This window comes from Pontibacter ruber (genome assembly GCF_023630205.1).
Classification (GTDB): domain Bacteria; phylum Bacteroidota; class Bacteroidia; order Cytophagales; family Hymenobacteraceae; genus Pontibacter; species Pontibacter ruber.
Genome location: NZ_JALPRR010000004.1, coordinates 403,700 through 458,850 on the forward strand (window position 1 = coordinate 403,700; position 55,151 = coordinate 458,850).

The window sequence follows — 55,151 nt, forward strand, 5'->3', positions numbered from 1 at the left end:
ACGTAGACCCGAAAGACCAGACAGATCCTTCGCTGACCGGCAGCGGCGATGTGGGAGATGATACCATGGTACCCTCCAATAACATAGTAAACAATGCGACAACCAGCAAACAGCTTGCAACCTTTACCTCGGCACTTAAGCAAGCCAACCTGGTTGAGACGCTGAACGGAACAGGCCCTTACACAGTGTTCGCACCTACCGACGAAGCATTTAAAGCGCTGCCGGAAGGCGCGCTGGAGGACCTGATGAAGCCGGAGAACAAGCAGCGCCTGGTAGAGGTGTTAAACAACCACATCGTAACAGGCAAACTGGCAGCAGCCGATATGCAGGATGGCGCTATCCTGAAAACGTCTGCCGGACAGCAGCTGAAAGTATCGAAGAAAGGCGATAAAGTGATGGTAAACGGTGCCAGCGTAGTGGAAGCCGACGGCATGAGCAGCAACGGTGTGTTGCATACAATAGATAAAGTGCTGATGCCTGCTGATAAATAAAGTATAAGACATAGCCAAAGTATAAAAGCAGCAGGTGCGCGATGTGCCTGCTGCTTTTATACTTTAAAATGGGTTGGTAGCCCACACGCCAAGCTCCGGAATAAAGCCGCGGTCGTCCAGCTCCAGGGCTCCTTTAATGGCACGGGCAATTTCTTCACCGCGCAGCTTGTTGGGCTGTTCTTCGCGCTCCTGCCGGTCAGAGCGACCAAAGGCCGTGGTCACTTCGCTGGGGTTTATCAGCATTACACGCACGTTATACTTCCGCAGTTCGCGCAGCCAGCACTGCGTCATGCCCCGCAATGCAAATTTAGACGAGGCATACACCGTGCCGCCTTCGTAACCGTTAACCGCGGCCGAAGAACCAATGTTGATGATATTGCCATAGTTCTGCCTTTTAAAGATCTCGGCTGCCTGTGCGCCCATCATGGCGGCTCCGAACACATTTACCTCGTACACCCTCCTGAATTCCTCCAGCGATACTTCCTCCAGTCTGCCGTGCGTGCCAATGCCCGCGTTGTTGATGAGTACATCCAGGCGGCCAAACTCCTCCATAAACACGCTGTAGGTACGTTTTACATCTTCGGGATTGGCCACATCGGCGGTGATGGGCAAAGCCCCGATCTCGCGTGCGGCTTTGTGGGTACGCTCTTCGTCGCGGCCCGTAATGGCTACGTTGGCGCCGTGTGCAATTAAGAGTTCTGCTGTGGCGCGCCCAATGCCCAGGGTGCCACCCGTAATCAGGATGTTGGCGTTCTCGATCTTCATTTTACCGGAAGTATAAGTATTAGTTACTTGTAACGCGCAGTTAAACTGCAGGTTGTTCCGCGGGAAAATGAAGCATAATCTTAGCTCAGGGTATAGGCAGGCATTACCCAGCGGGTGCCGCTCAGCTTGCGCAATGTGCGGCGGTAGGAGGGCAGGGCCTCGTAGGCCAGCTTCGGAGCATGCATGCGCTGCGTGTTGATCAGCTCGATCCTGGGCACCAATTCCTGGTAAGGTGTGCCTTCATAATGCCGGAAAAATGCACGCAGCACGCCCCGGTATTCCTTAAAATTCCAGTAGTGGTAAATTTCGCTGGTGGCACTGTAAACCGGTTGCGATGAAGCGGCATCCAGGTGGTAAGAGAAGGCCAGCTGCTCGATGATGTGCTTCTGGTACAGTTCGTATAGTTTATCAGTTGTCTGCAGCACCTGCTCCATAAGCTGCTGTTCGCTGCATAAAAAGCCAAGCGCGCCGGCATTATACATCACGGTGTCGCGGCTGATGCCGGTGTTATGTGACCCTAGGAACGAATCCACTTTCCGGAACACGATATTTTTGCGTGTGGATATCCGGCCTTCTTCTTCGTGCATGACGTGCACACCCTGCTCGATCTTCTCAAACAGCTGATCGATGGGTTGGGTGATGACGGTATCGGTGTCGAGGTAGAGGGCGCTGCCTTTGTACTTGCTGATGAAATCACGGATGATCTCAATTTTGACGCGGTGCACAAAATCATACTTACCGCGCCATTGCTTTATCTGGACTTGCGTAAGCGGCTCGTAAACCACCGTCGGCGGCAGCCATTTTTCTAGCATGGCCTGGTTATCGGTATACACTACAAGGGTAAACGGGCTGTCGCCGTACACCCGCAGTAGCGAATAGATGGAGTAGATCAACTCGTGCAGGATGTCTTCGTTGCCGTAGGCCTGGTACAGGAGGTGTCGTTGCATGACGTATGTTCTGTGCTGTCTCAGCTATTATTTGCGGTTGTCGTCGCCCATGAGCATGCTGAGGTAGCTCTCGTAGCGGGTGAGTGAAATTTCGTTGTGACGCACGGCCTCTACCACGGCACAGCCAGGCTCGTTAAAGTGGGTGCAATTGTTGAAGCGACACTTGTTGAGGAGCTTTCGCATTTCCGGGAAGAAGTGGCCGAGCTCGTTTTTCGGGATATCTACAATGCCCAGTTCCTTGATCCCGGGCGTGTCGATAACAAAGGTTTCTGGGTCGATCTCGAACATCTCAGCAAAGGTGGTGGTGTGCACCCCTTTGTCAGAGAACCCGGAGATTTCGGAGGTTTTCAGTTCCAGGTCTGGCACGATCAGGTTGATGAGCGACGATTTGCCTACGCCGGAGTGGCCGGAAAGGAGCGTGGTTTTGCCGTGCAGCAGTTCTTTGATATCATCAATACCCTCGTTGTTGTGCGCCGAAACTGCCATGGTCTTGTAACCGATCTGCTCGTACATGTGGCTGATCTGCCGCTGGTATTCCTGCATCTGATCGTCATACAAATCTGTTTTGTTGTACACGATGATGGTGGGAATGTCGTACGCCTCGGCGGTTACCAGGAAGCGGTCGATGAAGCCGAAGGAGGTGCGCGGCGATACCAGCGTTACGATCAGCATGGCTTGGTCGAGGTTGGCAGCAATAATGTGGGTGTGCGCCGATTTGTGCGTAGACTGCCGGATAATGTAGTTCTCGCGCGTTTCGATATGATGGATCACGGCGGTATCTTCGCCGGTTGTTTCCACGTCAAACTCCACACGATCGCCAACGGCCAGCGGGTTACTCACTTTCATGCCCTTCAGCTTGAACTTGCCACGCAGGCGCGCCCGGTGCAGTTTGCCCTCTGTGTCGCGCACCAGGTACCACGATCCCGTAGATTTTACAACAATTCCCTTCATTGCTTTGGTTTTAGCAGGCGCTCGATGTCTTTCATGATGGTAGCAGTGGCGCCTGCCTGCTGTTGTACGTATTGCTTTTCTGATTCGGTTATACTTTGGCGAAGGCCTGGCGTGTTGTGTACTTTCTCAAAAGCCTGCAGCAGTTCTTCGGCATTGGTTACCGGAAAAGCACAGCCCAATTGCACCAGATCCTTTGCCTCCTGAAACTTCTCATACTTCGGTCCGAAAAAAAGTGGCAGGCCAAAAACGGCTGCCTCCAGCGTATTGTGCAGTCCCTTGCCGAAAGCCCCGCCAATGTAAGCGTAAGTGCCATAGCTGTACAGCGCTGAGAGCATGCCAATGTTATCGATCACCAGTACGTTATACTTTGCCACTTCTGCCTCACGGGCCTGTGAGAAACACACCGTTCCTTCGCCTAGCTGCTGCACAAGGGTGCTGATGCCGCTCTCGTGAATCTCGTGGGGGGCGATGATGAATTTTATACTTTTTTTATACTTGCTGATAAGCGGTAGCAGCACCTCCATATCAGCAGGCCAGCTGCTGCCGATCATGAACACTTGCTGCCCGGCCGAGAAAGCCTCTACCAGCGGAATTGATTTTATACTTGCCGCCGTCTGCAGCACCCGGTCGAAGCGGGTGTCGCCGGCTATACTTGTCTGCTTTATACTTATATTTTGCAGCAGCTCCAGGGAGCGCTGGTTCTGTGTGTAAATGTGTGTGAAATTCTGCAAGATGTTCCGGTAAAAACCACCATAAGGCTTAAAGAAAACCTGGTCTGGGCGGAAAATGGCTGAGATGGAGAGCACCGGTATACTTCGCTGCCGCAGCGTCTGCAGGTAATAGTGCCAGAATTCATACTTCACGAACACGGCCAGCTCCGGCTGCACGATCTTTATAAACATCTCTGCATTGCGCTGGCTGTCCAGGGGCAGGTAAAAGATGTAATCGGCGCCCGCGTAGTTTTTGCGCACTTCGTAGCCAGACGGAGAGAAGAAGGTAAGCAGGATTTTATACTTCGGGAATGCTTCGCGAAAGGCTTCCATCACTGGGCGCCCCTGCTCAAACTCACCCAGCGACGCGCAATGAAACCACACCACCGGCGCCTCGTTGCCTGCAAAAGCCTGCAGTAACCGCTCGAACTGCTGCCCGCGCCCCTGCCCCATCAGCCTGGCCTTTTGGTTAAACGGAGCAGCCAGGGCAATGGCTGCCTGGTAAGCGTTCAGTCCGATGTCGTAGAGTAACTTCAAATTTGTACTTGTAATGCGTTTAGCAAAAGACCTCACAGCGCGCGCAGCTCCTGCGAGCGTTTGTGCCAGCGGCCTTTGCAGTGCAAATATAAGGTATTGCTTTGTGCCTTGTGCAGCGTTGTTTCAAGAGCCGGTGTATTTGTCCCGGAGTCTGTTATTTTTGTTCAGAAGTATAGCATTACCGCACATCATCACTACTATGGAAAAAGCACAGCCAGGCGATTACCAGGAAATTACGGAAGTATGGGAAGCTTCCGTCAGAGCCACGCATCATTTCCTGAAGGAAGAAGATATTCTGTTCTTCAGGCCACTCATCCTGAACGATTACCTGAAAGCCGTAGACCTATATTGTGAGCGCGATGAAGCAGGTAGCATAGTTGGATTCCTAGGAGTAGCCGATGGCAAGATCGAGATGTTGTTCATTCATCCGGATAGCCGGGGTAAGGGCATCGGTAAAAAGCTGCTGCAGTTTGCCGTGGATACCCTGCATGCCACACTGGTAGACGTAAACGAGCAGAACACGCAGGCCGTGGATTTCTATAGGCACATGGGCTTTGTGGTGGAAGATCGCTCTGCACTCGACAGCATGGGCAAGCCTTACCCGATCCTGCACATGAAGTTACATACTTTGTAGTTATCGCCTGGTCTGGGTGCTGTAGCCGATACCCAGCCCGAACCACGGGATTACAGGTATAAAAGAGTTGGTGATTACTATTGGCTGTGCGTTGGCATGGTAAAAGAATCCTTTTCCTTTTTTAGGATAGTGCTTAAAACCAAGGTACAATGTAAGCGGAACAATGATGGATTGATCATTGGGGCCTAAACAATCATAGCATTCGTCGGAGCTGGTTTCGAAGTAATCTTTAGTAGTAACTGCACCAGCTAAGCCAAACTCGAATTTGTTATTCTTCTTCCCCAGGTTGCCACCCACGAACAAGGGCAGCGAAGGGTGCCACTCGTCGTTGAAATCGTTTATAGCACCGACACCTGCCCCATAATGTAAGCTCAGGTTTTTCTTGCTGTTCGGGTTGCGCTCATAAAGTATAGCCGGGCCCATTATGTTTTTGCCCAGTAACTCCAGGTAAACGGTGTTTCTGGTCTGTGCATTAGACAGTAACGCACAGCAACAGAAGGCGAACAGGAGAAACGCTTTTTTCATACCTGAATATAGTAACTTATAAGTATAAAAAGTACTTTTTATGTGAAGCTTGAAGGTGTTGGCTGTAGGTTGAAGTACAGTATGGTTTTTTGTTAGAGGGTTAACTGTGTTGCTTAATATGTTAGGGAAACCTTATCTGATGGCTTGCATACTTAGGCAAGTAGTTGAGAGAAAGTATGGCTGTTGAAGAACTTCGGGCTGAAGGTTTCAAAGATGTATGCTGATGGTGAATACTGCAATTAGTTACGTTTCTACTTCTATATTTGACAGGATGAACGTAGGCGGTTGCGTTTAGCCGCTAGTTGCCCTTCATTGTAATTATGAAAAAGATAGTTTTTAAATTTTGGAATGACATCTTAGATGAAGATTATGTCGAGGGAGTATGGGTTGAAACTGTGGATGAAGAAAAGGGGCATTATAAGATTGACAATATTCCCTTTTTTGTCACTAGCTATTCCGTTGGAGACATTGTGCAGGTGGAAAAAGAGTATGAAGAACTAGTTGTGAAAGACCTAGTGGAGCCATCAGAGAACTCTACTCTTAACATTAAATTCTCAAAGGGGGCAGACAAAGATGAAACTTTAGAAAAGCTTGTCTCTTACGGTTGCAATTATGAAAGTATGGAAAACTTAATATCGGGCTACTACTCTGTAAATGTTCCAGCATCTGTAAGTTACCAGCCTGTTTACAAGTTCTTAAAAGAATTAGAAATTAGAGAGCAACTTGGTTTCAGAGAAGCATGCCTTTGCCATAATAGAGAAGAACAGTAAAACATCATCGGGCAACACAATGCATACAAAACCCTCACTTCGTTTCGGGCTACGTATGCACGCGGCCGTTAAGCTCAGTTGATAATTATGAAAGAAATTCCAGAGATAATATTAGTGCCTGTTCCAGAGACTGATGAAGCAAAAACTGCTATCGGTTATCAATGGAATGATGAGGCTGGAACACGTCATAAACCTGGAGGGAGACCAAACGGATTAAGTATAGAGGAATACCCAAACTGCAAAGATTGTGAAGAAAGAATGTCTTTTTATGCTCAAATTGATTCTATAGGTGATGATTACGATCTAGCAGATTGTTGTGCTATACATGTCTTCGTTTGTTTTGACTGCTTTACAACAGAAAGTCAGTTGAACCAAATCTAATCAAACCAATAGCAAATGACATCAAATTCTCAGTTTCGGATAAGGAGGTTTAGCAATAATAAAAAAGAACAATAAAGCATAACAAGACCAATAGTGCATAAACGCACCATAGCAAATTCTGCCAACCAAAACTTCCGATCTATTGATGCAGCACAATGTACTCAGGTAAAAAGTTAAAGTGGTTCACGATTGTTGGTGCTATGCTCTGGATAGTTGCCGGGCTCCTGTTGTCATTGCGTCCTGCCGGCCATCCTCCTGACAGTTTCCGAAAAAGTGGGGACCTGATACCGGTGCTGGCCGTGGGCCTGGTACTGATTGGCGTTTCTACAAGCCTTAAAATGCTAGCCTTCAGAAAAGCAGGCGGGTGGTTATTTAAAACGGTCTGCCAGGCAGTGGTGCTCAGTAGCCTGTCTTATGCTTTGGGCGTGCTGATCCGGCACGTTTTTCTGCAGGCTACCGGATGGGAGCCATTCATGCCACTAGGCTTTTTAGCCTTCATCATTTCTTGGGCACTCTTAGGAGTGATTTCGCTCAAAAAAGGCTTTCTTTCTCGGGCTGCGGGTTTGCTAATGATCGCTTCCACCATCAGCCTGCTTACATTTAATGATCAATACAACCCGTACGGAGGTGTTGTGTTCGGCGTACTGACGCTCTTCATGATTCTGCTGCCTGAGCACAGCCAAAAACAATCCCCTGGATCAAACCTCGCCTGATAAAGCATTTCAAAACAGCAGCTTGACTATAATTGTATTCAACTGTAAAGCAAGCATGTATCTAAAGCAGCAAAGTATGCCGTTGCTTCTGAAACATCTGTTCCGTTATGTGCTATACTTACAGGAACGATTTAAAAATCGTAACTTACAATCATCCCTTAAATCAGCAAAATGAAATCATTACTTCAGTGGACTATTATCATCCCGGTATTAGCCTGGCTCTTATTTTTTTCCGGACTAGTTTATGATAGCAGTTTCTTTCAGATTGTAGCAAGCGCACTGCTCATCGGCAGCGTTATGTCGGCAGTGCACCACTCTGAGATAATTGCCGAGAGAGTTGGAGAGCCCTACGGTACCATTATCCTGGCTATCTCGATAACAGTTATTGAAGTTTCTATTATCATATCGTTGATGCTGTCAGAAGGACCGGAAGCCGCTTCATTGGCCCGCGATACGGTGTATGCGGCAACCATGCTTATACTTAACGGCATCATCGGGCTTAGCCTGCTAATTGGCGGGTTGAAACATTACGAGCAGAATTTTTCCGCCCCTTCCGTAACCATAGCCCTGATCTCACTCATCTCAATTGTCGTGTTTACACTGGTGTTCCCTACTTTCACCGAAAGTGTAAAGGGCTCTTATTACTCCATGCCCCAGCTTATTTTTGCCTCAATTGCCTGCCTGGTTATTTATTCTACTTTCCTGTTTGCGCAGACAAGGAGGTACCGGCAATATTTTCTTACTGTCGGGGACGATGAAAATGAAGAAACAGTAGTGCCTATCGCGATCAGTAACAGTATGTTTTTCTCCAGCCTTGTATTCCTTATTGTGAGCTTGGGCATTGTGGTGTTGCTGGCAAAAACCCTTTCACCTACCATCGAAAGCATTATCACCGGATACAGCCTGCCGAAATCGCTGGTGGGCGTTGTTATTGCCGCCATCATCTTATTACCAGAAGCAACAGCTGCCATCATCGCTGCCAGAAAAAACAGGCTCCAGACAAGTATAAATTTATCGCTGGGTTCTGCCCTCGCAAGTATCGGGCTCACCATACCCAGCGTGGCGGTGGTTTGTATCATGCTGGACATGCCCATTATTTTGGGGTTAGATATCAAATCTATAGTGCTGCTGGGCCTGTCGGTATTTACAGTAATGCTGTCGCTGAGCAGCGGCAAGTCTACTACTGTTTACGGGGTAGTGCTGCTGGTTAACTTGTTTGCTTTCATATTCCTGATGATATACCCTTGAGGGAAGCATAGTGCGGGCGCAGGAACATCGATCCAGACTTACTAAAGCATAGTAGTTGCGGATGATCAATTGTTCTTACACCTTCACTAAACGTGTATTTAGGCAAAACCAAAAAGCCCCGGCATATGCCGGGGCTTTTCTATAATTAAGCTCTAATGATGCTTAGTGTTTTGCAAGGTAGTTAGATACGCCTTCTTTTGTAGCTTGCATAGCTTCTTTACCTTCTTCCCAGTTGGCTGGGCAAACTTCACCTTTCTCTTCGAAGTACTGCAGCGCGTCAACAATGCGAAGCGCCTCGTCGATAGAACGGCCAAGTGGCAGGTCGTTTACAACCTGGTGGCGAACCACACCTTCTTTGTCGATCAGGAACAGACCACGGTAAGCAACAGGCTCGCCTACGAAAGTAACTTCGCCTTCTTCGTTGTAATCGTAGTGGCCAGCCAGAACGTCGTAGTTCTGCGCGATAGTCTTAGCAGCATCAGCTACCAATGGATATTCTACACCCTCGATACCGCCCTGGTTGCGAGGAGTGTTCAGCCATGCAAAGTGAGAGAAATGTGTATCGGTTGAGCAACCAACAACAGCTACGTTCTTACGCTCGAAGTCAGCGATTCTGTCCTGGAACGCGATGATCTCGGTAGGGCAAACGAATGTGAAGTCCATTGGGTAGAAGAAGAACACAACGTGCTGCTTGCCAATGTACTGCTCCAGAGAGAAGTTCTCTACGAACTCACCGTTTACCACTGCTGTAGCTTTGAAAGAAGGTGCTTTTTTACCTACTAATACTGCCATTTTCTATTGGTTTTAGTTTTAAATTAATCTATTTAGATACTCGTGAAATATTTATTTGTTTGTCAGGCTCTACTTTGTTGCCCGTTAGCTGCACCGAAAACCCTTTGATCTCGAAGTTCTCCAGATTTCTTTTGCTGAAGAATTCTGTCAGAAGCTCGTGCAGCTCTTCGTCTTCAAAATCGACGATCTCTTTGGTTTTGCTGCAGTAGATGTGGCTGTGCGTGATGGTGTTGGAATCGTACCGCTTGCCACCTTCTTCTGAGAGCACCCGCCGGATCAGGCCAGTCTCGGTAAACGTGTCCAGCGTTTTGTAAACCGTACCCAGCGATATACTTGGGTTTGCCGGCTTCAGGCGCTGGTATACATCTTCTGCCGTCGGGTGGTGCCCGTGCAGCTCCGTTACCGCTTCAAACACAACAATGCGCTGGTGTGTGGCTTTAAGGCCGCACGCTGTCAGGCGCTGTCGTAATTCGTCTCGGGTCAGGTTTTGCATAAATACTAGATAAGAATAATTCTTACCTGATAAAAGTTCCTGCAAAGATAGGGAGGAGAGTTAAAAGTTAAAAGTGAAGAGCTAAAAGTTGTTCGTGAGTGAGGGAACTTTTGGTGGGAAAGAGTCTGAAGGTTAGAAAGTTCAGTAGCTTTTATCAACTATAATAAGTGGTTATACATTGTATTTTACCGCTTTACTTTCATGAAAAGTAATCCAACCACCCCTGGCCCCTCCTTATCCAAGGAGGGGAGTCTGCTATTATTTTGGCTGACCAGCTGTTCTATAGTTATTGTTTATACTTATACTTATACTTATACCTATACTTTAAAGTAGGTAGCTTGCTACAAGCTAAGGAGCTGGAAAAGGCAGGTATAAGCTCCCCTCCTTAGACAAGGAGGGGCAGGGGTGGTTGGACCCGGAATAGTAGTGAAACTCAGAACTCAGAACTCGAGACTCAGAACTTTTTTACCGGCCCTTAAACTCCGGCTTGCGTTTCTCTACAAAAGCATTCATGCCTTCGGTCTGGTCTTCGGAGGCGAAGCAGAGATAGAAGTTCTTGCGCTCAAAGTATAAACCTTCGTCCAGCTGTGTTTCAAATGCTCTGTTTACAGATTCTTTAGCCAGCTTTGCCGCCACCGGCGACATCTGCGCTATCTCACCAGCCAGTTTAAAAGCTTCTTCTAAGTATAGCTCCACGGGCACTACGCGGTTGATCAGGCCGTGTTTTTCGGCTTCGTCGGCAGTCATAAACTTGCCTGTCAGTACCATTTCCATGGCTTTGGCTTTTCCGATGGCTTTGGTCAGGCGCTGCGTGCCGCCTGCTCCTGGCATTACGCCGATCTTAATTTCCGGCTGCCCGAACATGGCCGTCTCGGAAGCAATGATCATATCGCAGGTCATGGCCAGTTCGCAACCACCACCCAAAGCAAAACCTGAAACAGCCGCGATGATCGGCTTCTTGGTTTTGCGGATTTGGTCCCAGGTAGAGAACTGGTCGATGTTGAGCATGTCGATAGCCGTTTTGCCTGCCATCTGCTTAATATCGGCACCGGCGGCAAAAGCACGTTCGTTGCCTGTGATGATGATGGCACGTACTGCGTCGTCCTCGTCGAGTTGCTTTAGCGCATCGCGCAGTTCGCCCATCAGTTGCAGGTTCAGGGCGTTCAGTTCTTTCGGTCTGTTTAGTTGGATAAGGGCCACGTGCTGGCGGGCCTGAGGCGTTACAAGTATAAATTCCATAGTTTGTTCTGTCAGTTATTTAGAGCTTCAAGATACGGTTTTTAGCTAAACCATAAAAAAAGCCTGCTTCAGTGGAAGCAGGCTTGAGTTCTTCGGGTTTGCTTTCGCTAGATGGAGGTGGAGTTGGTGTTTTCCTGGTTTACCAGAAAGTTGTAGAAGTGCTGCATCTGCTGATGGCTTTTCTGAACTGTCGGGTTCATCAGGTCCTGTGGGGGAATCTCGCCTTCCGGAGATTTCTGTTTTGGCGTCTTCAGCATAGCGCCTGATAACAACAATGAGAACAGTACTACAAATTTGAAAACGAATTGTCTGTTTACCTTTTCAGGAGTTTGCATAGCTTAAGGTTGAAAAGTTGCACAAATGGCACGGGGCTTTTATACGTCTGTCAAATATTAAAGATTTGAATATAAGAAAGAACTAATATAGAATTACCTGCAAAATTACGGTATAAAGTTTAGATTCCTAGCGCTATCTGCTAACAAATTGTAAAGTATTGCGTGTGCGCTGTTCCAGAAGGATCTGCTTGTCTGTCATTATCTTAGTTATACTGTCGTTATCGTAGTTTTTGATCGTGAACAGCTTTAAACTGGTATTATAATGTATGTTGAACTGGTCCTGCAACGTTGCAATAAGTTTATGCAGGCGCTCCTCATTATAATCGGTGCATATCGAAAAAGAGATGGCTGAATTCTGCATCAGGTTTATTTTAAAGCGCAACTCCGACAGCGCATTGAAGATCGTGCCCAGGTTCTTTTCCGAAATAAATGTAAAGTCTTTGGCACTGAAAGATACCAGGCACTGATTCTCTTTTATGATATAAGCAGGTGCTATCTTTTCATGTTTGCAGTCGCAGATCCGGGTGCCCTCGCCGGCAGGGTTTAGAAAAGACTTCACATAGAGCGGTATCTTCTTATTGGCCAGCGGCTTTATGGTTTTCGGATGTATAACAGAGGCGCCGTAATACGCCATTTCCACGGTTTCCTGGTAAGATATTTCCGGGTACCTCACCGTATCAGCAAAGTATTTCGGGTCAGCGTTCAGCAGGCCTTCCACATCCTTCCAGATGTACATACCCTCTGCATCGAGGCAATAAGCAATAACAGCGGCGCTAAAATCCGAGCCTTCGCGGCCGAGGGTGGTGGTCAGGCCGTTGTTGGTGCCTCCTAAAAAGCCCTGGGTTACGACCAGTTGCTCTTCCAGCAGGGCAGGCAGGTCGCGCTTGATAACACGCTCCGACCAGACCCAGTCTACCTTTGCCTCACGCCAGGTGGTATCCGTCTGAATGTACTTGCGGCTGTCGAGCCATACATTGCAGAGGCCCTCTGCCTGCAGAAAGTGGTGCAGGATAACAGAAGAAAACAGCTCTCCGTAACACACGATCTGGTCGTATAGCTTGTCGTAATTGCTCTTACGGTTGAGGTGCTCCAGATCGTTCTGCAGCATGGTGAACAAGTGCGCCAGACGCTCGTATACAGGGTGCTCTTTGTCGGGAAATAGCTCCGTTACTACCTCCTGGTGATACCCGAGACACTGTTGTAAAGCCGTTTCATAGGATTGATTGTGGTAGGCCTTGTCAAACACCTGCTCCAGCGCATTGGTGGTTTTGCCCATAGCCGATACCACTACCAGCAGTTGCCGTTCACCGCCGTAGGTTTTTACGATGTGGGCCAGGTTCCGGAACGAACCGGCATCCCGAACAGAGGCACCTCCAAACTTGTATACTTTCATCCTTTGTTAGCTCTTATTCCGTAAAATTAGGTATGAATCGTAGTATATTTTATAAAAATGATATTTTTGTGGCTACACCTTTAATTTAACCCTTTACATCACTACATTATTATGGACGACAAACTTGCCTTACCTGTAGGCACCACGCTCGACAGGTTTATCATGAAAAAACAAGCAGATTTCCCTTATGCAACAGGGGAACTGTCGCAGCTACTGCGTGACATCGGGCTGGCAGCCAAAATCGTGAACCGCGAAATCAACCGTGCCGGTCTGCTGGATGTGACCGGTGCTTACGGACAGCAAAATGTTCAGGGCGAGGAACAACAAAAGCTTGACGTAATTGCCAACATCCGCTTTATCCGGGCGCTGCGTAACGGCGGTGAGGTATGCGCCATCATCTCGGAAGAGGAGGATGAGATCATCCACACAGGCAACAACAAAGGCAAGTACATTGTGGCGATCGACCCGCTGGACGGCTCTTCCAACATCGACGTAAACGTATCGATCGGCACCATCTTCTCGATCTACAGAAGAATTTCTGACAGCGGTTGCGAAGGCTCTACCGAGGACTGCCTGCAGGACGGAACACGCCAGGTAGCGGCAGGTTACATCATTTATGGTTCTTCAACCATGCTGGTGTATACAACAGGGCATGGCGTTAACGGCTTCACGTACGAGCCGTCGTTGGGTGAGTTCTTCCTTTCGCACCCTAACATCAAATCTCCTAAAACCGGTAACGTTTACTCCTGCAATGAGGGCAGCGTCAACAGTTTCCCGGAGGGTATCAAGAATTACCTTAATTACTGCAAAGAGAACGGGTACTCAGCCCGCTACATCGGTTCGCTGGTAGCAGACTTCCACCGCAACCTGCTTAAAGGCGGTATCTACATCTATCCGCCTACTGCCAAGGCACCTAATGGCAAGCTGCGCCTGATGTATGAGTGCAACGCGCTGGCCTTTATAGTGGAGCAGGCAGGCGGTAAGGCAACCGACGGCACACGTCGCATCCTCGAAATCCAGCCTACAGACCTGCACCAGCGTTGCCCGCTTATTATCGGCTCTACGGAGATGGTAGACAAGGTAGCAGAGTTCATGAAATCTGAAGTGAAAGCTGAGGAAGCAGTTAAAGTATAGGTTATACTCTAACCAAAAAAGAAAAAGGCAGAAAGACTCACTTTCTGCCTTTTTCTTTTTCCGCAATACTGTTCTGAACAGTAGTTATATTTTGTTCAAGTATAGCAGGCTGATGATTACCGCCGGCTGTATTTCAGGCGTATCTGCGCTTTTTGCAGTTCCCGTTTTATGATCAGGCGAGCGATGTTTTCGGCTATTTCCTCTTCCGAGGAGGCAGCCATGGCAAGCTTCACATCCTGCTCGTTTACATCAATGCGGTAGAGTATGTGCAGCAGACGGTTGAGATCGGTGCGGAGCAGGTGGCCTACAACGGAGGCTATCCTGCGGAAAACTTCTTCTTCGGATGCGTAAGGTATTTCATCTGTTTCAAATAGTTTTTGCAGCTGGCTGCTTGCGCTGGCAAGTAGGGCAGGGGTGTGTTCCATACTTCAGGAGGTGCATAACCAAAAACAAGGCCCTCCCGAAAGAGAGGGCCTTGTTTTTGGTTATGCTTGTTCTTCTTTTCCTTCTTTTGTCTCTGATTCAGCGTTTGCCTCGGCGGCCTCTGCTGTAAAACCAACGTGCTTGCTTACGATGCCGTACCAGCTTACGAGTTTCTTCATGTCCGAAATGTAAACACGCTCCTCGTCATACTCAGGAAGTATATCTTCCATAAAGGATCTGTAGTCTGCGTCACTTGGTTTTTCGTTCAGCGGAAGGTCGTTGCCATACTTCTGGTGAATGCGGTCGAACACTTCCGCCAGCGGGATGGTGCTTTCCTCGTCGGTAGTATAGATTGATATCTCATCCAGCAACGACATACGGTGGCGTGCCTGAGCTACCAGACGCGAAGGCTTATCAGCAAGGCTTTCTACAATTACACCGGTACGGGTTGGCTTTACTACGCGGTAAAGGCCATTCATGCCAGCAATGGCAGCAACTTGTCTTAAATCAATAGGCATAATAAGGGATAAAACTGTTGGTTATAGTTTAAATGCGATCGGCAAACTGGCAACAGTGCTGAAGCCAGGACCGGGCGCTTTGAATTTAATAAGTTTTGCAACGCGCATAGCCTCTTCACCGGTACCCCCTCCCACATTCTTCAAAATCTTAAAGCCGCTGGTGGAGCCGTCTTCGTTCAGCGTGAAGCTGATGATGCACTCGCCCTGCATGCGGTTGCGCTTGGCAAGCACCGGGTATTTTAGCTCTTTGGCAATAAAAGCGTACATGGCCTCTTTGCCACCCGGGTAGTATTCCGCTACCGGAATTACTTTTTCAGGTACCCAAACCTTTTTTTCTTCGGTAGCTGCCGCAGATTTGGTGGTTGCCGTTTGCGCAGATGCTGTGATCGCTGCAAAGGCAAATAAAAGAAACAAAAATGAGATTTTGGTTTTCATAAGGGTTAACATTTAAAATTCATCTTCACTTGGGCTTCCTGCACGGTATTTAAATGTACCTGTGTCCGGTCTACTGCTTCTCGACCTGCTCGTTGATCTCCTGTATAAAGTTCAGGAGTTCGTCCCGGCCGACCCTTTCTGCCGACGAGGTTCTAAACATGCGAGGCAACTCATCCCAAGTTTCCTGCAGTTTACGGGTGTAGACAGCGATGGTTGAGTCGGTCTTGGCAGCAGACTGTTTATCGGTTTTGGTAAAAACAAGCACAAACGGCACTCCCATGGTTCCCAGCTTATTTATAAACTCCAGGTCGGCCTTCAATGGTTCGTGGCGCGAGTCGATCAGCACAAAAACGCAAGTCAGGTTTTCGCGCTTCTGAAAGTAATAATTAATCATTTTGCGCCAGCTCTCCCGCGACTCTTTGCCCACCTTGGCATACCCATAGCCCGGCAAGTCTACCAGGTACCACTCGTTGTTGATAAGGAAGTGGTTGATAAGCTGGGTTTTGCCCGGGGAGGCAGACGTTTTTGCCAGATTCTTTTGCTCGGTCAGCATGTTGATGAGCGACGACTTGCCTACATTGGAACGTCCGATGAAAGCATACTCCGGTTTATCAGGTACCGGGCATTCTTCCACGCGGGTGTTGCTCATCAGAAATTTTGCTTCTTTTATAACCATGCTGTTCGTAAATTATCAGGTAACGCCGGAGGCTTGCCGGCAATAGTAAACCGTAAAGGATATACTATGCCAAAGTTACCACATATTTTGCAAACATAAGATATAAACTGCCTGCCGGTGCCGGTAGCCACCTGTATAACGATTGAAGCTGCGGTGCATTATAAAAGTATAAAAATTACTTCCCGGGAGCTTGCTGCAGGTTCTGCTGTAAGGCTTTCAAAACCGAATCAAGTTTCTGTCGTTGGTTAAATTGAAAGGTGGGCGTTCCCGAAAAAGTATAGTTTCGGGCATAAATATATTTGCAAGAAAAACATGAAGATTTTATAGTATGATATATTATTTTTAATATATTTGTCGTTCTTACCTTTGTGCCGCTTACGGCAATTTTATACTTGTTTTGTTTCGCTCGGGATAGGCAGAGGAGCACTGGATAGCGAAAAGGATTTTGGTGTTGCAGCAGGCAACACAGTTACAGAGTTACATAAAGTATAAGTAAATTAACATATACTGTTTTTGATATTACTCGTATAGAAGCAAAATCTTCTCGTAGGAGCAGCCAAGGCACTTTTGCCAAAGCAACTTCAAGTCATTTTTTCAGTTCTTTTTCTATTAACAAACTAAAAAGTATAACAAACTCCTTTACAACATGAATCATTTAGCCAAATCGTTTTCACGGTTTACACTGGTGTTGGCTGTGGCATGCTTGTTAGCCGGCTCTGCTTCGGCACAAAGCACCAGAAAGCTACTGCGAAGTGGAAACAAATTCTTCGACAGAGAAAATTACAGGGCCGCTATCCCTTTTTATGAGCAGGTTTTAGCTAACGAACCCGACAACGCCAAGGCACTTTACTTTGCCGGTATCAGCTACATGACTTTCGATAAGGAGAAAGCTGCAGACTACCTGTACCGCGCTCAGGCCCTGAAGCCAAATGTGGATCGCGAAATCGAGTACTGGCTGGGACGTGTAGACCACATCAACTATCGTTTCGAGGATGCCATCAAGCACTACCAGGCTTACCAGCCAAACATCCGTAAGCGCGATGAGGTACGCAAGGAGGAAGTAGCCATGCTCATCCAGCACAGCCGCAACGCCATGCGCGAGGTATCTAATCCAAAAGACGTTTTCGTGAAGAACCTGGGTGGTACTGTAAACACAGCCTACTCAGAGCACAGCCCGGTTATCTCTTCTGACGATAACTACCTGCTGTTCACGTCGCGCAGTGCAGCTGCCTCAGGTGGCAAAGAAGCACGCGACGGCGAGTACTACGAAGATATTTTTGAGACCAGAAGAGTTGGTACGGATGAGTGGGAGCAGCCGCATTCCATTGCAGGCTCTCTGAGCAGCAGCGGCCACGACGCTTCTATCCAGTTGTTCGACAACGATACCAAGATGTTATTGTACCGTTCAGAAAACAACGGTGATATCATGTATTCAGAGCGTGGCGCTGACGGCAAGTGGGGCCCGGCCAAGAGCATTGGTAAGAACATCAACACCAATGGCTTTGAGTCTGATGCCTACATTACGCCAGACGGGCAGACACTTTTCTTCTCAACAAGCAACTTCTCTGAAGAAGGTGACCTGGATATTTATGTATCAAAGCGCCAGGCAAACGGCGAGTGGGGTGCACCGAAAAGCATCGGCAACACCATCAACTCAAAGTATGACGATGACAGCCCATATCTGGCCAGCAACGGTACTTTATACTTTGCTTCAAGAGGCCATAACACCATGGGTGGTTACGACATCTTTGCTGCCAAGTATGACTCTGTTGCCAGAAGATGGAGCCGCCCGGTTAACATGGGTTCTCCTGTAAACACACCTGACGACGATACTTACTACCGCCTGAGCCCGGATGGAAGCTATGCTTACCTGTCTTCTTACCGCATCGGTGGTTACGGTGAAAAGGATATCTACACTATTAACTACATCCGTCCTACACGCGTGGTAGGTCAGGTGTTCTCTAAATCTGACAGCTCTTCCGTACTGCAGGGCATCGAGCTGGTGTTCAACTCGCAGCAAGCGGATAAACGCCCGATCTCTTACAGCGACGTTACCAAGCCAGATTCAGGTAACTACGAAGTAAGCATCCTGTCCGGTCGTATGTACCAGGTGCAGGTTTCTAAAGACGGAAAGCAACTTGAAATGCAGGAGTTCGACGTGCCAATGGTACTCAACGATACGACAGTGATCACCAAGAACTTCTACATCGATTTCGTTGATTCAACTGCTGCCGGCCGTCGTATTGCTGAGATCAAGCCAATCTACTACGATACAGACAAGTATGACCTGCGTCCGGAGTCTGTGCGTGAATTGGATAACATTGTGAAGTACCTGAAAGCAAACCCTGGCGTTAACATCGCTATCGAAGGCCACTGCGACTCCCGTGCAAGCGACGAGTACAACATGACTCTTGGCGAGAACCGCGCCGATGCAGCATTCGATTACCTGGTGAAGCAAGGTATTTCTCCTAAGCGCATGATCACAGAAAGCTATGGCGAGCGTCGTCCGGCTGTGCCGAACACGTCTGCTGAGAACATGCAGCTGAACAGAAGAACTGAGTTCAGAGTGGTTCAAAGACCAGACGCAACCAAAACAAACACGCCAAACCAATAAGCCGGAAAGCGGTTTTACCGCAACAAAGCACAAGACAAAAAGAGGCTGAGCCCACGCTCAGCCTCTTTTTTTATATTTCAGAACATAATAAGTGCTTTATAGTTTAAGGAACAGTATTTTTGCTGACGTTTACCTTATCTTTAGCCAATGGCCGTAGTACCTTACAAAGACCAGAGCGGAGACAAGAAATCGCAGGTAGCCCAGATGTTCAATAACATTGCCGGCAAGTATGATTTCCTGAACCACTTCCTGAGCGCTGGCATAGACATTATCTGGCGTCGAAAAGCCATCAGCCTGTTAAAGGCAGCCCAACCGAAACTGATGCTGGATGTAGCCACCGGCACCGGCGATTTTGCCATTGAGGCACTGAGCCTGCAGCCAGACAAAATCATCGGGGTAGATATCTCGGAAGGTATGCTGGCAGTTGGCCGCGAAAAGATGGCAAAGAAGGGCCTGACGCATAAAATAGAGCTGCAGTACGGCGACTCGGAGAACCTGCCTTTCGGAGACAATACTTTTGATGCCATTACCGTAGCCTTCGGCGTGCGCAACTTCGAGAACCTGGAAAAAGGCCTTGCCGAAATGTACCGGGTACTGAAACCGGGCGGCACCGCCGTGGTGCTGGAGTTTTCGAACCCGCGCAGCTTCCCGATGAAACAATTGTACCATTTTTATTCAAGTAACATACTACCGATGATAGGTAAGTTCGTTTCTAAGGACAATGCTGCGTATACGTACCTGCCCGAGTCGGTGCAGGCTTTCCCGGATGGGCAGGCATTTCTTAACATCTATGAAAAGGTTGGATTTAAATCAACAAAATGGCATTCACTCACATTTGGCATAAGCTCCATCTACACAGGAAGAAAGTAACACTTTTGGGTTTGTTTGCCCTGCTGCTTTTTGGCAGCGAGGCAGCCATGGCTCAGAAAAAAATTGCACAGCAAAACAAACCCGGCTACGACGACAAAAAGGTACACTACGGTTTTTACCTGGCAGCCCCGCTTACAAAGTATGAGATAGAGCACTCGGAAAGTTATGTCAACCAGCTGAACGATGGTAATGCGATGACCGTAAATGCGAAGCTCAAGCCTGGCTTTTATACTGGCTTGGTGCTTAACGTAGGGCTGGCGCAGTACCTGGATTTCAGGTTTGTGCCGGGAGTAGGCTTCTATGGCCGTACCATTGAGTTTGACAACGCCATAGCAGATCCAGCTACAGGAGAAAGGTCTAGTGATGAGGTTACCATCAGCTCCACCATGGTAGAGTTGCCGTTTCTGTTAAAGTATAAAGCAAAGCGCCGTGGCAACTTCCGGATGTACCTGGTAGGTGGCGTGAAGCCGGGTATGGACCTTGGCAGCCGCAAGGATACGTCTACCGGAGAAAAAATCCATACCGAGAAGTATGATGTTGCACTGGAGTATGGCTTTGGTGTAGACATCTTTTACCCATACTTTAAATTTGCTCCGGAGATCCGGTTTTCTCACGGACTGGTAAACCAGCACAAGCCAGTTACTACCGGCGATTACCCGGATTACAGCCAGAGCATACAGCGCATGACAAACCACAACGTATCGTTCATCCTTTTCTTTGAATAAGCAGATGCCTAAGATTGCTCTTGTAACCGGGGTTACCTCCGGTATTGGCCGGGCCACCGCCATTGCCCTTGCTAAGTATGGCTATCACATCATCGGCACCGGACGCAGAGCCGATCGCCTGGAAACGCTGAAGCAGGAAATTACAGAAGTGCCTGTGTTTACGCTGCAGTTCGATGTGCGTGATAAAGAGGCGGTGCAGCAGGCTTTGACAAACCTGCCGGAGGAGTGGCAGAACATAGAGGTGTTGGTAAACAACGCCGGCAATGCCCACGGACTGGCCCCGATCCACAACGGTGCTGTAGAAGACTGGGATGCCATGCTCGACATAAACGTGAAAGGCTTGCTTTATGTAACCAACGCCGTGCTTCCGCTGATGCAGGAGCGAAAGAAAGGCCATATCATCAACATTGGTTCTATTGCAGGTAAAGAAGTGTATGCCAATGGCAACGTGTACTGTGCATCTAAATTTGCAGTAGACGCTATTTCCAAGGCCATGCGCATCGACCTGATACAGGAAGGTATCAAAGTATCGGAAGTAAACCCCGGCTTGGTAGAAACGGAATTTTCTGAGGTACGTTTTAAGGGCGATACAGAGCGTGCCGCTACGGTGTACCAGGGCTATGAGCCGCTGAGGGCAGAGGATATCGCAGACCTAATCGCGTTTATTGTTAGCAGGCCGGCACATGTGAACCTGGCTGAGGTGCTGGTACTACCTGCAGCACAGGCTTCCGCTACCATCGTGCATAAACAGCTTTAGAAGCAATATAAGTAAACGAAGCTTTTTAGCTAACAAAGCAGCCTGCTGAACCCAAGTGGCCAGCAGGCTGCTTTGTTTTTATAACCTGCAAGTATAAGGTAAACGCCGATTCAGTTTAATCGAGGTAGTAGCGTAACAGCCAGCCGGTGCCATCGAATATGGTGGCTGCTGGCTTATCATTTGCTTTTGTAGAAGTATACTTATCGAGCTGGTAGGTATTGCGGTAACTGGAGTCTTCGATGTAAATACTTTTGCCTAAGCGGCTTTCCTGGGCATGTACCGCATAACTATCGTCGCCTGCCCCTCCATACAGGCTGATCTTTATTTTAGGCTTTCTGTTACCGTTTACATGTAACACGTCATCCCCATCCAGGCCGTACAAGTCCAACTTCTTTGTTTCTGATTCCAGAAAAGTCCGGTCGTATAAAAGCTGCTGCCGGTCGCCTTTCTTTGATAGTTCATACACCTGCACGCGTACCCGCTCTTCCGGCAGCACCTCCACCAGAAAGCTTTCCTGTTTGTCGGTGCCTACTATGTTCACTTCACGGGCCAGGGCTTTGTAGTACTTCCGGGCAGTTGCACGAAGGTCGTCGCGGCGTGACTCCAGGCGATTGATGATAGGCCGGGCAGTGAGTTTATAGATGGTATCTGGCAAGGCTCTGAGAGAGCTTTCAATTATCTGATCGGTCAGTTCCGATCTTATGCTATCTGCAATCTCTTCCCAGTCCTGCAGCGTAAGTTCGGCCAGCAGCAGCTCGTCCAGGTTTCTGCCGCTCTTGTTAAGAGACTCCACGTTGTGTATCTCTGAGCGGAAGGTTTGGAATTGCTCCTTCAGCTTGGTTCGCATGAAGAGCCAGGGTATGATGGCATCGTTTAACCTGTAGTAGATGTTATCGCGGTCGCGGGGAACGGCTCTGTAAACGGTAGTGCTGTCGCCTTCGAACTCTGCCCACCGCCAGTTGCCTTCGTGCCGGCTCCAGTCGCCGAGCAGCATGTCAAACAGGCGCGAGCGCAAAAAGAAACGTGCATCGACCTTGCTGTTGTTGCTGAGCAGGCGGTGCTCCAGCATACTCTTGGTGCTCTTTACATCCTGGGCGTAACCAAAACGGGCCACATCGGTTTGCTCCCCATCCGGGCGGCGCTCCAGCATGGCCATTACCCCTCCAAAGGTATCCATGTACTTACCCAGCCGTGGGTCGTGCGGGATGTACACCAGCTCGGGCTCGACACTGTAAATACCGATCGCATCGGCCATAGCAGGAACCGTAAGGCTGGCGTAGGGGTGCGTGGCAGAGGTTGCATCGCGTGCAATGTTGGCAATATAACTTTTCTGCATCCACTGAGGCATCACGCTGGCGGGCTCCTTGTCTACGGAGCGTAACACGTATTCCCGGCCTTTTTTATCTTCAAGCCGCAGGTTTAGTGTCTGTCTGCTGCCGCCTTGCTGCGTGGGGGTAAGCCCTCCCTTTTCTTTGCCGATGTCCAGCACCCGTACTTCAACCGGAGTAGTCCAGGCTTTGCGGTAGTGCTCGCCGTAAAAGAAGCGGTGCAATCTGCTGCGTCCGTAATGTGCCCCGGCTGCTATCCTGATCGTACTGTCGCTGTAGTCGGGGATGGTGGTGCTGATCTGGGCGGGAGGGGGTACCTGTTGTACGGTATGGCTGAAGCGTTCGCTGCAACCCAGGCAGATAACCACCAGGAAGATGAATAACAAAGCACGCTTACCCATATAAAATTCTATACCTGTAGGTTTGCGCTTGCAGGTATAGGATAAAGGCTTTTCTGTGGAGTGTGGAAGCATGGTTAAAAACCTTCTCTGTCGAAGGCGTGTACCCGAACATCGTGGGTGCGTTTGTCTTTGGTTTCGCGGTCACCCTCAAGCTCAGTGCCACGCTTGGTGTCGTATACATAGGTGCTCTTGCGGCCTTGTTTTACACGTGAAGTATCTTTTATCTCGTCTTCGCCCAGGCCCCCAACAATCACTACCTTTATACCTTTGTTTACTTCTCCTTCAACCTTGAACTTGTCGTCGCCTGCCAGGCCGTGCAGCGTTATCAGTTCTGTTTCGGAGTGCTTGAATACCCGGTGGTATATCTGCTTTTTGTCTGAATCGCGGGTTATGGTTACAGCTGTCTCTTCATCGTTCAGGCGTTTTACCTCAAAATCTTCGTCCTCGTCTGTGCCAGCTACTAGTGCTTCCTTGGCCAGATGCTTGTAAAATTCCTGTGCAGCCTTATCCAGGTTGTCCCGGCGATTTTTCAGCATGCGTATGGTTTTCTCACCTACCAGTTGGTAAGCTGCCTGTGGGTATTGGCGCACCGCGCGCTCGATTACTTCGTCTGTCAGGGCTTGCTGCAATTCCTTAGCCAGTTCCTGAAATTCTTCTGCCGTCACCTCGTTCAGAGCACGTTCGTCAATAAACTTTGAGTTGATCATCAGCGCGTATACATCTTCGTACTCGTCGTCGAAAGACTCAAATTTACGGATGGCCCAGTTGCGGCTGAACAGCCACGGGATCAGCCCATCCTCGAACTTGTAAAAGGAGTTGTCGCGGTCTTTGGGAATAGGGCGGTAAATGGTTTCGTCGTCTTCTTTGTATTCGATCCAGTCCCACTGCCCTTCGTGCCGGTCCCAGTCGTTTATGAAAAGATCAAAGAGACGGGCCTTGGCAAAAGCTTTCTGGTCGATGAAGTGGCTGTTTTTCCCGAAGCGGTTATTCAGCATTTTCTCAGAGCCGACTATGTCTTTTGCGTTACCCATTTCCGGGGTTATACTTTTGTCGTTCGTATACTTTTCCTCAATCAGGAAGACTTTATCGCTGAAGAGTTTCTGGTGCTCATCAAATGAATTATCGGAAGGATGCACGTACACCAGTTTGGGGTTAGAATGCGGGATTGCCGCTGCCTCTGCCATAGGAGGTATAATGAAGGCGCCATAGGGGTTAATGGCAGAAGTCTGATCCCGTATGATGTTGGCAACGAAGGTCTTTCTCCAGATTTTAGGAAGCACTTCAACCGGATCTTTGTCCAGGGAACGCAGTGCGTAAGAGAAGCCGTTTTTGTCGACTAAGGTGAGGCTGGTGGTCTGGAATCCGCCTCCCAGCTTTTCGATCTCAAGGCCTCCTTTTTCTTTTTCGATATCGAGAACAGGCACTGTAACGGGGGCAGTCCACAACGCCCGGTTGTGCCAGCCCCAGAACAGGTTATGAAAGCCGCTGCGCTTGTAATGTTTGCCAGCTTGTATGGTAACGCTATCAACAGAAGCAGGAGCCTCTTTTAGTTGTTGGTAAACAGCAGGATCAGCCACGGGGGTTTTAGCAAAAAAGTTTTTGCGGGCGCACCCGAACGAAAGGGTCGTGAGGAAAACAAGCAACGCTTGCCTGTAATATCTTTTCATAAGATGTGGATGGAACAATTTATGAGTGTATCTAACGTAAAACAGGTATAATGTTTTCATGTGAGCGTCTGCAACCTCAATGGCAAGTGGGATTGAAACCATGGCAGACGGTAGCAGGGGAGGTGCAGTTTTGCAAAAGCAAGTGTACCGGAAGTATGGCAGGAGGCCTGTAGCGAAGGCAGTTGCTTGTGTTGCCCCAGGAAAAGTGTGGGAGCAGGTGTACCGGGTTATGCCACGCTGCAGGCAGAGGAGTTGAACTGAAGAGGGGTAAAAGCAAATCAGCAGCTAAAAGCTGCTGATCATGTTCTTGTATAACCTGTTGGAGCTCCAGTAACCACTGGCGATGATGCGGCGCACGGTATAGAGTGGCTCCTGCTCGTCACGTTTGGCCGCCAGCTGAAAGGCGCCTTTAACGCCGCGCTTCTGCAGTTCCGGTATAGCCTGTTCGTTCCACAATCCGAAAGGATAGGCAAAGTATAACGTGGGTTTTCCGGTGATAGCCTCCAGCTGCCTGGCCGGTTTCTCGATCTGCTTCACCCAATCCTCACCCTGGTATTTCTTTACATTATGATGGTCCCAGGTATGGGAACCGATGGCATGGCCTCTGTCCGAAAGCTCTTTTACCTGCGCTTTGCTCATGTAGTTTGGCCTGCCCAGCGACACCGTCATCACAAAGAAAACACCTTTAAAGCCATACTTCTCCAGCTCCGGGGCGGCTACGGTGTACTGGTCGAGGTTGGTATCGTCGAAGGTAAGCAGGATGGGCTTATCAGGTAGCGGGACACCGGTGGTCAGGTAGGCAAACAACTGATCCGGAAGGATGGTATGGTAGCCGCTATCGGCCAGCATGCGGATCTGCTCCCGGAAACGGTCTGTAGGTACAATGTAGTCTTTGGCTGCTTTGGAGTCAGAAGCTTTCCAGTCGCGGATCTGGTGGTAGCACAGGATGGGCACCTGCTTCCGGGAAAGTATAGTAGCAGCGTCGGCGATGGTAGAAGTGGTGTCCTTCGTTAGCCCTTCTGCAGGAGCCTGTGCTGCAGGTAAAGTAGGAGCAGAATCTGCGGAAGCAACTAAAGGTGCAGAAGTTTCGATTACCGGTTGCGCTGTCTGTTCTGATCTGTGCTCTTCTGCTGCGGTGCAGGCAGAAAGTATAACTATACTTGTAAGCGCAAGCGTCTTAAGTATAGGAGTAAGGGTAAGCTTAGGTATAAAGTGCATGAGTGGCAGGCAGAAAAAACGCCTGCCTTAAGTAAAGTATAATTTCAGCAGAAGGCAAGGATTTTACAAAGCGCACTCTGTTAAAATTCTCCCTTATGCACGTAGGGGTACGTCCAAAGTATGGCTGTGAGCGTAACCGCTTTAAACCAGGCATGGTACATCTTGTCAACCGTTTCTGCATCGTGCCCTTTGTTGGCCAGAAAGCTTTTTATAGTTGCCGTGATCGGATAGATGAACGCGACAATGTAGCGGTAGTGAATGATAGGAGCGGCATCAACATGATCGGTTTGGTTTTTCTTGGTGCTGTGGTGGCGCAAGGCGATCTCATGCTGGTAATTGAGCCATTCCTGATCATAAGGGCGGTTGCATAAATCCAGAATCCACTGCTCGAACCGTTCCCGCACCGCTGCCAGGTATTTCTGATTCGGCTGTCCGTCTTTAGAAAAGTAGTAGAGCAAATGCTCGTTATTTCCTACAAAACCATACCAGAGGTCGAGCACCTGGCTTGTCTGGTCCTGCAGCACCTCGCCTGCTAAACGTAAGTATTTTTCATCTTCGGCTGTAAACAAGACTGTTTTCTTTAACAGGTCCAGCTCTTGCAGCGACACTGGAGAAGTTGCCACCTTCCCGTAATCATATCCTTGTATTGTTTTCATGGTATAGATTAATTAGTCCTTACCTAAAATATGGATAAAATAGCTTTGCTGATAAAGTTGAGGGCTTATTTTGGTGAGTTTAGGTTAAGTGTGGGTGAGCAGTCGCAGGTATAGCTTCAGAAGATAGTTGGCAAGTATAAAAACATAGGGCCTGAGACATCTGCCTCAGGCCCTATGTTTTTATTTAACAGCGCTCCATGCTGTTAGCGTTTTACAAATTCTACGCGCCTGTTGCTTGATTTGGCTTCAACGGTGTTGTTCTTGTCTATTGGCTTAGTCTCACCCAGCCCTTTAGCGTCCAGTCTGTCAGCCTTGATGCCTTGCTCTACCAGGTATGCTTTCACGGCTTCAGCACGCTGCTGGCTTAACTTCATGTTAGAGTTGTCGTCGCCGTCGCTGTCGGTGTGGCCTTCTACAGTAAAATTCAGGGTAGGCTGCTCCTGCATTAACTGGGCTATACTTGCCAGCGTACCCACCGACTCAGGGCGTATGGTTGCCTGGTTCACATCGAACTTAATGCCGTAGGTAACGATCCTGCCGTCAGCCATTACCTGGTCGTATAGTTTTTTGCCACCTTCCGCTACCAGCACATTCTTCACCATTGTGTTGGCATCAATACGTTTATCAATCTCGATGCGGAGGCCGGTTGGCTTGCCCTGCACATTTGGTATGTTTATCAGGCGCTGATTGTCAAGGTATACTTTCATGCTGCGTTTGTTAAAAGCAATAGCCACGTGGCGCCATTGGCTTTTCACTTCCTGCGCTGCCAGTTCCTCTGACTCCGATCCAAAATCTTTAAAGCGGGCGCTGTTGGCTCTTATGGCAATCGGATCCCAAAAATGGCCATTTATGTCCTCTTTATAGGTTTTAGAATCGTTTACCAGGTAAATATCATACTCCACATTCGGGTTGTCTGAGTCGAAGAAAATATCCATTTCTATCGTAAAGGTTTCAGGCAACCACTGTTCTTTGTTCATCAGCGGTTTTATACTTGTGCCATAGCTCACCAGGTTTATAACGCGGTCGTTGCCAAACATGGCTACTTCCGCGTTGCCATCATTCAGATCCCAGCGCGAAGGGAATTCACCTATTTCTTCACCAGCCAGGTTATCGGAGAAAAGTACTTTATGGCCAGCCACAAAATCATACTTCGACCAGGCTTTCATTTTGCCTGTTTCTGTGGCTGTTGCGCCGCCGCCACCTCCGGTTTCGGTTTCGCCAGCTGCTGCTTTGGCTGCTTTATTACCTGCTGAAGGCTTTTTACCATCCACGGCACCGTCAATCGTTTTATCAATTTTCTGGTCGATCTTCTGGTTTACTTTGTTTTTGATCTTGTCGCCGATGTTGAATTGGGCATAGGTGGGAACGCAAAATAGTAATGCCATTGCCGCCACACCCGTGGCAGTTGATAATTTATTTTTCATAGTTTTTTGGAATTGTACTTAGGATCAAAAGTATAAAAAAATATAATTATAATTGCAGGTAATAGGAATTTAACTAGTGAATGCCTGTTTACAGACAGTCGGTGGATGATTAGAGTAGATAAGAGGATACTTGGAAAAGTATAAATGTTGGAGGGTTGAGTGGTTGACACCGTTCCATTAGTAGTTTATTGCTGGAAATATTAACCTTCTAATGTGCCTTCAGGTAAGTTATTGTAAAACAAAAAGCCCCACTCAGCTTTTGCCAAGTGGGGCTTTCATTATTATTAGAAGTATAGCTTATGCTACTTCTTCTTTCTTGCTCATGCGGTTACGCTCGTTCTCGTCGAGGTAGATCTTACGCATACGGATGCTCTTCGGCGTTACTTCCAGGTACTCATCTTTCTGGATGTACTCCATGGCTTCTTCCAGCGAAAACTGCTTGGCAGGTGCGATCTTCACGTTGTCATCAGAGCCGGAAGCACGCATGTTGGTCAGCTTCTTGCCTTTCTGGATGTTCACCGTGATATCGTTCTGGCGGTTGTGCTCACCAATTACCTGACCCATGTATACATCTACACCCGGATCAACGAAGAATACCCCTCTGTCCTGCAGCTTGTCGATAGAATAAGCAGTACCCGGGCCTGTCTCCATAGAGATGATCGAACCGTTGTTACGGCCAGGGATCGTTCCTTTGTATGGCTCGTAAGCCAGGAAGCGGTGGTTCATGATGGCTTCACCGGCAGTAGCTGTCAGTACGTTGTTACGCAGACCGATCAGACCACGCGAGGGAATCGTGAACTCCAGGTGCTGCAGGTCTCCCTTAGGCTCCATTACGTTCAACTCACCTTTACGCATCGATACCAGCTCAATTACTTTACCGGCAGTTTCTTCCGGCACGTCCACTACCAGTTGCTCGATTGGCTCGTGACGAACGCCGTCAATTTCTTTAAAGATTACCTGTGGCTGACCTACCTGCAGCTCATAGCCTTCGCGGCGCATGGTTTCGATAAGTACAGACAAGTGCAGGATACCACGACCAAATACCAGGAAGGTATCTTCACGGTCAGTTTCCTGTACGCGGAGTGCCAAGTTTTTCTCAGTTTCTTTGAACAGGCGGTCGCGCAGGTGGCGTGATGTTACGAACTTACCCTCTTTACCAAAGAAAGGAGAGTTGTTGATCGTGAACAGCATGTTCATAGTAGGCTCATCGATAGAGATACGCTGCAGTGGCTCAGGGTTCTCAGCATCAGCAATAGTATCACCAATATCGAAACCTTCTATACCTGTTACAGCGCAGATCTCGCCGGCAGATACTTCCTGAACTGTTTTCTTGCCAAGGCCTTCAAATACCTGAAGTTCTTTGATACGACCTTTCTTGATAGAACCATCAGCTTTGCAAAGCGAGATAGGCATACCTTCTTTCAGAGTACCACGGTGCACACGACCGATAGCGATACGACCTACGAAAGAAGAATAGTCAAGCGACGTGATCTGCATCTGCGGCGTTCCTTCACGGAACGGAGCAGCAGGGATCACATCAATGATAGCATCTAAAAGAGGAGTAATGTTGTCAGTTGGCTGAGTCCAGTCGGTACTCATCCAACCCTGCTTAGAAGAACCATACAGCGTTGTGAAATCCAACTGGTCTTCTGTAGCGTCCAGGTTAAACATCAGGTCAAATACCTGCTCGTGTACCTCGTCCGGACGGCAGTTCTCTTTGTCTACTTTGTTTACCACCACGATCGGCTTCAGGCCAAGCTGAATAGCTTTACCCAATACGAAACGTGTCTGTGGCATGGCTCCTTCAAATGCATCTACCAGCAGCAGTACGCCGTCGGCCATTTTCAGTACGCGCTCTACCTCACCACCAAAGTCGGCGTGACCAGGTGTGTCGATGATGTTGATTTTAACGTCTTTGTAGCGAACAGACACGTTTTTGGAAACGATCGTGATGCCACGCTCGCGCTCCAGGTCGTTGTTGTCCAGGATCAGGTCGTCGAACTGCTGGTGCTCAGCAAAAAGCTTAGAAGCGTGGATAATCTTGTCCACGAGCGTTGTTTTGCCGTGGTCTACGTGTGCGATGATCGCGATATTTCGAATGTTCTGCATTGAATTGGTTTTTCGAGCCGCAAAAGTACTAAAAAGGGTTCATATTTTTAGTATGCTGCTCGAAATAAACAGGTTATGATACTATTAATTTCTTTGTAGCCAGCTAACTGGCTCTTGTTATGTGGCAAACATAAGGCGGGCGGGCTTTGTTCAATAAGTAATTAAATAATAAAAACCCGGAAAGCCGGAGGCGCTTCCATTTCGTAAGTTTTAGTATGAAAATGATAAATATGATCGTAATCGCGTTGCTGCTGAGCCTGTTAGCATGCGGCAATACAGGAGAAACCGGAGCAGAGGCAACCTATACTACTGCCGAGACCGGAGAAACACCCTTATCTGAACCCCAAACTGCAGCACTGAACAGTGTGACCATGCCGGACACGGTGGTAAAGACGGAAGCCGAGTGGAAAAAAGTGCTGACACCGGAGCAATATTATGTGCTGCGCAAGAAAGGCACAGAGCGCGCTTTCTCGGGCAAGTACAACGACTTCAAAAGCAAAGGCATTTATACTTGTGCTGCCTGCGGCAACGAGCTCTTCTCTTCGGAAACCAAATTCGATTCCGGTACCGGCTGGCCCAGTTTTTACAAACCCCTTTCGAACAAACTTGTAAAAGAAGTGCCCGACAGAAGTATGGGTGAAGTCAGGACAGAAGTAGTATGTGGCCGTTGCGGCGGTCACCTGGGCCATGTATTTGATGATGGCCCCAAACCCACCGGCTTGCGCTACTGCCTTAATTCCGTTGCCTTAGGGTTTCAGAAGCAGTAAGGGGAAGTAGTTGTATAGTTGTAGTTTATACTTTGTGCCGGCAAGCCTTCGCTCCGTAGTTGCCTTTCATCCTCAGTTTTACAACAGCTACTGTTTCATTTTATACTTTTGATTGCGCTCAGGGCCGCGGGGCCTCGTCCTTGGGCATCGCGCTGTCTATTGAAGCTGCCATCGGCTGCGCCTGCAGGCTGCCCTGCGGGCACCGCAACAATAGAAGGCGCTCAACCCAAGGACTGGAAACGATACTGCTTAGCTGGCTGCTATGGAACAGAATCCAATTGTAGGGACAGGTCGTGACCTGTCCGTGCGATACCTGCAGCTATGAAACCTATACTAAATGTATAGTAATGGCAAAAATTCCCCTCTTGAGAGGGGTAGGGGTGTGTTTATACTTCAGCCATGAAGCTTATACTTTGAAGTATAGCAAAGGCTAAAACTCCCCGCCTTAGACAAGGAGGGGCAGGGGATGATTGGACAACAGCAACTATGAAATTTATACTTGCAAAGAGGCAAAGGCAGAATTCCCCTCTCGGAAGGGGCGGGGGTGGGTTCATACTTTACCGGTTGCAGATCTCTCACAGCTGCGCTGGTCCCTTTCGGCTCTCGCCTCAGGCATGTCGAGATGACAGAATACATGGTGGCACACTCATTCATAATTATCCTCAGGGGCGAAACAAACTACGACTCAACCCACACCTCCTAGAACTCCTAAACTCTTGCTACCGTATCTTCTAACCTACACAAAAGGTAAAGAGACATCATGCAAGAACTACATTCAGAAGCAGAAAATATAGAGAACCTGGCACAGGTAATTATGGATGCCTTCCGGGAAATGGACATACAAGCCGGCAACGTACTGAGCTACCAGGAACTGTACCCATACCTGCAGGAGCGTTATCCAAAGTATAAAGATGTACAGAAGGAGGCCGAGCAGCACCTGACCAAGTTAAGCTATGTAAACCCGGCGCCAGATGGGCTGATGCTGACGCAGGTAGGTCACAAAAGCCTGACCGAAGAAGAGCAGGAGTAGCATCTTAAACCTGCTTTATACTTTTCTTTTCGTATACTACAGTACAGGCGCTGTTTTGCAGAACCTGATTGTATTATTAAAAGGAGGAACGATGAGAAAGTATATAGGAGGGCTGGCAAGTATGGCGCTTTTGAGCCTGTTGGCTTGCACATCCCTGTCCGAAGGGGGGAGAGGAAGCCTCGAGCCTGACCCGGCGCATAACAGGCGGGTGCAGTATTCTGATAACCGTGATGCGGAGCTACGCAGGCAAATGAACCAGCAGGCCAGTGAGATCAACCGGAAAAAAAATGTTGAAGAGGGGCAGAATGCTCCGGCTACGACACCACCTACGCTGCGCCCGAGGCAGGTGCCCAATGCTCCGGTAGACTCTACAAGGCACAATGTGCAGCGCCCCTTGCGTATCCGGCGATCAGGAAATCAGTAGAAAGGATATCAAACTAAAAGCGCACTTTCAAAGGTATAGCCCCGGAAAGTGCGCTTATTTTTTTGTAGTAAGAGAATAGGTCTCGTGTTTTTTACTTTTCGTCCTCCTCGTTTACATCCAGCGGCTCTTCGTCCGGATGCAGTTCGTCTGGTTCCAGGTCCACGTATACTTCGTGGTCGGGTGGCGTGGTGTCAGATTCATGATCAGCATCGCGGGGTGCGGGGTTTTTGCTCAGTTCTTGCTGAGGCCCCTTTTCACCTAGCTGGTCCTTGTCTCCTTTTTTTATATGGGCATTATCTTTTTGCTTCATGTCGGGCACTTTAGAGTTTATACTTAAGCCCTGATACAGGTGTGAGTCACATGCCGGAAGTACAGCGCTGCTCAGGAACGGGTGCTTTCCCTTTACGGAGAAACCCGGATGCAGGTAAGCCTGTATTTTAAATACGCACCAAACCGGGTAGCGCTGCATTCCGGTCTCTCTTTGTATATTTGCTTTCTTAAACAGAAACTATGGCTGATAATTTTAAACGATATACTGTAACGGCAGCGTTGCCATATGCAAACGGGCCTGTACACATTGGGCACCTGGCAGGCGTATACCTGCCGGCCGATATTTACGTGCGTTACCTGCGCTCTCAGAACCGTGATGTAAAATTTATCTGTGGATCTGATGAACACGGCGTTCCGATCACGATCCGCGCTAAAAAAGAAGGCATAACGCCACAGCAGGCTGTAGATAAATACCATGAGCTGATCAAAAAGTCGTTCGAAGACTTCAATGTGTCTTTTGATATCTACGACCGCACTTCCTCTAAAATACACCACGAAACAGCCTCTGATTTCTTCCTGAAGCTGTACAACGATGGCAAATTTATAGAGCAGACCACCCAGCAATATTATGACGAGAAGGCGCAGCAGTTCCTGGCCGACCGTTACATTGTGGGTACCTGCCCTAAGTGCGGCAACGAGAACGCTTACGGCGACCAGTGCGAGAGCTGCGGTACTTCGCTTAACGCCACCGACCTAATCAACCCGAAAAGTACCTTAAGCGGTGCTGTACCTGTAATGCGCGAAACCAAGCACTGGTACCTGCCGCTGAACGAGTACGAACAGTGGCTTCGTGAGTGGATCGTGGAAGGCCACAAAGGCGACTGGAAACCGAACGTGTACGGCCAGTGCAAAAGCTGGATAGACCAAGGGCTGCAGCCGCGTGCCGTGACCCGCGACCTTGATTGGGGTGTGCCGGTGCCTGTTAAAGGAGCTGAAGGCAAAGTGCTGTATGTATGGTTCGATGCTCCTATTGGTTATATATCGGCAACCAAAGCACTTACTCCGGATTGGGAAAAGTATTGGAAAGACTCAGAAACCAAGCTGGTGCACTTTATCGGTAAAGATAACATCGTGTTCCACTGCATCATTTTCCCAGCCATGCTGAAGGCGCACGGCGACTACATTCTGCCAGACAACGTGCCGGCCAACGAGTTCCTGAACCTGGAGGGTGATAAGATCTCTACATCGCGCAATTGGGCGGTATGGCTGCACGAGTACCTGCAGGACTTCCCGGGCAAAGGCGACGTGCTGCGCTATATGCTGTGTGCTAATGCCCCGGAAACAAAAGACAACGACTTTACCTGGAAAGATTTCCAGGCCCGCAACAACAACGAGCTGCTGGCCATACTTGGTAACTTCATTAACCGTGCTGTGGTGCTCACACAGAAGTACTACAACGGTGCTGTACCAGCGCGCGGCGAACTGACAGACTACGACAAAGAAGTGCTGGGTGTGCTGGAAGGTATGCCATTGGTTATTTCTACTTACCTGGAGCGCTACCGCTTCCGTGATGCCCTGAGCGAGCTGATGAACCTGGCACGTTTAGGTAACAAGTACCTGGCAGATACAGAGCCGTGGAAATTAATCAAAACAGACGAGGAGCGTGTTAAAACCATCATGAACATCGCGCTGCAGATTTCTGCCAGCCTGAACATTCTGATGGAGCCATTCCTGCCTGCTTCTGCACAAAAGCTCTCTAGCATGCTGAACAAACCGGTTGGTAAATGGGCTGAAGCCGGATCTGCAGATCTGTTAGCTGTAGGACATACGATTGGTGCACCGGAGCTGATGTTCGAGAAGATTGAAGACGCTGCCGTAGAAGCGCAGGTACAGAAGCTACTGGATACTAAAAAAGCGAACGAAATGGCAAATGCCGTAGCTGAGCCTGCAAAAGAGAATATCACCTTCGATGAGTTCTCTAAAATGGACATCCGGATAGGAACTATACTTGCTGCCGAGAAAGTGGCAAAAACCAAAAAGCTCCTGAAACTGACTATCGATACAGGTATAGATCAGCGAACAGTAGTAAGTGGCATAGCTGAGTTTTTTAATCCTGAGGAGATTGTAGGCCAGCAGGTAAGTATACTTGTTAATCTTGCTCCACGTGAAATTAAAGGTATCATGAGCCAGGGCATGATCCTGATGGCTGAGAATCCTGATGGTTCTTTGGCTTTTATGCAGCCGAGCAAGCCGATCATGAATGGCGGCGGCGTCCGGTAATTCAAGCCAGCACTACGGTAAACAAAACGGCTTCATGTTTTATACATGAAGCCGTTTTGTTTTTATGAGTTTTATCTGGGTTAGATAGTAAGGCTGTGGGCTTTTTGCGAAACCAGCAACCATTCTTTTGCTTTATCAAAGTCTTCAAAGATCTGCATCTGAAAATAATCACCTACTTTAGCGCTCATCGTTTCTGCTGATAATGCAGCAAAAGACTCTGGGCTTACAACATGAGCAAAATGGGTAAGGCCGGCTTTTATAGCTCGTGGGGTCCAGTCATTGGCGATCCAGTCGGTGGCATGGTTCCAGGGGCCAACCACCAGGCGGTTGTCGTTTAGCAGGTACGGACATGCATAAAAGTTGATTACATCTATGCACTGATCTGCTCCCAGCATAATGCCTTCCAAGGTCTGATATCCTAACCAGTTATTATGGATTAGGTGGTTCTTCTCCACATACTCAATTGTAAGGAAGATCTTCCCAAAAGCATTGCTTATTTCTTTTTTCATAAAGTTGGAGCAGGTACAATATAGATACGAGCTACTGAAAGGGTTAGTTTGTACTGGGGGCCAATGTTTTAAGCTGCCAAAATTAATATAGTTATTACTTTATATAAAATATTTTACCCAACAGCTATCCCTGCTTCTCCTGAGGCAACCAAGGCCTTGCCTTTACTTCCATCCTGGCGCTCCATCATCTTTATCACTGTATAAAAACCAATTGCCGTAACTATAGCCATTCCGCCCGTCGACCACCAAAGCGTATCGAAACCGAACTTTGATACAATGCTGGTCCCTAAGTATGGAGCAACTACGTGTGCCACTGAGTAGGATATAGTATAAAGTCCCATGTACGAGCCACGATTCAATTCATTGGAGCGCTCCACGGCAATGGTAGCCATAAAAGGCATCGCCAGAATCTCAGCTATACTTAGCAGCAGCATAGCTATATAAAGCACGCCCACATGCTGGATCATGTTCAGCAACATAAACGAAATCCCTAACAGCAGCACGCCTGTTACTATAAGTATAGATTTCTTCACCCGTTCACCAATCAGGTATACCGCGATCATTTCCAGTAAGAAAACTATAAAGCCATTTAGGGCCAGCAGGCCACCTATTTTGCTTTCTGATAAAGTATAAACCTGCCTGTAGTATAACGGCAGCGTGGTTATGAACTGGAAAAATATTATAGCAAAGCAGGCGCAGAATACGGAAAACGACACAAACAAAACATCTTTGTAAGGGGAGGCTGCAGTAGTATTGGTTTGTTCCGTTTTATGCTGTTGCGGCCGATGCCCCTGTTGGTTACGGAAGTATAAAAAGAAGAAGATACCGGCTAAAATACAGGTAGCACCATCGGCAATAAACAGCCACCTGTACGATACAGCAGCCAGTAAACCACCCAGTGCAGGACCTACCGAAAAGCCAAGGTTCAAGGCCATTCGGTTCAGCGAGAAAGCACGTGTAACGTTTTCAGGGCGGGCATAATAGGCGATAGAAGCAGAGTTCGCCGGGCGTAACGTATCGTTTACCAGGCTAAGTATAAATATACCAGCTGCCAGGTACTCGAACTGCCGCAGGTTCAGGAGTAGGAAGTATAAGCTGCCACCCAGGATCAGGCTCATACACTGCACCTTAAAGTGGCCAATTTTGTCTGTCAGCCAGCCACCCAGAAAAGCACCGCACACAGAGCCCATGCCATAAATACTAAGTATAGCTCCGGCCTCTTTTAAACTATAATCAAGCACTTCGGTCAGGTATACACCCAGGAAAGGCGTAACCATAGCTCCGCTTCGGTTTATGAACATCACCAACGACATCATCCAGGCCTGCCGGGAGAGGCCGCCAAATGCGTTGCGGTATAGTTGAAATATCTTCATAGCTACTTGTAAGGCAGTGGCAAAAGGTGCTAAATGTACTGAAATTCCGGCTAAAGTATAAAACAAAAACCTCACGAATCATCAGCCTGATCGTGAGGTTTGGTTATACTTTAAGAAAGGCTTTCTACTTGGTATTGTACTGGTTCATAGCCCGCTCCAAACCAATGGTGCCGAAAGCGATCACAGCGTCTGCCGATTTCTCGATCAGCGTCTGCAGCTCCGCCTGCTCGTCGTCACTGAATTTGCTCAGCACGTAATCTACCTGCTTGCCTTTGTGGAAGTTGTCGCCCACCCCAAAGCGAAGGCGGGGATAGTTGTTATGGCCAAGCGTCTCTTCGATGTGCTTTAAACCGTTATGCCCGCCGGCGCTGCCTTTCGTGCGCATGCGCAGCTTTCCGAAAGGTATGGCAAGGTCGTCGGTTATCACGAGCATTTGCTCTGGTGGCAGTTTCAGGCTGTTGAGGTAATGGCCTACCGCTTTGCCGCTCAGGTTCATGTAAGTGGTAGGTTTCACGAGCACAAACGTGCGGCCCTTTGTTTTGATCTCGGTAACAAAAGCATGGCGGCCTACCTCAAATTTACCCTCATACTTCCGGGCAAGGTAGTCGAGTACCATAAAGCCAATGTTGTGGCGCGTGTCAGCATATTCAGGGCCGATGTTGCCAAGCCCTACAATCAGGTATTTCATACTTGTATCTTCAGGTGTGGCAGGCGCCTCTGCAGAAAGCCCCAGCCACTTCTTTATCATATTAATTGTTAAATTGTTCAACTGATCTATGGTTAAATTGCTGAATTGTTGAGGAGTAATCAATGCTGGATTTAAGTGCATTGTCTTCCGGCAATTTAGCCATTTAACAATTAAACAGTTTAGCCTAAAAGCTTAAACAAAAAATCCTGCCCTGCGGTGGCAGGACAGGATTTGAAAAGGTTGAAGCTAAGCGTCTGCTTATTTCTTGCCACGAGCTTCTTCCATCTGTGCACTCTTAAGAGCACGTGGAATAGTTACTGTAGCTACCGGAGCGTTGCCGCTGGTCAGGATTTCGTAGTCACCCTTCTTGATCTTGCTAACTTTGATAGATTTACCAAGCTCAAGGTCAGAGATATCAACCTCGATTGCGTCTGGAAGGTTAGCAGGAAGCGCTTTAACTTTCAGTTTACGCAGTTTAGTAACCAGTTTACCACCGGCCATTACACCTGGTGAGTTACCTACGAATTTCACTGGGATATCCAGTTTAACTGTTTTTTCGTCGTTCAGTTCCAGGAAGTCAACGTGCAACAGCATTTCGTTTACTGGGTGGAACTGTATGTCCTGAAGAACAGCTCTGTAGTGAGTGCCTTCAATATTCAGGTCTACTTCGTATACTTCCGGAGAATAAACTAAGTCTCTGAACAGGATAGCTGGTGCGTAGAAGTGTACTTGCTCAGCGCCGCCATACAGTACTCCTGGTACATAAGACTCATTACGCAGTTCTTTTGTCTGCGCTTTGCCGAGATTTGCTCTTTTAAACCCTATAATCTCTAAAGTTTTCATATAAATGAATTTGTATAAATTTTGAGGCCACAAAGGTATGCATTTAATTGTTGATTGTTAAATTGTTGATTGTTTTTTTCTTGTATTGTACAATCAGCTCTGAAATCAACCTTTAAACCACCTTCAAGCCTGCTTTAATATTATTTCTTATGCTGATTACCAATTACTACGAAAAACAATTAACAACCAACAATCAGCAATCAATTATATAAACAGCGAGCTGATAGACTCGTGCGTTACCACGTTGTTGATGGCACGGGCAAACAGGTCAGAGAAAGAAAGCACTTTGATCTTGGAGCTCTGCTGTCTCAGCGGAATGGTGTCAGATACCACCAGTTCTTCCAGCACCGAGTTCTCGAGGCGCTCGTAGGCTGGGCCTGACAGCACCGGGTGCGTTGCAATCGCTCTTACCGACTTGGCTCCTTTTTCTTTAAGCAGTTCTGCCGCTTTGGTAATGGTGCCTGCTGTGTCTACCATGTCGTCTACCAGCACTACGTCCATGCCTTCCACGTCACCGATCACCTGCATAGAGGCGATCTCGTTGGCACGTTTACGGTGCTTGTCGCAGACTACCATCTCCGCACCGAAGTTCTTGGCGAAAGCTCTTGTTCTTACCACACCTCCCACGTCCGGAGAAGCGAAGATCAGGTCGTTGCCCAGGTTCAGGCTGCGCAGGTAAGGCACAAAAATGGCAGAACCGTCCAGGTGGTCAACCGGAATATCGAAGAAGCCCTGGATCTGGCCGGCGTGCAGGTCGCAGGTCATCAGGCGGTCGGCACCGCAGGATTGGATGGCGTTGGCCAGCACTTTTGCCCCGATAGATACACGTGGCTTGTCTTTTCTGTCCTGGCGGGCGTAGCCATAGTATGGCATTACCACAATTACTTTATGCGCTGACGCACGCTTGGCGGCATCTACCAGCAACATCAGTTCCATCAGGTTATCGGCCGGCGGAAAAGTAGAAAGCACTATGAAAACTTCGGCACCGCGCACAGACTCGTTGTAGTGTACGCCAATTTCGCCATCGCTGAAGCGGGAGATTGTTAAGTCGCCGAGTTTGGTGCCATACGAAGTGGCTATTTTCTCAGCTAGGTATTGGGAAGCGGAACCGGAGAAGATCTTGACCTGAGGCATAATTCTGCTAAATGCTAAGTTATTTTATTAGATTTTAGGTTGCTATGCCTGCAAAGCTACAAAATTACTTCTATAGCTAACTTCATTATCACATAAATAATAGACGCATAGCGGCAATAGTTCGCAACCTGTGTGCTTACTATACACACATAACTATGGTCTGTTTAGTTTATCTGTGTCAATTTTTGTGGCAAGTACTATTTTGCTTGGCCCGGTTGTAAGGGGTTCTAGACGGTAACATTGCTGTTGCAGCTGAGCGGTAGCCTGTTGTTTCTGCTGGTGCAAAGTCAGCTTAGGTAAGAGTTACTTGAGAGCTTTTTCAATGTATTTTTCAATTTTCTCCGGCTTCGTGGTCGGGGAGAATCTTTTAACAGGTTGGCCGTTCGGATCGAGCAGGAATTTAGTGAAGTTCCATTTTATGCTGCTGGTCCCCAATAACCCTTTCAATTCACTTTTCAGGTATTTAAAAATGGGATGTGCCTGTTCTCCGTTCACATCAACCTTTGCAAACATCGGAAAAGTAACCCCATAATTTAAAACGCACCCTTCGGCTATCGACTTCTCGTCGCCAGGTTCCTGGTTCGCAAATTGGTTGCAAGGAAAGCCAAGTATAACCAGACCTTTATCCTGGTACTTTTTGTATAAGTTCTCCAAGCCTTCGAACTGGGGTGTCAGGCCGCAGTTTGATGCCGTGTTTACAACTAAAACGGTCTTGCCTTCAAAGGTATTCATCGGTACTTCCTTGCCCTGCAGGTTCTTTGCTGCTAGCTGGTAAAATGGCTTCTTCATGGGTTGGTAGTTGTTCAACTAAACTCGTGTTGTTCTGTAGATAATTGCAGGTAACATTAGCTAAAGTGTTTTAAGCAGGAATTGTTTAGTTCATGTTGATGATTTCTTTCCATTTGCCTGTTTCTGCATAGGCTTTGATAACCTGATTCCGTTGTTTGAGCAGCTGCTCCATGTATCCTTTCAGGAAACAGAAATCGGCTAACCTGCCAAGGAAGCCCAGGGGCGAAGTATAAACAAAAATGTCAAGCATGATGGTATCGCTTCCGTGCTGCTCAAAATGATGTTCGTGCCGAAAGCTTTTGAAAGCACCTTTTACCATTTCATCTGCAAAGAAAACCGGCCGTTCGTACGCCGTAATCTTGCTTGTCAGCTGTTGCCATATTCTAAAATGCTTTGCCCTCCAGGTAACAAATTCTCCCGGCCCGATAAGCCCTTGGGTTGTGCCGGCAATGGCTCGTTCCCCCGTGTGTTGTGTAGAGATGGTGTGCAGGTCTATACTTCTTGATAGATCAAAGCAGATCTCAGCCGGGGCATTGATTCTGGTGAGGAGCTTAAGGGTTGGCATACGTTGCTGTCAGGTTTAGTACAATAAAGGCTATTTTCGGCAGCGCAGCAACTATACTTGTCAGGAAACAATTTGAAGATGAAATGGCTTTGTAGGTGCTGGCTTTTTGAAGAGGAACACTTATTGACGGGTTTAACTTATGGGGCAGAAAGTGGGAGAGAAGCTTCTTAAAGCCATAAAACAAAAAAGCCCTTAGAGAGATCTAAGGGCTTTTTATGTTGTCCGACCAGGTTTCGAACCTGGACTCTTCTGAACCAAAATCAGACGTGTTGCCAGTTACACCATCGGACAATCTCTACTAAACTTCCGTGCCGTAGCACCGTTGTCGTTTGATGATGCAAAGATAGGTAGGCGAATTTAAACTGCAAACATTTGCCGAAAATTTTTTCAAATATTTTAGTCGAAAATCTGCTCTAGCGCCGTGTCATAGTGCTTTTTGGCTACCGTAATGACATGGAAAAGTTCACCATTGATGTGGTAATCGTGGCGAGTTACAATGCCTAATCTGGTGAAATTCACTGCCTTATTTTGCGGTGCCTGCTCAAATGCAGCCTGCTTTTCTGGCGCTACAGATACCACTGCGCGGCTCTGCGCCTCACCAAATAAAAATGCGTCATTTCTTAAATTTTTATCTGTCTCGATGTCGAAGTGCATTTATTTGGCATAGCCGACTCCAGCAGTGCGATGTAAAGTCCGTCCGCCATCTACCACGTCGTGCGCCGACTGCACCAGTTTCTGTGCGATCACGTCCTTTACGGCAGCCTGTACTTTCAGTTCCTTGTCCATGTTAAAGTATGGAGCAGGTGAGAGTTTCACGTAATGGAAGGAATAAAGGTGCTCTGAGCGGTTTCTACTGTTGTCAGTTGTTGTTCCATGTTTTGGGTGGCTTTTATAAATGGATTAACAACGGTAGAAATTAAAAATTTAGAGCACAGCACAACTGGCTGTTTTTGTGAACGGGGGTAGTTTGGTAGTATAAATGCACAAATGGGAGCTGATTCCCCCGATACGATCCAGGCACCTGAGGATTGACTTTGAAAGTTGGTACTCGAAGAGCAGGAGATAAAGGGTGTGACGAATTTTTAGCGTGAAAAGCTGAATCGCTTTCCGGGTTAGCACCTGAAGATGATTGTTGATAACTAATGGCCTGTTTATCTCGTTAAGCTGTCACCTCCTATAGATTTATGCGTAAGAAATTCTGCTAATACTCTTTTCTATGACTTCTACTAAAACCAGAAATTCCGAGATCGTTACTACCACTTGTGGACGTGAGCTAGACCTTAGTACAACCGAGTTGGTGATTGAGCGGTCTAACAGCCTTTTCAGCTATAACATTCATAAACTTATGACAGGTGAGTATGTGATAGTGGAGAAGTTTTATGCCAACCCGTTTAACAACAGGTACATTCTGCTTAACGACGAGCAGATCGAGATGCTGAAACACCTGTAATTCAGTGTTTTAATCGAAGGCCTTAAGTGGTTGATTTACGTAATAAGGTTAATTATACTTATTATTGGAATCATTAAATTTACTACAATGGCCCAGATCTCTATCTTACTCCTTCTCTTATTGTCGTTGTTTGGGATTACCAAACCTGGCAAGAACACCTCTGCACGTAAAGCGGAGCATGCTTTGGTGCCTGAAGCTGCTTTAACTTTTGTGCAGGATACAGCACAAACGCAGCAGGAAAGCCAGAAAAAAAAGACGAAGAAAAAAGACAAAGCCAAGAAGCCGAAAACCCCCAAAGCAGCCAGCGTGCTGATGAAGCGGGACGTGCTGAATGCTACCCTGAGCAAAAAAGGCGAAGACTACAATCGTGTAGAAGTGGTGATCATGGGATCAGGTGCGCCAATCCGCAACCCGGACGACCTGCAGCTGCTTGGCAACAGCGGTAGCCCTGTAACAGCAGGCAGCTACATGGGCTTTGACCAGATCAATCTGCCGTTCGAGGGAACCGTACGGTTTAAAGCACCAAACAAGCTCAATACCGTGGTGTACGACAGGGAAGTACGCTTTGCTGTAAATGAGCCGGGCTACTGGGTGCTTAAGATTGATCTGTAAGCAGCAAGTATAAAAAGCTTTTTTGAAGTTAAAAGAAGGTATGATCAGGCGGGTTTCCGGCCTGGTTATACCTTCTTTTGCATACCAGGCTCTAAGAATGATCAGCATTACTGTTCTTAAAACAGGCCTCCATTTCATCCATAAAACATTAGTCTGCAGAATTGCTTAGCTTTAACAAGGCAAACCGATAAGGCTGCTGCCTTACGATAAGCATGCATAAGCAAGCAGCGGCTGCGGGAGGCGTATGCTGTGCGCTATACTTTGAAACTGAATAAGTTAAAAGTTTTTAGGGCGTTGTATGGTTTTCAGAGATTTATACATTAGTTTTGCACCCTGAAATAACTCTGTTATACTAGTAAACAATATAAAAAGTCAAATGGCGAATATTGGCAGAATAACCCAGATTATCGGTCCTGTTGTGGACGTTAGCTTTGTGGGTGAAAACACTAAACTACCAAATATTTTGGATGCCCTTCAAGTGACTAAAGACAACGGCCAGGTAGTAATTCTGGAGTGTCAGCAGCACCTTGGCGAAGACCGTGTACGTACCATCGCGATGGACTCTACCGAAGGTCTTACCCGTGGCGCTGAAGTACTTGACTTAGGCACCCCTATCAAAATGCCGACCGGCGAAGGCATTAAAGGTCGCCTTTTCAACGTAATCGGCGAAGCCATTGACGGTATTCCTCAGCCTGTGAGCACAGGTGGTTTGCCAATCCACAGACCAGCTCCTCGCTTCGAAGACCTTGCTACTTCTTCTGAAGTACTTTTTACAGGTATCAAAGTAATCGACCTGATTGAGCCTTATGCAAAAGGTGGTAAAATCGGTCTGTTCGGTGGTGCCGGTGTAGGTAAAACTGTATTGATCCAGGAACTGATCAACAACATCGCGAAAGCACACGGTGGTCTTTCTGTATTTGCCGGTGTAGGCGAGCGTACACGTGAGGGTAATGACCTTCTTCGTGAAATGATCGAAGCTGGTATCGTGCGTTACGGTAAGAACTTCATGGAGTCTCTGGAGCACGGTGGCTGGGATCTTTCTAAAGTAGATGCGGAAGAACTGAAGGAGTCTAAAGCTACCTTCGTGTTCGGTCAGATGAACGAGCCTCCTGGGGCGCGTGCACGTGTGGCGCTTTCTGGTCTTACAATGGCGGAATACTACCGCGATGGTGAGCCAGGTTCTAGCGACGCTGGTCGTGACATCCTGTTCTTCGTTGATAACATTTTCCGTTTCACGCAGGCGGGTTCTGAGGTATCGGCTCTTCTTGGCCGTATGCCATCTGCGGTAGGTTACCAGCCAACACTGGCTACTGAAATGGGTGCCATGCAGGAGCGTATCACGTCTACTAAGCGTGGTTCCATTACTTCGGTACAGGCTGTTTACGTACCTGCCGACGACTTAACTGACCCGGCTCCGGCTACAACGTTCGCTCACCTGGACGCAACAACAGTACTTTCCCGTAAGATCTCCGAGCTTGGTATCTACCCTGCGGTGGACCCTCTGGATTCTACATCACGTATCCTTACGCCAGACGTAGTAGGCGAAGAGCACTACAACACGGCGCAGCGTGTGAAAGAGATCCTGCAGCGTTACAAAGAACTTCAGGACATCATCGCCATCCTTGGTATGGACGAACTTTCTGAAGAAGATAAGTTGGTGGTACACAGAGCGCGCCGTGTGCAGCGTTTCCTGTCTCAGCCATTCCACGTAGCAGAGCAGTTCACTGGCCTGAAAGGTGTACTTGTTGATATCAAAGATACTATCCGTGGCTTTAACGAGATCATGGACGGCAAGCACGACCACCTGCCTGAGTCAGCCTTCAACCTGGTTGGTACCATTGAAGACGCAATGGCTAAGGGCGAGAAAATGCTGGCTGAAGCAAGATAAGTTTAATTAGTTCTGAGTCCTGAGTTCTGAGTCTCGAGTTGTTCCGCAACCTGACTCAGAACTCAGAACTCGAGACTCAAGACTAAAAGAGATGTATTTAGAGATAATCACACCTGATAAGAAGGTTTTTGCCGGTGAGGTAGACGCAGCTCAGTTTCCGGGCACCAATGGTTCTTTTGAAGTACTGAACCAGCACGCGCCGCTCATCAGCACCTTGGAAAGAGGCAGAATACGTATCACTACCAAGCAGGGACAAGAATTCTTTACCGTAGATGGTGGTGTGGTAGAAGTGCTGAACAACAGAATTATCGTTCTTGCTGAATCAGTAATTTCGTAAAAGCTCTGTCAGAAAGTATCAAACAAGGCCTCCTGTTCTTCGCGAGCAGGAGGCCTTGTTGTTTTGTGGCTAGACATAAAGTTGTCATTTCGAATGCTAGTGAGAAATCTGAAGTAATGCGGGACTGCTAATGCTCCAGTTTTCTCCCGAAGGTCGAAATGACAAAAAACTGTGGTTTTTACTTTATTTGACACCGCTCAACCGGACATGGATGCACGACGATGTTAGCTAGAAAATTATAATGTAAAAAGTCCCTTCTCCCTGGGAAGAAGGTTAGGATGAGGGGAGCAGTAGCCGGTACCATTAAGTTTCTTTTCAGGGTGACATACATTTTTAGCTTCATTTCCGAGAATGAAACGACCATGAGTTGCTTACCGGTTCATACCTTTAGTCTGCCGCAACTGGTGTAGCTGAGTATAAGGCGTTTCGTAGCGCTACGTCTCTTGGGTCGCCAGTAATCGTTACGCCTTTCCGGTTGGGTATATAGCCGTACCCGAGCTGGACTTCGGGATCGGCAAAGCCAAAGGAGCCGCCTGCTCCGGGCATACCGAATGCGCTAGCAGAACCGTACGGAAAGCCTGAGCTGGGCTTTATAAAACCAAGTGAGAACTGTATTTCGCCCTTCATCACCTCGTCGTAGAAGCCGTGTGTTGGTGGAGTTGCAGGTGCCATCAGTTGCTGTAATGTTTCGGGTCGCAAACCCAATTCCTTGCCTCCGGTAGCAAAAACGCTGTAGGCCAAGCCAATGGCCCTTGCCGTGCCTACGCCTCCGCCTGCCGGTATTTCAAGGTTTCGGGCATAGATGCGCTGATTGTCGTGCGCCAACATAGAGCCTTCCAAAGCTCTGCGGATGTTGGAATGAGGGTTCAGCACGTCCAGCGTCAAAGCAAAGGGGAAGCCCAGCAGCCTCTCGGTATAACTTGGATCTATGAGGGGAGCGAGTCTGGAATCAGGAATCGAGTCGGGGAGGCGTATGTAAAAGCCAAGCCCTAAAGGGGTAGCGATTTCATCCTGGAAGAACTGGCCCAGGCTGCGGTGCTTCGGATCTACCCGTCGGAGCAGTTCGCCCTCATAAAAGCCCATGGTAACGGCATGGTAAGCCTGACGTGTTCCCGGTTCCCATGCCGGCTTCTGTCGTGCCATAAGCTGCGCCAGTCGGTTGGTGTCAGCTACCAAGCTTTTAGTGATGGGCTCGTCAAAAACGAACAGCCCGGCTTGGTGTGCCAGCAACTGCCGGACCGTTATCTTTTCCTTTCCGTTCTGGGCAAACTCAGGCCAGTAGGTGCTCACCAACTCATCATAATCGAGCCAGCCGCGGGAGTGTGCCAGGGCCAGCGTCATTGCCGCCATGCCCTTTGTTGTAGAATAGACCAGCGCCATGGTGTCTTCTTCCCAGGGTTCGCCCGTTTTTATATTTCTGATACCGCCCCACAGGTCCACTACCTTTTCACCTTTGTGATACACACAGCAGGCTGCGCCGATCTCGCGCCGCTTCGAGAAGTTTTCGGCAAAGGCCTCGCGCACCGCCTCATAGCCGCTCTTCACAAAGCCATGGATCTCGATTGGCTTCTGCATTTCCTTTTGCAAGGCGGTTCTTTTCTTTTGCGCCACGACGTAAGCTGCTGCAGCACCCGCCGCCGTTATGCCCATAATAGTCTTTGCTGTTAGTTTCATATCGCCTTCTCCTTCCTCAACTAATAATTACGAGTTGAGCGAATAGACACTAGCGCTGTTAACGAATGAAATTATGGCTTTTAAGTATAAAGTCAGGAGTTTTATGTATCGTAGGTACTGGAGGGGCAAGAGTAGGGGGAACTGCTCACACATGAGGTAAACAATGCGAATCATAAAGTATAAATGTGGTTAGCTAACGCTATTTTTCTGTTCTCCCGAAAACATTCTTCGTTACTACTTTCCCTGATATCGAGTCAAGCTCATATTCAATTGACTGTCTATAAAAGGTAAATGGCTCGTAATAGCCAATCCTGTAATCGTATTTAACGAAGATGTGGTTATTTCTTACTGAGTCAATAGTTGATGTTCCTGGGTAAAGGTAAACAGGTATTTCATCATATTTTGCTCTCCACAAGCTGTCATAGCGCAATTCTAAGGGAGAGAAAGTAGTGTCTTGGCGCTCCCTATTAGTGCGGTTTACCAATAGTAATTTAGAATATGTACCTTCTTGAACTGGAAGCACAAACCAGTTTCCCATGTTTTGCAAGTGCAGGCTTTTATTCCAGTTCTCATCGTGGAAGGTTGCACTTCCAAATTCTAAAGTATCAGAGTTTGCGCTTATCAGCTTCAATCTTACATCATAAAAGACGTCAGCAAAGTCTGCATTGTAGGTTTCTTCACCAATGAGGGTATGGCCGTTGTCTAAGTCAATGTTAACTGTTCTGTGTGATGGACCAAAAGCAGATTTTATAGCCCAAATTAAGCCAAGAACAAACACTACTAAAAGAACGAGAAAAACATAAATTGATGTAAGACAGCCTTTCTTCATATTCTTTTGGGGCTTGCTAACTTCTAGTATTAGAGGCGAACAAGGCGTAGCCTAAGTATGGCTTGTATGCCTCTCTGCCAGAAGCGGTTTTACTTTTTCTTTTTGCTAATCCACCTATCATTTGGTCCTTCGCCTTCATAATACACTTGATCTGCGTCTCCAAACACTAATAAAGAGCCCATCCCATTTCCTATTACTTTCAATGCTTCTTTTATACTCATTCTTCTGCCATCATATGCGCTGTCTTCTGAAATAACATAACAGTCAGATGGATTACCAAGATGGGCTAAGGCAACTTCAATCACCTTCCATTCATTTCCCTTTATTTCTTCAAAGTCTTTGAGTTGGGAGCTGAAATGAGCTAACTGTTTAACGAATTTGTCTCTTGTCTTATCCTTCTTGATGAAGGACCAGTATCGCTCTTGTTTATGAGAAACAATAAACCTTTGGATGACTTTAGTTTCTAAATCAATGTCGATCATTGTAATTTACATTACTAGCTAAAGTTTGTACAGGCTGTGGACGAGGCCTAGCCGAGTATGGGGCCTGTGCTGTGTTAGGAGAGTTTATTTTTCTTCTTTTATGAATACCAATTCCTTTTCTGGCTTCGGGTCGTTCTTTTTCCAGGGATAGTATCGCAGGACTACATTATCTTTTTCACTACTTATCCTGAAGCTTATCTCTCGATTTATAGCTTCTTCAGGTTTGAGTTTTAATTCGTTGAAATCCCAGTCAATATATTCCCATCTACCTTTTGCATATTGAGACAACTCAGGTAAATAATCCATCTTGAAGGTACTATCAGCTTTGAGAACTAACTTAATTTGTTTCTCTCCCCTCAAGCTATACTCGCCGTAAATCACTTCTTTGGTTTTATTGTGATTCTTCAAACCTGAAAGCAGGTATAACACAGGTATGCACAAAGACAAAGCCCCCAAAATAAACCGTCTTTTTCTACTGTTATACTTCTTTGATAGGGTTGTCGCAATGAGACCTATGCCAATAAGGGGAAATGTGATAAAAAGAAATAAAGAAGTGAATCCTTCCATTTTATATAATTCTAATCACTCATAACTACTGTATAGCAATAGAACCTACTCCCACCATCTACACCATGTATGGAGATAGGTAATATATGAATAGCAGAATTAACTTTATCAATAACACACCCTCCTATACCTTTACAATATAAGAAATCCTGCTTACTTTTAGCTTCGTTTATACTTACCGCACATGGCAAACATCAGCCCTAAAACAACCCCTATATACCAGACGTCTGTTTTTACTTTTGAAGACCTGAATGCGCTGGAGCTATACTTTGAGCAGCCCAACCAGCAGTACATGTACGCGCGGTACAACAACCCAAACTCAGATGAGCTGGCAGAGGAAGTGAACAAGCTGGAAGGTGGTGGCGGTGCTGTGGTAACCTCGTCGGGTATGTCGGCCATACTGGTGGGTGTGCTGACTTATTGCCAGGCTGGCGACCATATCCTTTGTGCCGAAGAAATTTATGGTGGCTCGGCGGCATTGCTTTCGCAGGAGCTGACGCGCCTGGGCATGGAAGTGACCTATGTGCCGGGCGAGTCGATTTATAAGTTGGATAAGTATGTGCAGCCGAACACAAAGCTGTTGCTGGTAGAAACTATGAGCAACCCGCTGCTACAGGTGCTGGATGTGCAGCGTCTGGCCGAGGAAACAAAGCGCCAAAGTATAAAGCTGATGATAGACAATACCTTTGCCACGCCTATACTTACCAGACCACTAAGCCTGGGTGCCGACCTGGTGATCCATAGCGTGACCAAGTACCTTTCCGGGCACAGCGATGTAACGGCTGGGGTAGTTGTATGCAAGGCTGAAGATATTGAGCGGGCAAAGCAGATCACCAGGACCTATGGGCTGAACCTGAGCCCATTTGAAAGCTGGCTGGCAGCCCGAGGCCTGAAAACGTTGAAGCTGCGCATGCGTCAGCACAGTGCCAATGGCCTGGCTGTAGCCAACTTCTTAAACCAGCACCCGAAAGTAAAACAAGTATGGTACCCGGGGCTGGAGCAGCACCCGCAACATGAGCTGGCTACCGAGCAGGGCAACGGCATGTACAGTGGCATGTTGTCTTTCCAGATCAGCGATGAACTGGAGACGGTGAACAAGTTTATGCAGTCGCTGCAGCACATTCCGTTTGCGCCCTCGCTGGCAGGCGTGAGCACCTCCATTTCGCACCCGCTTCGTACGTCGCACCGCTCCCTGAGCCGGGAGCAACAGCAAAAGCTGGGTATTACGCTGGGGGTAATCCGCCTGTCAATAGGTATCGAGGATGCCGAAGAGATCATAGCTGACCTGGAGCAGGCGCTGGCTCAGATCTAAGACTGCATTAACTTAAGTATCGTGCCTGCTACTTTTGCCTGTTCTTCTTCAGTTAAACTGCTGCTGGAAGGGAGGCATAAGCCGGTGGCAAAAAGGGAGTCGCTGGTGCCGTTGCCATAATAGGGCGCGCCAGCAAAAAGTGGCTGCAGGTGCATTGGTTTCCAAAGTGGTCGCACTTCAATGTTCTGTGCCTCTAAGCCCAGGCGCAGGTCTTCCGGCGTTTTGCCGGTTGCCGGATCAATAAGTATGGTCGTGAGCCAACGGTTGGAGAAACAGGCTTTCGGTTCTGCCAGCAGGCTTATCCCCTCCGTGTGGCGGAAATGCTCCTGGTACATCCTGAATATCTCACGGCGCTGCTTTACGCGTTGCTCCAGTACCTCTATCTGTCCGCGCCCGATGCCTGCGCTGATGTTGCTCATGCGGTAGTTGTACCCCATCTGCGAGTGCTGGTAATAAGGGGCAGGGTCTTTGGCCTGTGCAGCAAGGAAACCCGCCTGTTTTGCCAGGTCTTCATCATTCGTTATCAGGGCACCGCCGCCGGAAGTAGTTATGATCTTGTTGCCGTTAAAGGAAAAGACGCCAATGCGCCCAAACGTGCCAAGCTGGTGGCCTCCGTAGCGGGAGCCAAGTGCTTCAGCGGCATCCTCAATCACAGGAATTCCATAGTGCTCGGCTATCTCCAGCAGTTCCTTCATTTTGGCAGGCATGCCGTAGAGGTGCACCAAAAGTATACAAGCTGGTTTCTTCCCAAGTCTTAACCTGTCTTCAATGGCTTGCTGCAAAGCCTCCGGGCTCATGTTCCAGGTTTCTGATTCGCTATCCACAAAAACAGGATGGGCGCCCATGTATAAAATAGGGTTAGCCGTTGCTACAAACGTGAAAGTAGAGCATAACACTTCGTCGCCGGGCTGTATACCCAACACACGCAAAGCCAGGTGTATGGCGGCCGTGCCGGAGTTAACCACTACCGCATGCCGGGAGTTGGTGTGCTGGCAGATGTCGTGCTCAAAACCCGGAATATTAGGCCCGGCTGTGGTTACCCAGTTGTCTTCCAGCGCCTTTTGCACATAGTTACGTTCGTGCCCGCCCATGTGCGGCACTGAGAGGAAGATTCGTCCGGGTCTATACATCATGATGCTTTATGATCTTTGCTGGTACACCTACAGCTGTGCAGTTATCGGGTATTGAATTGCTTACTACGGAGCCTGCTCCAATTTTGGTATGGCTGCCAATCTGCAGTCCCTGCAAAACAGTGGCGTTTGCTCCTAAAAACGCTCCCTCTCCCAAGTTAGTATTTCCGCCAAGATTTACACCGGGCATCAGCGAAACAAAATTTTCCAGCACGGCATCATGCCCCACAGTACAGTTGAGGTACACCAACACATGTTTGCCCAGTCGGATGTTGGTGGTGAGCACGGCGCCCTGAAATACCAAAGTGCCCTCGGCTAATTCAATATACTGGTACGGTTTGGGCTGCGCTGACGGATGAACAAGCGCCGGGAAAAAAAGACATGAATTGTGCTGAAGAGAAGTAACGAGCTGCTTTTTAACAGCAGGATACCCTACGGCAACGGCAACGTGCAGCTCCCTGTTAACCTGGGAAAGGTCGGTAAGGGAACCGAGGCAGGGAAAGCCGTTGATCTGGGTTTGCTGCAACGCCGGGTCATCATCATAAAAGCCAAGTATGTTCCACTGGGGCGTTACTTCGTTGATCTGATGGAGCAGCACCAGTACTTCGCGGCCCAAGCCACCAGCACCTGCTATGGCTATGTCTTTCATGCGTAGGTTTTATTTCCTTCGAAGCGAGGTGTTGTGGCATGGCCGGGTGCCTGTACATCGGCTCCGTTCCATACTTTCTTTATCGTTTTGAGGAGGATCAAGGCATCAGTTCTGAAGGAAAGATTTTCCACATACCAGAGGTCATGGGCAAACTTTTGCTCCCAGGCAATGGCGTTGCGTCCGTGCACCTGCGCCCAACCGGTGATGCCTGGTTTCACATCGTGGCGGCGTGCCTGCTCTTCGTTGTAGAGCGGGAGGTACTCCATCAGCAGCGGCCGTGGGCCGATCAGGCTCAGGTCACCCCGAAGCACATTGTAAAGCTGCGGCAACTCGTCCAGCGATGTTTTTCGGATCAAGCGCCCCAGTCTGGTCAGCCGTTCTTCATCCGGAAGCAATTGGCCCTGCGCATCCCGGAAATCGGCCATCGTTTTAAACTTGTACACGTAAATAGGCCTGCCTTGCCAGCCGGGGCGTTGCTGCCTGAAAAGTATACTTCCTCTATTCGCAACAGCTAACGCAAGCGATACCAGCAACAGCACAGGAGTGCCTGCCAGCGCAAGTATACTTGCCAGGGTCACATCCAGAAAGCGCTTTACATACTTTTGGTACATGGCAGAAGTAGCTTTTACGAATTTACAATTTTATTTTCTACACAACAGCTGCTTTGCGCGCATAATTCACTTGAGGCAAAGGAAGAGTCTGCAGAGGTGGCTGTATTTTTTTACCTTGCGATCTAAAATAGATTACACATGCTCGACTTCCCCAATGCAAAGCTTAACCTTGGCTTGTTAGTTACTTCCAAACGCACGGATGGTTTCCATAACCTGGAATCGTGTTTCTACCCGGTGCGGTGGACCGATGCCCTGGAGATACTGCCTGCAACTGAAAACAGCTTTACAACCAGCGGGCTGCCGGTGCCGGGCAACCCGGATTCGAACCTGTGCCTGAAGGCGTACCGCTTGTTGCAGCAGGACCATCAATTACCGCCGGTGCACATGCACCTGCACAAAGTGTTGCCTATGGGAGCGGGGTTGGGTGGTGGTTCTTCGAATGCCGCCTTTGCCCTGAAGATGCTCAATAATCTTTTTGAACTGAAGTTAAGCCCGGAGCAGCTGGAAAATTATGCCCGCCAGATTGGCAGCGACTGCGCTTTCTTTATCCGGAATAAGCCGGTGTTAGCGATAGAAAGAGGCGATGTGTTTCAGCCGATCGACCTGGACCTGAGCGGTTATACTTGCGTGGTGGTGTATCCGGGCATTCACATCACAACGGCAGAAGCTTACGGCAACATCGTACCAAAAGAGCCGGCACAGCCGCTGGCGGAGGTACTGAAGCAAGACATCAGCACCTGGAAAAACCAGCTGCACAACGATTTTGAGGAGGCATTATTCCCTAAATATTCGGTGCTGCCTGTGCTGAAGGAACAGCTTTACGAAGCCGGCGCGGCCTACGCCTCTATGACGGGTTCGGGCTCGGCGGTGTACGGATTGTTTAAAGGAGAAGCAGCTTTTAATTTAGTCTTCCCCCAGCACTACCTCGTCTGGAAAGGTTTGCTTTAGTTTCTTCCTGCGCTCGGCATACGAATCCAGGATCGGGTAGATGAACACGCTCATAAGTATAACGGCTGCTCCAAAATAGAAGTCGCTTGTCATTTGCTTGTTCTCGTTGAAGATCACCCAGGCAAGTAGAATGCCATATACCGGTTCCAGGTTCACGCTCAGGTTCATGGTATAGGCCGAGATGCGCTGCATCAGGCGTACCGAGCCAGTATAGGCATATACCGTACAGGCCAGCGACAGCACCAGCAGATATACCACATCCATGCCGCTCATGTTAAAATTAAGCACGCCGCTTTCTACAAAATTGGAAGTATAGATCGGGAAGAACAAGGCCGTGCCCAGGCAGGCGCCTACCATTTCGAAGCAGGTGATGGTGGTAGAAGGATGTACTTTAGCCAACCTGGAGTTGATGATGGTAAAGCTAGCGCCCAGCAAAGCAGAACCCACCGACATCAGAATGCCCAGCATGTTGTCGAAATTGGTTTCAGCCCGGAAGATGATATAAAGGCCCAGCAGGATGAGCAGTGCCAGCAGGATCTCGTGCGGTTTGATCTTCTTTTTTGTAAACATGGGCTCCAGAAATGCGGTCCAGAGGCTGGCTGTAGACAGACCAATAAGGCTGATGGAAACCGAAGACACCCGCGCTGAAGCAAAGAACAGCATCCAGTGGCCTGCAATCAGTATGCCGACGCCCATGAATTTCAAGGTATTGCCTTGGCCAAGCCACAATGGTGTGCCGCGCCTGTAGATGATGGCCACCAGGGCCAGTGCGGTGATCAGTGTGCGCAGAAACACCAGTTCAACGGCAGGTATCGAGATAAGCTTGCCAAGTATAGCCGTGAACCCCCACAGGAAAACAATAAAGTGTAATTCGAGATAATCCTTGAGACGTGGCATTAACGTGGAATGTAGCGGTAAAGTAAGAAGCCTATGCCTGTAAAAATAATGGTAGGAATCCAGGCGGCAATATGCGGTTCAATATCGCCTACCTGCGCCAGGCTACGGCTCGTGATCACGAAGATGATAAAGACAAAGGCCAGGAAGAAACCAAGCGCGATCTGCACCCCAACGCCTCCGCGGGCTTTGCGTGCGCTCACGATCACCCCGATGACGGTAAGTATGATGATGGCAAACGGGTAGCTGAAGCGCTCATACTTCTCGATCAGGTATATCTCGATGTCGTCGGCGCCGCGGTCCATCTTTTCATTGATGTAGCGGTTCAGCTCCGTAAGGGTCATGGTTTGCTCCAGCTTGTAGGTACTTTCAAAATCCTTTGGGAGCATGTTGAGGGTGGTGTCCAAGGCGCCGCCTTTGTAGATGGTTTCCTTTTCGCCGTCGAAGGTGCGCAGGGTATAGTTGTCTACGTGCCACTTCTGTTTCTCCGGGTTCCAGGCAACGCTGCTGGCCGTTAGTTTCTGGCTCAGCCTGGTGCCGTTTATTTTTTCGATCGCGAAGTTATACCCTACGTGCGATGTGTTGTTGTAGCTCTCCATGTACACAAAGGTTTCCGGAGCGATCTTCATGTGGATGTTTCGGCTGTCGTAAGTAAACGGGCTTTTTACATACTTCACCTGGAAGGCCACGCTCTCTTTGTTGGCATTCGGGATAACCCAGCCAATGAGGGCAAAAATAACGACCGCGATAAGGGAAGAGCCCATAACGTAAGGCACCAGCAGCCTTCGGAAACTGACGCCGCTGCTCAGGATGGCCACGATCTCGGTATGGGAAGCCAGCTTGGCCGTTACAAACACTGTTGCTATAAACACCGTGATCGGGCTCAGCATGTTGGCGTAGTACGGGATCAGGTTCAGGTAATAATCGAAGAGGATCTCCGAGATGGCCACGTTGTTCTTGATAAAGTCGTCGTTCTTCTCCGTGAAATCGATCACCAGAATTACCGACACAAGTATCAGCACCACGAACACGAAAGTGGTCAGGAACTTCTTCAGTATGTATTTATCGAGCAGCTTCATATTTTAATTATGAATTAGAAATTATGAATTATGGATTATGCGTGAGCTCAGAACTATAAAAGACTCATTCATAATTCAGCATTCATAATTCATAATTATTTACAATCGTGTCATCAGCTTCTTTACCATTACCTCTTT

At 48.2% G+C, this 55,151-nt stretch carries 61 protein-coding genes and 1 tRNA gene (2 of these 62 running past the window's edge); 21 read left to right on the top strand and 41 right to left on the bottom strand.

The genetic code is table 11. From position 1 onward, the window contains the following. On the top strand, window positions 1-491 hold the 3' portion of the coding sequence (locus tag MJ611_RS18295) for a fasciclin domain-containing protein (protein WP_250431888.1). Its footprint begins 160 nt before the window's first position; the window shows 491 of its 651 coding nt (coding positions 161-651); the start codon falls outside the window, past its left edge; the stop codon is at window positions 489-491. A gap of 63 nt (window positions 492-554) precedes the next feature. Here the strand turns inward: MJ611_RS18295 and MJ611_RS18300 are convergent, their stop codons facing one another. The 4 genes from MJ611_RS18300 to MJ611_RS18315 form a co-directional block, all read right to left on the bottom strand. Continuing rightward, window positions 555-1,256, bottom strand: coding sequence for an SDR family oxidoreductase (locus MJ611_RS18300; RefSeq protein WP_250431889.1), 702 nt, complete (start codon window positions 1,254-1,256; stop codon window positions 555-557). Between the two features lie 80 nt (window positions 1,257-1,336). Next, the gene (locus MJ611_RS18305) at window positions 1,337-2,203 is read right to left on the bottom strand and encodes a hypothetical protein (protein ID WP_250431890.1); all 867 of its coding nucleotides are present in this window, start codon (window positions 2,201-2,203) and stop codon (window positions 1,337-1,339) included. 27 nt (window positions 2,204-2,230) lie between these two features. Next, a complete protein-coding gene (gene rsgA, locus MJ611_RS18310) occupies window positions 2,231-3,154 on the bottom strand; it encodes a ribosome small subunit-dependent GTPase A (RefSeq protein WP_250431891.1) in 924 nt (307 codons plus the stop codon). Further along, window positions 3,151-4,401: a 3-deoxy-D-manno-octulosonic acid transferase gene (locus tag MJ611_RS18315; RefSeq protein ID WP_250431892.1), complete on the bottom strand. Its 1,251-nt coding sequence runs from the start codon at window positions 4,399-4,401 to the stop codon at window positions 3,151-3,153. The genes rsgA and MJ611_RS18315 overlap by 4 nt, the downstream gene beginning before the upstream one ends. A gap of 199 nt (window positions 4,402-4,600) precedes the next feature. Here MJ611_RS18315 and MJ611_RS18320 point away from each other — a divergent pair, with 199 nt between their 5' ends. Beyond that, window positions 4,601-5,035: a GNAT family N-acetyltransferase gene (locus tag MJ611_RS18320; RefSeq protein ID WP_250431893.1), complete on the top strand. Its 435-nt coding sequence runs from the start codon at window positions 4,601-4,603 to the stop codon at window positions 5,033-5,035. Here MJ611_RS18320 and MJ611_RS18325 read toward each other — a convergent pair whose 3' ends face one another. Beyond that, window positions 5,036-5,560 carry a hypothetical protein gene (locus MJ611_RS18325; protein WP_250431894.1) on the bottom strand — a complete coding sequence of 175 codons (525 nt, stop codon included), beginning with the start codon at window positions 5,558-5,560 and terminating at the stop codon, window positions 5,036-5,038. A gap of 320 nt (window positions 5,561-5,880) precedes the next feature. Between MJ611_RS18325 and MJ611_RS18330 the strand changes: the two genes are divergently transcribed. The 4 genes from MJ611_RS18330 to MJ611_RS18345 all read left to right on the top strand — a co-directional run bounded on the left by MJ611_RS18330 (window position 5,881) and on the right by MJ611_RS18345 (window position 8,672). Next, window positions 5,881-6,330, top strand: a complete 450-nt coding sequence (locus MJ611_RS18330; protein ID WP_250431895.1) for a DUF4265 domain-containing protein — start codon at window positions 5,881-5,883, stop codon at window positions 6,328-6,330. Window positions 6,331-6,417: 87 nt separating this feature from the next. After that, a complete protein-coding gene (locus MJ611_RS18335; protein ID WP_250431896.1) occupies window positions 6,418-6,711 on the top strand; it encodes a hypothetical protein in 294 nt (97 codons plus the stop codon). Window positions 6,712-6,866: 155 nt separating this feature from the next. Next, window positions 6,867-7,424, top strand: coding sequence for a hypothetical protein (locus MJ611_RS18340; protein ID WP_250431897.1), 558 nt, complete (start codon window positions 6,867-6,869; stop codon window positions 7,422-7,424). A gap of 171 nt (window positions 7,425-7,595) precedes the next feature. Beyond that, the gene (locus MJ611_RS18345) at window positions 7,596-8,672 is read left to right on the top strand and encodes a calcium:proton antiporter (protein WP_250431898.1); all 1,077 of its coding nucleotides are present in this window, start codon (window positions 7,596-7,598) and stop codon (window positions 8,670-8,672) included. 162 nt (window positions 8,673-8,834) lie between these two features. On the opposite strand, the gene MJ611_RS18350 is transcribed toward MJ611_RS18345, so the two are convergent. The 5 genes from MJ611_RS18350 to MJ611_RS18370 form a co-directional block, all read right to left on the bottom strand. After that, on the bottom strand, window positions 8,835-9,464 hold the full coding sequence (locus tag MJ611_RS18350) for a peroxiredoxin (RefSeq protein ID WP_250431899.1): 630 nt from the start codon (window positions 9,462-9,464) through the stop codon (window positions 8,835-8,837). A 28-nt stretch (window positions 9,465-9,492) separates the two neighbouring features. After that, complete coding sequence (locus tag MJ611_RS18355; protein ID WP_250431900.1) at window positions 9,493-9,957, bottom strand: Fur family transcriptional regulator; 465 nt, start codon at window positions 9,955-9,957, stop codon at window positions 9,493-9,495. Window positions 9,958-10,422: 465 nt separating this feature from the next. Next, window positions 10,423-11,196 (bottom strand): enoyl-CoA hydratase-related protein, encoded by a 774-nt coding sequence (locus MJ611_RS18360; protein WP_250431901.1) that lies wholly within the window; start codon window positions 11,194-11,196, stop codon window positions 10,423-10,425. A 107-nt stretch (window positions 11,197-11,303) separates the two neighbouring features. Then, complete coding sequence (locus MJ611_RS18365) at window positions 11,304-11,531, bottom strand: hypothetical protein (RefSeq protein ID WP_250431902.1); 228 nt, start codon at window positions 11,529-11,531, stop codon at window positions 11,304-11,306. Between the two features lie 133 nt (window positions 11,532-11,664). After that, window positions 11,665-12,924: an aspartate kinase gene (locus MJ611_RS18370; RefSeq protein ID WP_250431903.1), complete on the bottom strand. Its 1,260-nt coding sequence runs from the start codon at window positions 12,922-12,924 to the stop codon at window positions 11,665-11,667. A gap of 111 nt (window positions 12,925-13,035) precedes the next feature. Between MJ611_RS18370 and fbp the strand changes: the two genes are divergently transcribed. Further along, window positions 13,036-14,058, top strand: a complete 1,023-nt coding sequence (gene fbp / locus MJ611_RS18375; protein WP_250431904.1) for a class 1 fructose-bisphosphatase — start codon at window positions 13,036-13,038, stop codon at window positions 14,056-14,058. 116 nt (window positions 14,059-14,174) lie between these two features. Here fbp and MJ611_RS18380 read toward each other — a convergent pair whose 3' ends face one another. The 4 genes from MJ611_RS18380 to yihA form a co-directional block, all read right to left on the bottom strand. After that, the gene (locus MJ611_RS18380; protein ID WP_250431905.1) at window positions 14,175-14,483 is read right to left on the bottom strand and encodes a hypothetical protein; all 309 of its coding nucleotides are present in this window, start codon (window positions 14,481-14,483) and stop codon (window positions 14,175-14,177) included. A 60-nt stretch (window positions 14,484-14,543) separates the two neighbouring features. Then, window positions 14,544-14,999: a DUF5606 family protein gene (locus MJ611_RS18385; RefSeq protein ID WP_250431906.1), complete on the bottom strand. Its 456-nt coding sequence runs from the start codon at window positions 14,997-14,999 to the stop codon at window positions 14,544-14,546. A 21-nt stretch (window positions 15,000-15,020) separates the two neighbouring features. Next, complete coding sequence (locus MJ611_RS18390) at window positions 15,021-15,434, bottom strand: energy transducer TonB (protein ID WP_250431907.1); 414 nt, start codon at window positions 15,432-15,434, stop codon at window positions 15,021-15,023. Window positions 15,435-15,504: 70 nt separating this feature from the next. Next, on the bottom strand, window positions 15,505-16,110 hold the full coding sequence (gene yihA, locus MJ611_RS18395) for a ribosome biogenesis GTP-binding protein YihA/YsxC (RefSeq protein ID WP_250431908.1): 606 nt from the start codon (window positions 16,108-16,110) through the stop codon (window positions 15,505-15,507). A gap of 646 nt (window positions 16,111-16,756) precedes the next feature. Between yihA and MJ611_RS18400 the strand changes: the two genes are divergently transcribed. From MJ611_RS18400 to MJ611_RS18415, 4 genes are all read left to right on the top strand, one after another. Further along, on the top strand, window positions 16,757-18,724 hold the full coding sequence (locus MJ611_RS18400; RefSeq protein WP_250431909.1) for an OmpA family protein: 1,968 nt from the start codon (window positions 16,757-16,759) through the stop codon (window positions 18,722-18,724). A gap of 147 nt (window positions 18,725-18,871) precedes the next feature. Beyond that, the gene (ubiE, locus tag MJ611_RS18405) at window positions 18,872-19,594 is read left to right on the top strand and encodes a bifunctional demethylmenaquinone methyltransferase/2-methoxy-6-polyprenyl-1,4-benzoquinol methylase UbiE (protein WP_250431910.1); all 723 of its coding nucleotides are present in this window, start codon (window positions 18,872-18,874) and stop codon (window positions 19,592-19,594) included. Then, entirely contained in the window at window positions 19,543-20,319 is a 777-nt protein-coding gene (gene porT / locus MJ611_RS18410; RefSeq protein WP_449580848.1) for a type IX secretion/gliding motility protein PorT/SprT, read from the top strand. The genes ubiE and porT overlap by 52 nt, the downstream gene beginning before the upstream one ends. Before the next feature lie 4 nt (window positions 20,320-20,323). Beyond that, complete coding sequence (locus MJ611_RS18415) at window positions 20,324-21,076, top strand: SDR family NAD(P)-dependent oxidoreductase (RefSeq protein WP_250431912.1); 753 nt, start codon at window positions 20,324-20,326, stop codon at window positions 21,074-21,076. A 115-nt stretch (window positions 21,077-21,191) separates the two neighbouring features. Here MJ611_RS18415 and MJ611_RS18420 read toward each other — a convergent pair whose 3' ends face one another. From MJ611_RS18420 to typA, 6 genes are all read right to left on the bottom strand, one after another. After that, the gene (locus tag MJ611_RS18420; protein ID WP_250431913.1) at window positions 21,192-22,877 is read right to left on the bottom strand and encodes a hypothetical protein; all 1,686 of its coding nucleotides are present in this window, start codon (window positions 22,875-22,877) and stop codon (window positions 21,192-21,194) included. Between the two features lie 2 nt (window positions 22,878-22,879). Then, window positions 22,880-24,472, bottom strand: coding sequence for a hypothetical protein (locus MJ611_RS18425; protein ID WP_250431914.1), 1,593 nt, complete (start codon window positions 24,470-24,472; stop codon window positions 22,880-22,882). Between the two features lie 285 nt (window positions 24,473-24,757). Continuing rightward, window positions 24,758-25,690 carry a polysaccharide deacetylase family protein gene (locus MJ611_RS18430; RefSeq protein ID WP_250431915.1) on the bottom strand — a complete coding sequence of 311 codons (933 nt, stop codon included), beginning with the start codon at window positions 25,688-25,690 and terminating at the stop codon, window positions 24,758-24,760. Window positions 25,691-25,770: 80 nt separating this feature from the next. Next, window positions 25,771-26,346 carry a protoglobin domain-containing protein gene (locus MJ611_RS18435; protein WP_250431916.1) on the bottom strand — a complete coding sequence of 192 codons (576 nt, stop codon included), beginning with the start codon at window positions 26,344-26,346 and terminating at the stop codon, window positions 25,771-25,773. 203 nt (window positions 26,347-26,549) lie between these two features. Then, on the bottom strand, window positions 26,550-27,770 hold the full coding sequence (locus MJ611_RS18440) for an OmpA family protein (protein WP_250431917.1): 1,221 nt from the start codon (window positions 27,768-27,770) through the stop codon (window positions 26,550-26,552). Between the two features lie 297 nt (window positions 27,771-28,067). Next, window positions 28,068-29,879, bottom strand: coding sequence for a translational GTPase TypA (typA, locus tag MJ611_RS18445; RefSeq protein WP_250431918.1), 1,812 nt, complete (start codon window positions 29,877-29,879; stop codon window positions 28,068-28,070). A 221-nt stretch (window positions 29,880-30,100) separates the two neighbouring features. On the opposite strand from typA, the gene msrB reads away from it, so the two are divergent. The 3 genes from msrB (at window position 30,101) to MJ611_RS18460 (ending at window position 32,100) form a co-directional block, all read left to right on the top strand. Beyond that, window positions 30,101-30,646, top strand: coding sequence for a peptide-methionine (R)-S-oxide reductase MsrB (gene msrB, locus MJ611_RS18450; protein WP_377498016.1), 546 nt, complete (start codon window positions 30,101-30,103; stop codon window positions 30,644-30,646). Between the two features lie 760 nt (window positions 30,647-31,406). Next, complete coding sequence (locus MJ611_RS18455) at window positions 31,407-31,676, top strand: hypothetical protein (RefSeq protein ID WP_250431920.1); 270 nt, start codon at window positions 31,407-31,409, stop codon at window positions 31,674-31,676. 91 nt (window positions 31,677-31,767) lie between these two features. Beyond that, complete coding sequence (locus MJ611_RS18460) at window positions 31,768-32,100, top strand: hypothetical protein (protein ID WP_250431921.1); 333 nt, start codon at window positions 31,768-31,770, stop codon at window positions 32,098-32,100. A 91-nt stretch (window positions 32,101-32,191) separates the two neighbouring features. Here MJ611_RS18460 and MJ611_RS18465 read toward each other — a convergent pair whose 3' ends face one another. Then, the gene (locus MJ611_RS18465; protein ID WP_250431922.1) at window positions 32,192-32,569 is read right to left on the bottom strand and encodes a hypothetical protein; all 378 of its coding nucleotides are present in this window, start codon (window positions 32,567-32,569) and stop codon (window positions 32,192-32,194) included. 41 nt (window positions 32,570-32,610) lie between these two features. Between MJ611_RS18465 and metG the strand changes: the two genes are divergently transcribed. After that, the gene (metG, locus tag MJ611_RS18470) at window positions 32,611-34,650 is read left to right on the top strand and encodes a methionine--tRNA ligase (protein ID WP_250431923.1); all 2,040 of its coding nucleotides are present in this window, start codon (window positions 32,611-32,613) and stop codon (window positions 34,648-34,650) included. Window positions 34,651-34,730: 80 nt separating this feature from the next. Here the strand turns inward: metG and MJ611_RS18475 are convergent, their stop codons facing one another. From MJ611_RS18475 to MJ611_RS18520, 10 genes are all read right to left on the bottom strand, one after another. Further along, the gene (locus MJ611_RS18475) at window positions 34,731-35,159 is read right to left on the bottom strand and encodes an STAS/SEC14 domain-containing protein (RefSeq protein WP_250431924.1); all 429 of its coding nucleotides are present in this window, start codon (window positions 35,157-35,159) and stop codon (window positions 34,731-34,733) included. Between the two features lie 113 nt (window positions 35,160-35,272). Then, window positions 35,273-36,532 (bottom strand): MFS transporter, encoded by a 1,260-nt coding sequence (locus tag MJ611_RS18480; protein ID WP_250431925.1) that lies wholly within the window; start codon window positions 36,530-36,532, stop codon window positions 35,273-35,275. 124 nt (window positions 36,533-36,656) lie between these two features. Beyond that, the gene (gene pth / locus MJ611_RS18485) at window positions 36,657-37,220 is read right to left on the bottom strand and encodes an aminoacyl-tRNA hydrolase (protein WP_250432028.1); all 564 of its coding nucleotides are present in this window, start codon (window positions 37,218-37,220) and stop codon (window positions 36,657-36,659) included. Between the two features lie 258 nt (window positions 37,221-37,478). Next, the gene (locus MJ611_RS18490; protein WP_250431926.1) at window positions 37,479-38,063 is read right to left on the bottom strand and encodes a 50S ribosomal protein L25/general stress protein Ctc; all 585 of its coding nucleotides are present in this window, start codon (window positions 38,061-38,063) and stop codon (window positions 37,479-37,481) included. 204 nt (window positions 38,064-38,267) lie between these two features. Beyond that, window positions 38,268-39,197 (bottom strand): ribose-phosphate pyrophosphokinase, encoded by a 930-nt coding sequence (locus tag MJ611_RS18495; protein ID WP_250431927.1) that lies wholly within the window; start codon window positions 39,195-39,197, stop codon window positions 38,268-38,270. Window positions 39,198-39,500: 303 nt separating this feature from the next. Further along, entirely contained in the window at window positions 39,501-39,986 is a 486-nt protein-coding gene (locus MJ611_RS18500) for a glutathione peroxidase (protein WP_250431928.1), read from the bottom strand. 85 nt (window positions 39,987-40,071) lie between these two features. Further along, window positions 40,072-40,551 carry an SRPBCC family protein gene (locus tag MJ611_RS18505; RefSeq protein ID WP_250431929.1) on the bottom strand — a complete coding sequence of 160 codons (480 nt, stop codon included), beginning with the start codon at window positions 40,549-40,551 and terminating at the stop codon, window positions 40,072-40,074. Between the two features lie 218 nt (window positions 40,552-40,769). After that, window positions 40,770-40,842: transfer RNA gene (locus tag MJ611_RS18510), tRNA-Gln, on the bottom strand. A 105-nt stretch (window positions 40,843-40,947) separates the two neighbouring features. Continuing rightward, window positions 40,948-41,205, bottom strand: coding sequence for a hypothetical protein (locus MJ611_RS18515; RefSeq protein ID WP_250431930.1), 258 nt, complete (start codon window positions 41,203-41,205; stop codon window positions 40,948-40,950). Continuing rightward, on the bottom strand, window positions 41,206-41,367 hold the full coding sequence (locus MJ611_RS18520; protein WP_250431931.1) for a hypothetical protein: 162 nt from the start codon (window positions 41,365-41,367) through the stop codon (window positions 41,206-41,208). It lies immediately after the preceding gene. A 400-nt stretch (window positions 41,368-41,767) separates the two neighbouring features. Here MJ611_RS18520 and MJ611_RS18525 point away from each other — a divergent pair, with 400 nt between their 5' ends. The 4 genes from MJ611_RS18525 to atpC all read left to right on the top strand — a co-directional run bounded on the left by MJ611_RS18525 (window position 41,768) and on the right by atpC (window position 44,838). Continuing rightward, window positions 41,768-42,001 (top strand): hypothetical protein, encoded by a 234-nt coding sequence (locus tag MJ611_RS18525; protein ID WP_250431932.1) that lies wholly within the window; start codon window positions 41,768-41,770, stop codon window positions 41,999-42,001. 87 nt (window positions 42,002-42,088) lie between these two features. Next, complete coding sequence (locus MJ611_RS18530; RefSeq protein WP_250431933.1) at window positions 42,089-42,613, top strand: hypothetical protein; 525 nt, start codon at window positions 42,089-42,091, stop codon at window positions 42,611-42,613. Between the two features lie 376 nt (window positions 42,614-42,989). Then, window positions 42,990-44,501, top strand: a complete 1,512-nt coding sequence (gene atpD, locus MJ611_RS18535; RefSeq protein ID WP_250431934.1) for a F0F1 ATP synthase subunit beta — start codon at window positions 42,990-42,992, stop codon at window positions 44,499-44,501. 91 nt (window positions 44,502-44,592) lie between these two features. Further along, window positions 44,593-44,838 (top strand): ATP synthase F1 subunit epsilon, encoded by a 246-nt coding sequence (gene atpC / locus MJ611_RS18540; RefSeq protein ID WP_250431935.1) that lies wholly within the window; start codon window positions 44,593-44,595, stop codon window positions 44,836-44,838. 387 nt (window positions 44,839-45,225) lie between these two features. On the opposite strand, the gene MJ611_RS18545 is transcribed toward atpC, so the two are convergent. From MJ611_RS18545 to MJ611_RS18560, 4 genes are all read right to left on the bottom strand, one after another. Next, window positions 45,226-46,512, bottom strand: coding sequence for a serine hydrolase domain-containing protein (locus MJ611_RS18545; protein ID WP_250431936.1), 1,287 nt, complete (start codon window positions 46,510-46,512; stop codon window positions 45,226-45,228). Between the two features lie 199 nt (window positions 46,513-46,711). Further along, a complete protein-coding gene (locus MJ611_RS18550) occupies window positions 46,712-47,341 on the bottom strand; it encodes a hypothetical protein (protein WP_250431937.1) in 630 nt (209 codons plus the stop codon). A gap of 89 nt (window positions 47,342-47,430) precedes the next feature. Then, window positions 47,431-47,823, bottom strand: coding sequence for a hypothetical protein (locus MJ611_RS18555; protein ID WP_250431938.1), 393 nt, complete (start codon window positions 47,821-47,823; stop codon window positions 47,431-47,433). Between the two features lie 84 nt (window positions 47,824-47,907). Continuing rightward, window positions 47,908-48,390 (bottom strand): hypothetical protein, encoded by a 483-nt coding sequence (locus MJ611_RS18560; protein WP_250431939.1) that lies wholly within the window; start codon window positions 48,388-48,390, stop codon window positions 47,908-47,910. A 184-nt stretch (window positions 48,391-48,574) separates the two neighbouring features. Here MJ611_RS18560 and MJ611_RS18565 point away from each other — a divergent pair, with 184 nt between their 5' ends. Continuing rightward, complete coding sequence (locus tag MJ611_RS18565) at window positions 48,575-49,702, top strand: trans-sulfuration enzyme family protein (protein WP_250431940.1); 1,128 nt, start codon at window positions 48,575-48,577, stop codon at window positions 49,700-49,702. Here the strand turns inward: MJ611_RS18565 and MJ611_RS18570 are convergent. The 3 genes from MJ611_RS18570 to MJ611_RS18580 are packed head-to-tail and all read right to left on the bottom strand — an operon-like array spanning window position 49,699 to window position 52,092. Beyond that, window positions 49,699-50,835, bottom strand: a complete 1,137-nt coding sequence (locus MJ611_RS18570) for a DegT/DnrJ/EryC1/StrS family aminotransferase (RefSeq protein ID WP_317233155.1) — start codon at window positions 50,833-50,835, stop codon at window positions 49,699-49,701. The two genes, MJ611_RS18565 and MJ611_RS18570, sit on opposite strands and share 4 nt — an antisense overlap. After that, window positions 50,825-51,481: an acetyltransferase gene (locus MJ611_RS18575; protein ID WP_250431941.1), complete on the bottom strand. Its 657-nt coding sequence runs from the start codon at window positions 51,479-51,481 to the stop codon at window positions 50,825-50,827. Before MJ611_RS18575 ends, MJ611_RS18570 begins: the two co-directional genes overlap by 11 nt. Further along, window positions 51,478-52,092 carry a sugar transferase gene (locus MJ611_RS18580; protein ID WP_250431942.1) on the bottom strand — a complete coding sequence of 205 codons (615 nt, stop codon included), beginning with the start codon at window positions 52,090-52,092 and terminating at the stop codon, window positions 51,478-51,480. The genes MJ611_RS18575 and MJ611_RS18580 overlap by 4 nt, the downstream gene beginning before the upstream one ends. 138 nt (window positions 52,093-52,230) lie before the next feature. Between MJ611_RS18580 and ispE the strand changes: the two genes are divergently transcribed. Next, the gene (gene ispE / locus MJ611_RS18585; RefSeq protein WP_250431943.1) at window positions 52,231-53,040 is read left to right on the top strand and encodes a 4-(cytidine 5'-diphospho)-2-C-methyl-D-erythritol kinase; all 810 of its coding nucleotides are present in this window, start codon (window positions 52,231-52,233) and stop codon (window positions 53,038-53,040) included. Here ispE and MJ611_RS18590 read toward each other — a convergent pair. The 3 genes from MJ611_RS18590 to tgt form a co-directional block, all read right to left on the bottom strand. Next, window positions 52,996-53,937 (bottom strand): DMT family transporter, encoded by a 942-nt coding sequence (locus MJ611_RS18590; protein ID WP_250431944.1) that lies wholly within the window; start codon window positions 53,935-53,937, stop codon window positions 52,996-52,998. The genes ispE and MJ611_RS18590 overlap by 45 nt on opposite strands. Continuing rightward, window positions 53,937-55,013 (bottom strand): LptF/LptG family permease, encoded by a 1,077-nt coding sequence (locus tag MJ611_RS18595; RefSeq protein ID WP_250431945.1) that lies wholly within the window; start codon window positions 55,011-55,013, stop codon window positions 53,937-53,939. The genes MJ611_RS18590 and MJ611_RS18595 overlap by 1 nt, the downstream gene beginning before the upstream one ends. 99 nt (window positions 55,014-55,112) lie before the next feature. Next, a protein-coding gene (gene tgt, locus MJ611_RS18600) for a tRNA guanosine(34) transglycosylase Tgt (RefSeq protein WP_250431946.1) crosses the window boundary here: on the bottom strand, window positions 55,113-55,151 show its end. 1,092 nt of this gene lie beyond the right edge of the window; 39 of the gene's 1,131 nt are visible here — the last part of the coding sequence; the start codon falls outside the window, past its right edge; it ends in the stop codon at window positions 55,113-55,115.

Coding starts and splice junctions, on each gene's coding strand:
- MJ611_RS18435 (WP_250431916.1), bottom strand. CDS start 26,346: ATGAAAACAATACAAGGATATGATTACGGGAAGGTGGCAACTTCTCCA.
- MJ611_RS18400 (WP_250431909.1), top strand. CDS start 16,757: ATGAATCATTTAGCCAAATCGTTTTCACGGTTTACACTGGTGTTGGCT.
- MJ611_RS18505 (WP_250431929.1), bottom strand. CDS start 40,551: ATGCCAACCCTTAAGCTCCTCACCAGAATCAATGCCCCGGCTGAGATC.
- MJ611_RS18385 (WP_250431906.1), bottom strand. CDS start 14,999: ATGCCTATTGATTTAAGACAAGTTGCTGCCATTGCTGGCATGAATGGC.
- MJ611_RS18565 (WP_250431940.1), top strand. CDS start 48,575: ATGGCAAACATCAGCCCTAAAACAACCCCTATATACCAGACGTCTGTT.
- MJ611_RS18380 (WP_250431905.1), bottom strand. CDS start 14,483: ATGGAACACACCCCTGCCCTACTTGCCAGCGCAAGCAGCCAGCTGCAA.
- MJ611_RS18550 (WP_250431937.1), bottom strand. CDS start 47,341: ATGAAGAAAGGCTGTCTTACATCAATTTATGTTTTTCTCGTTCTTTTA.
- MJ611_RS18425 (WP_250431914.1), bottom strand. CDS start 24,472: ATGAAAAGATATTACAGGCAAGCGTTGCTTGTTTTCCTCACGACCCTT.
- pth (WP_250432028.1), bottom strand. CDS start 37,220: ATGAAATACCTGATTGTAGGGCTTGGCAACATCGGCCCTGAATATGCT.
- MJ611_RS18355 (WP_250431900.1), bottom strand. CDS start 9,957: ATGCAAAACCTGACCCGAGACGAATTACGACAGCGCCTGACAGCGTGC.
- msrB (WP_377498016.1), top strand. CDS start 30,101: ATGATAAATATGATCGTAATCGCGTTGCTGCTGAGCCTGTTAGCATGC.
- MJ611_RS18545 (WP_250431936.1), bottom strand. CDS start 46,512: ATGAAACTAACAGCAAAGACTATTATGGGCATAACGGCGGCGGGTGCT.
- MJ611_RS18345 (WP_250431898.1), top strand. CDS start 7,596: ATGAAATCATTACTTCAGTGGACTATTATCATCCCGGTATTAGCCTGG.
- atpC (WP_250431935.1), top strand. CDS start 44,593: ATGTATTTAGAGATAATCACACCTGATAAGAAGGTTTTTGCCGGTGAG.
- MJ611_RS18430 (WP_250431915.1), bottom strand. CDS start 25,690: ATGCACTTTATACCTAAGCTTACCCTTACTCCTATACTTAAGACGCTT.
- MJ611_RS18490 (WP_250431926.1), bottom strand. CDS start 38,063: ATGAAAACTTTAGAGATTATAGGGTTTAAAAGAGCAAATCTCGGCAAA.
- MJ611_RS18440 (WP_250431917.1), bottom strand. CDS start 27,770: ATGAAAAATAAATTATCAACTGCCACGGGTGTGGCGGCAATGGCATTA.
- MJ611_RS18300 (WP_250431889.1), bottom strand. CDS start 1,256: ATGAAGATCGAGAACGCCAACATCCTGATTACGGGTGGCACCCTGGGC.
- MJ611_RS18500 (WP_250431928.1), bottom strand. CDS start 39,986: ATGAAGAAGCCATTTTACCAGCTAGCAGCAAAGAACCTGCAGGGCAAG.
- typA (WP_250431918.1), bottom strand. CDS start 29,879: ATGCAGAACATTCGAAATATCGCGATCATCGCACACGTAGACCACGGC.
- MJ611_RS18570 (WP_317233155.1), bottom strand. CDS start 50,835: ATGATGTATAGACCCGGACGAATCTTCCTCTCAGTGCCGCACATGGGC.
- MJ611_RS18575 (WP_250431941.1), bottom strand. CDS start 51,481: ATGAAAGACATAGCCATAGCAGGTGCTGGTGGCTTGGGCCGCGAAGTA.
- MJ611_RS18475 (WP_250431924.1), bottom strand. CDS start 35,159: ATGAAAAAAGAAATAAGCAATGCTTTTGGGAAGATCTTCCTTACAATT.
- fbp (WP_250431904.1), top strand. CDS start 13,036: ATGGACGACAAACTTGCCTTACCTGTAGGCACCACGCTCGACAGGTTT.
- MJ611_RS18530 (WP_250431933.1), top strand. CDS start 42,089: ATGGCCCAGATCTCTATCTTACTCCTTCTCTTATTGTCGTTGTTTGGG.
- atpD (WP_250431934.1), top strand. CDS start 42,990: ATGGCGAATATTGGCAGAATAACCCAGATTATCGGTCCTGTTGTGGAC.
- MJ611_RS18390 (WP_250431907.1), bottom strand. CDS start 15,434: ATGAAAACCAAAATCTCATTTTTGTTTCTTTTATTTGCCTTTGCAGCG.
- yihA (WP_250431908.1), bottom strand. CDS start 16,110: ATGGTTATAAAAGAAGCAAAATTTCTGATGAGCAACACCCGCGTGGAA.
- MJ611_RS18320 (WP_250431893.1), top strand. CDS start 4,601: ATGGAAAAAGCACAGCCAGGCGATTACCAGGAAATTACGGAAGTATGG.
- MJ611_RS18590 (WP_250431944.1), bottom strand. CDS start 53,937: ATGCCACGTCTCAAGGATTATCTCGAATTACACTTTATTGTTTTCCTG.
- ubiE (WP_250431910.1), top strand. CDS start 18,872: ATGGCCGTAGTACCTTACAAAGACCAGAGCGGAGACAAGAAATCGCAG.
- MJ611_RS18460 (WP_250431921.1), top strand. CDS start 31,768: ATGAGAAAGTATATAGGAGGGCTGGCAAGTATGGCGCTTTTGAGCCTG.
- MJ611_RS18465 (WP_250431922.1), bottom strand. CDS start 32,569: ATGCAGCGCTACCCGGTTTGGTGCGTATTTAAAATACAGGCTTACCTG.
- MJ611_RS18515 (WP_250431930.1), bottom strand. CDS start 41,205: ATGCACTTCGACATCGAGACAGATAAAAATTTAAGAAATGACGCATTT.
- MJ611_RS18415 (WP_250431912.1), top strand. CDS start 20,324: ATGCCTAAGATTGCTCTTGTAACCGGGGTTACCTCCGGTATTGGCCGG.
- MJ611_RS18305 (WP_250431890.1), bottom strand. CDS start 2,203: ATGCAACGACACCTCCTGTACCAGGCCTACGGCAACGAAGACATCCTG.
- MJ611_RS18525 (WP_250431932.1), top strand. CDS start 41,768: ATGACTTCTACTAAAACCAGAAATTCCGAGATCGTTACTACCACTTGT.
- MJ611_RS18455 (WP_250431920.1), top strand. CDS start 31,407: ATGCAAGAACTACATTCAGAAGCAGAAAATATAGAGAACCTGGCACAG.
- MJ611_RS18350 (WP_250431899.1), bottom strand. CDS start 9,464: ATGGCAGTATTAGTAGGTAAAAAAGCACCTTCTTTCAAAGCTACAGCA.
- MJ611_RS18560 (WP_250431939.1), bottom strand. CDS start 48,390: ATGGAAGGATTCACTTCTTTATTTCTTTTTATCACATTTCCCCTTATT.
- metG (WP_250431923.1), top strand. CDS start 32,611: ATGGCTGATAATTTTAAACGATATACTGTAACGGCAGCGTTGCCATAT.
- MJ611_RS18325 (WP_250431894.1), bottom strand. CDS start 5,560: ATGAAAAAAGCGTTTCTCCTGTTCGCCTTCTGTTGCTGTGCGTTACTG.
- MJ611_RS18595 (WP_250431945.1), bottom strand. CDS start 55,013: ATGAAGCTGCTCGATAAATACATACTGAAGAAGTTCCTGACCACTTTC.
- ispE (WP_250431943.1), top strand. CDS start 52,231: ATGCTCGACTTCCCCAATGCAAAGCTTAACCTTGGCTTGTTAGTTACT.
- MJ611_RS18335 (WP_250431896.1), top strand. CDS start 6,418: ATGAAAGAAATTCCAGAGATAATATTAGTGCCTGTTCCAGAGACTGAT.
- MJ611_RS18365 (WP_250431902.1), bottom strand. CDS start 11,531: ATGCAAACTCCTGAAAAGGTAAACAGACAATTCGTTTTCAAATTTGTA.
- MJ611_RS18370 (WP_250431903.1), bottom strand. CDS start 12,924: ATGAAAGTATACAAGTTTGGAGGTGCCTCTGTTCGGGATGCCGGTTCG.
- MJ611_RS18360 (WP_250431901.1), bottom strand. CDS start 11,196: ATGGAATTTATACTTGTAACGCCTCAGGCCCGCCAGCACGTGGCCCTT.
- MJ611_RS18480 (WP_250431925.1), bottom strand. CDS start 36,532: ATGAAGATATTTCAACTATACCGCAACGCATTTGGCGGCCTCTCCCGG.
- MJ611_RS18420 (WP_250431913.1), bottom strand. CDS start 22,877: ATGCTTCCACACTCCACAGAAAAGCCTTTATCCTATACCTGCAAGCGC.
- porT (WP_449580848.1), top strand. CDS start 19,543: ATGGCATTCACTCACATTTGGCATAAGCTCCATCTACACAGGAAGAAA.
- MJ611_RS18555 (WP_250431938.1), bottom strand. CDS start 47,823: ATGATCGACATTGATTTAGAAACTAAAGTCATCCAAAGGTTTATTGTT.
- MJ611_RS18495 (WP_250431927.1), bottom strand. CDS start 39,197: ATGCCTCAGGTCAAGATCTTCTCCGGTTCCGCTTCCCAATACCTAGCT.
- MJ611_RS18580 (WP_250431942.1), bottom strand. CDS start 52,092: ATGTACCAAAAGTATGTAAAGCGCTTTCTGGATGTGACCCTGGCAAGT.
- rsgA (WP_250431891.1), bottom strand. CDS start 3,154: ATGAAGGGAATTGTTGTAAAATCTACGGGATCGTGGTACCTGGTGCGC.
- MJ611_RS18330 (WP_250431895.1), top strand. CDS start 5,881: ATGAAAAAGATAGTTTTTAAATTTTGGAATGACATCTTAGATGAAGAT.
- MJ611_RS18340 (WP_250431897.1), top strand. CDS start 6,867: ATGTACTCAGGTAAAAAGTTAAAGTGGTTCACGATTGTTGGTGCTATG.